This window comes from Microcoleus sp. AT3-D2 (genome assembly GCF_036705715.1).
Lineage (GTDB): Bacteria > Cyanobacteriota > Cyanobacteriia > Cyanobacteriales > Microcoleaceae > Microcoleus.
The window spans coordinates 1-52164 of sequence record NZ_JAUBVE010000041.1 but is presented as its reverse complement, the minus strand read 5'-3'; the positions used below and the strand labels follow the sequence as shown (position 1 = coordinate 52164).

Here is a 52164-nt window from a genome sequence, read left to right as displayed (position 1 = left end):
TGTGGGAGTTGGAGTCGGAGTTGGCGCTATCAGTCCAGCCACTGTAGCGGTAGCGGGTGGACTGATAGCACCGCTGTTGTCTGTAGCGCTATAGGTGAAATTGGCTCCTGTAAAGGTACCCGTCGTGAAGAAAAACAGTTGCTGTAACTGTTGAGGCGTCAGGACTTGGCCTGGTGTCACTGGTACGCCGCCGTTGGCTGGGTCTCCTAAAAACAGGACTGCTTGGTCTGGTGAGGGCAGGGTGTTGATGGTGTAAGAGACGATCGACCCGTCGAGGTCGGGGTCGCTTCCTCCCAATCCTGTGATTAACCTGCTGCTGTTGGGCCCTAGGCTGGAGTTGGCATTGTTGGCAACTGGCGGTTGGTTGGGAGTTGGTGCTGGTGTCAGAGGTGTGGTGAATGTAGATGCGTTGTTGCCCGGAGTCGGGTCAGCGGTAGTTGAGGTACTTCTGGCGGTGTTGCTGACGCTGCCGGATGCAGATGCAGGTGCGATGAAGCGGACTGTGTTGTTGACGGTGACACCGCTGGCTAAGCTGGGAACGGGCGCGAAGGTGACTATACCTGTAACGGCATCGTAGACGCCGCCGTCGGAGGGGATGACTCCTGTTAAGTCGGGAAGGATGGTGTCGGTAATGGTGACGTTTTCCGCTGTGCTGGGGCCGTTGTTGACTGTGGAAATTGTGTAAGTAACTATTTCACCCGGTGCGGCTGCTGCTGTCCCGGTTTTGGTGGTAACAACGTCGGCACTAGGTGTCAGAGGTGTGGTGAATGTAGATGCGTTGTTGCCCGGAGTCGGGTCAGCGGTAGTTGAGGTACTTCTGGCGGTGTTGCTGACGCTGCCGGATGCAGATGCAGGTGCGATGAAGCGGACTGTGTTGTTGACGGTGACACCGCTGGCTAAGCTGGGAACGGGCGCGAAGGTGACTATACCTGTAACGGCATCGTAGACGCCGCCGTCGGAGGGGATGACTCCTGTTAAGTCGGGAAGGATGGTGTCGGTAATGGTGACGTTTTCCGCTGTGCTGGGGCCGTTGTTGACTGTGGAAATTGTGTAAGTAACTATTTCACCCGGTGCGGCTGCTGTTGTCCCGGTTTTGGTGGTAACAACGTCGGCACTAGGTGTCAGAGGTGTGGTGAATGTAGATGCGTTGTTGCCCGGAGTCGGGTCAGCGGTAGTTGAGGTACTTCTGGCGGTGTTGCTGACGCTGCCGGATGCAGATGCAGGTGCGATGAAGCGGACTGTGTTGTTGACGGTGACACCGCTGGCTAAGCTGGGAACGGGCGCGAAGGTGACTATACCTGTAACGGCATCGTAGACGCCGCCGTCGGAGGGGATGACTCCTGTTAAGTCGGGAAGGATGGTGTCGGTAATGGTGACGTTTTCGGCTGTGCTTGGGCCGTTGTTGACTGTGGAAATTGTGTAAGTAACTATTTCACCCGGTGCTGCTGCCGTAGTCCCGGTTTTGGTGGTAACAACGTCGGCACTAGGTGTCAGAGGTGTGGTGACTGTAGCCAGCGGATCAGTGCCGTTGTTGTTTTCAGGAAAAGGATCGGGGGTAGCTGAGGTATTTCTGGCGGTGTTGCTGACGCTGCCGGATGCAGATGCAGGTGCGATGAAGCTGACTGTGTTAATGGCAGGATCACCGGAAGGCAAGCTGGGAATCGCTGGGAAGGTGACAATCCCAGTATCTGCATTGTAAACACCCTCGTTGGATAGACTAACTATATTTAAACCGGGAACAATGCTGTCGGTAACGGTGACGTTTGCGGCTGTGCTTGGCCCGTTGTTGACTGTGGAAATTGTGTAAGTAACGGTTTCACCCGGTGCTGCTGCCGTATCCCCGGTTTTGGTGGTAACAACATCGGCAAGAGCATCAACAATTGTAGTGGAGACTTGAGAGATGGGTTGGGAACTATTGTTGTTAGCTAGATTTGGGTCGAAAGTGCTGGATGTGCTATAGGCAGTGTTAGTTAAGGGAGCGGTGACTGTTGGGGAAACTGTGGCGGTGATGGTGCGGGTTTGGCTAGCACCGTTAGCCAGAGTCGGAATCGCCGGCCAGATGACCGTCCTCGTTGTGGAGTTGAAAGTACCGGCGTCAGATATGCTGACTGGTATTAAGCCTGCGGGCAGGGGATCTTGAATCAGGACACTTTCGGCGCTGTTTGGCCCGTTATTTGTGGAGATAATCGTATAGGTTATGCTGCTGTTGGGTGTGGCGAACAGCGGGCCTTTTTTAACAATGGAAACATCGGCTACGAGTGTAGGCGGATCTATACTTTGGACGACGACATTGTTAACTTCGTGAATGTTTGTGTTTCCCCCTGTCGAAGCAGCAAAGCCAAATTTAAAAGTACGTGGCACTTCTCCGTTTACGATTGTCAAATTTGGTATGTCGATCAGTGTTTCGCCCGCATCAAATGTGCCACTACCGTCCAAATCTAAGGCAACTGTCAGACGGTTAGGAAATGTTGGTGAATTCGCCGGGAATAAGGTAATTTGGACGCTTCTTTTAGCAGCAGTGCGAGTTGTTGTATCTTTATTATCTATGCCAATGGCAATGGAAGTGTTAGTTAAAAAATTATACAAGTTGCTTTCGCTGCCTCTAATTGCTACTGAATCTGGTCTCTGTCCCGGACCATCTGTTTTCCCTATAGAATTGGAAAAATTGCCAAACTCGTCTAATCCGACACCTAAATAACCTCCTACAATACCGGGTGAAAGGGGAGGAGTATTAGTCTTTTGAGCATAGCCGAGAGAGCCACCGTAGCCTCCCGCTTGTGTTGGCGTAGCTGTTCCGTCAATGAGGAAAAAACTAATGCCATCCGCACCAAGGAGGGAACCATCCGGAGCAGGGACAGTACCTCTGTTATAGGCAAAAAAATCAAAGGTAATTTTCAGGCCCTCAGTGGCAGAGATGGGGTTGTTGTAGATGACAAAAGCTGCTTGTCCAAAGGCGTTTGATGTTAATCTCAAAGTACCGCTTCCGGGTGTATCGCCAGTCCCTAAAGCGGGAATAACGCCGCTGGGGTTGACTGTACTACCTGCTGTTAAGCCTGGGTTAGCTGTAGTGGGGTTGCCAATTCCATATATCCAGGGCCCGATTACTGTTGTATTTTTAAATTCTTCAGCCGCTAAGGTAGCCAGGACTGATGTGTAGCCTTCTAGGACTTCTTTTTCAAAGGCTATTTCGGTATTTATTTGTCCTGTAGTAATTTCTAATTCCCAGTCGCCACCTAATGCTGCACTCCCTGTTAGGTTGTTGGAAGCGGCAATATTTGCTCCTGTTATTTCACTGAGTTTTTGTATGAATTTAATGCCGGATTCGCCGGCGGCTATGTTACAGCCGTAAAGCAGAATGCTGCCGGATTCGTTAAGGGCTTTTCCCCACTGCTGCAATTGGCTGGCATAGGTTTCTATATTGTGAATATTGAGTTGTGTTGATCCGATTTCTACTGATGCTGATGCGCCGTGAGCAACTATTTGAATGCTATTGAGGCTGTGCCGCGATGCGGCAATTTTGGCAATTTGTTCGATTCCATCCCGGAATCTATCGAGCAGGATTACTTCTGTATCGCGTTTCACTCCCCTGAGAAACTCTTGGTAGTTTTCTACTTTTGAATCCACAATCGCTAGATTTATTTGGAGAGAGGTCTCTGCTTTATGGCTAGCTTGTCTCAAGATTTTAGTCTCCATGTTGGTAGATTTCCGTGCTTGTGTAGATGACAAATTTGACAGATTTGGGAGGGTTTTCATTTTTGGTTAATTTGGTGGCTAAATTTAACCTACCCCTTTTCATAGATGACGATAAACATTCAACTATAAAGTTTTAAAATTAATCCCTGACAAAATATAATAGTTACCTGTATTTGTTATTTGTGATGTTAGGCAATCATTAGACAGGAATTACTGCGATCGCCCTTGGATGTCCTGATGCGGCCGATGGCTGCAAATTCTAACATGAATAAGGGGTGACAGCCTTTGTATTAGCCAAGATGCTCTATTTTTGGGAAAAATGATCTCAGGTCTAACGTTAGTTACATGGTAAATTACTTACGGATTCATCAGCATAAGGGGTCACACCCCTCATACCGCTGTTCTGAGTCTGGTGACATGGAAGCTGGCTCAGACAGCTTGAACCGTAAATATACAGAAAATATGAATTTCCTAAAAATTGGCAGATTTTGACTTTGAGGTGCGATCGCTCTTGAAAGTTGAGAGTACCGTATTTCTAGAGATTTATACTTATACTAATTTGGCGTGCAGTCAACCCACAGCCATGTAATAATAGCAACTTAGCGCTACAAAAGTTAACAAAAAAACTTGACAAATTATATATGTTAATACCAGGATTGCGGTGACAAAAAAGAACGATCGCCCTTGAATTCAAAAAGTACGATCGCCCTTTACAGCCTCTTTTTATCTAAATCATCAAACTGCGTCGATCGCACCCTCTAACGCGGCTTGCTAAGCGTTAATAGCGAGTTCGCGCACTAAAAAAGCCCACTCATCAGCCAATTCTTCAATAACTTTCGCAGTGGGTTTGCCGGCACCGTGTCCCGCTTTAGTTTCAATGCGAATTAACACGGGCTTTTCTCCCGCGTGGGTTTCTTGCAAGGCAGAAGCAAACTTGAAACTGTGGGCAGGAACCACGCGATCGTCGTGATCGGCAGTTGTAATCATTGTCGCCGGATAAGCCGTTCCCGGTTTGAGATTGTGCAACGGAGAATAGCCGTGAATTGTGGAAAATTCTTCGGGATTTTCCGGGGAACCGTATTCAGAAGTCCAAGCCCAACCAATGGTAAACTTGTGGAAGCGCAACATATCCAAAACACCGACTGCCGGCAGTGCTGCACCGAACAATTCTGGCCGCTGAGTCATGCAAGCCCCTACTAATAAACCGCCGTTGCTACCACCTGCGATCGCCAATTTTGCCGGTTTGGTGTACTTGTTTTCGATCAACCATTCAGCGCCAGCTATAAAGTCATCAAACACGTTTTGCTTGTTCAACTTTTTGCCTGCTTCGTGCCATGATTCGCCGTACTCGCCGCCTCCCCGCAAACAGGCTGTTGCGTAAACTCCGCCCATCTCTAACCACACTATCCTGCTAACAGAAAAACTCGGGGTTAGCGAGATGCCAAAACCACCGTATCCGTAAAGGTAGGTGGGGTTATTGCCATCCAACTGCAAGCCTTTCTTGTGCGTAATAAACATGGGTACTTGCGTACCGTCTTTGCTGGGGTAAAATACTTGTTTTGTCTCGTAATCGTCGGGATTGAAATCGACCTTTGGCTGCCGATAAATCGTACTTTCATCTGTCACCATATTGTAGTGATAGATGATGTTAGGTGCTGTGAAACTGGTGTAAGCATAAAAAGTTTCGGTGTCGTGCCGCTTGCCGCTGAATCCTCCCGCCGAACCGATTCCAGGCAAGGCAACTTCTCGCACGAAAGAGCCGTCTAAGTTGAAAATTTTAATCTGGGTGTAGGCGTCTTTCAAGTAGGAAGCGACAAATTGATTGTTAAGGAGGCCTATGCCTTCGAGGGTTTCTGCTGCTTCGGGGATAATTTCTGTAAACTCTCCCTCCCTGGGCGACGGGGGGGTTTCGTCACAAGCGAGGGATGAGGGAGGTGGGTTGTTGGTGTCGATCGCAATTACGCGGCCCAACGGTGCATTCAAGTTTGTTTGAAACCAGAAAAGAGAGCCCTCATTGTCGATGAAACTGTACTCAGCCTCGAATTCGCTAATTAGTTCTACAACGGTTGATTCCGGTGCAGTTAAATCCTTGTAGAAAATCAAGTTTTTCGTTTCAGTTCCCTGCCAAACAGAGATAATCAAGTATTTGCCATCTTCGGTGACGCCGCCGCTAAATCCCCACTCTTTTTGGTCGGGTCGCTCGTAGATTAATACGTCTTCAGATTGGGGCGTGCCGATTTGGTGGTAAAACAGTTTTTGGTAATAGTTAACTTCTTCGTGCTTGCTTTTTTCGTTGGGTTCGTCGTAGCGACTATAAAAAAAGCCTTTGCCGTCGTGAGTCCAGGATGCTCCTGAGAATTTAATCCACTTTAAATGGTCTGATAAATCTTCGCCAGTTGCCACATCTCGGACTTTCCATTCCTGCCAGTCCGAACCGGAACTTGACAAACCGTAGGCCATGTATTTGCCGTCTTCGCTGATAGCTATTCCACCCAGAGCAACGGTTCCATCTTCTGAGAGAGTATTGGGGTCAATTAATACTTTTGGTTCGCTATCGAGGGATGTCAAAGTGTAGAGTACGGATTGATTTTGCAGGCCGTCATTCTTGTAGTAGAAATAGCGAGATCCTTCTTTGAAAGGTATGCCGTATTTCTCGTAATCCCAAAGTTGAGTCAGGCGCTGTTTGATTTTTTCCCGCGCCGGAATTTCGTTGAGGTAGGCAAAGGTGACTGAATTTTGAGCTTCCACCCAAGCTTGCGTTTCCTCTGAGTCTGGATTTTCCAGCCACCTGTAAGGATCGGATACTTTGACGCCGTGGTAGTCGTCTGTTTGGTCGATTTTGCGGGTTGTGGGGTAGGTGAAAGGTCGATCGAATTTAGCCATGATTTTTTACTCTCGGTAACTTTGTCCAGTTTACCCTTTCGCGGCAGTGACAGGGGAGAGTCGCTTAATTGGGGATTTGAGATTTTATCCTAAATCTGGGTTAAATAAGTAACCCCACCTCAAAAAACAGAAGACTTAGATACCTGAATCCTTTAAAATATTGGGTGTATAACATAGAACCTATCGCCAATAAATACTATTTTAAAATGAGATATAATTAATTTGGTTTTTTTCGCAATAAAGTGCTGCCCAAGAATGACTAAATTTCCCCATGACCAGTTTGCCAAAGAATACCTAAGAGAGTTATTGTCACCTCTGGGAGAAGTAGAAACAAGTAAAGATGTTTCTGCTCAAGTTCGAGAAATTGATATCTGGTTTAAACCCACTTCTGTATCGCCTGAATACGTAGAGAATTTAGGTTTATTAGGTCAAATGACTGCGACTGTGGCTGCGATCGAACCATTTCGCAATGCCGTCAATACAGAGGATATTTTTAGTTGTGTTGTCAAACTTTTAAATACTAGGGCAGAATTACTGCGCCGAGCTAATCGAGAAGAGCAACGTTTAGAATCTCAGCAATTACCCAGGTTGTGGATTCTGACTCCCACTGCTTCGGAGGCTTTGTTAAGCAGCTTTAATTTTATGATTCCAGAAGAGTCAGAAGGTTGGGGGAGGGGGGTTTATTTTCTATCGGAAGTTTGGCGAGTAGGATTGATAGCTATTCACCAGCTACCGAATGTTCCAGAAACGATGTGGTTGCGGATTTTAGGTAAGGGTAAAGTACAGCAAGGGGCGATCGCGGAATTAACAAGATTGCCGATTGATAGTCCCTTACGAGCTAGTACGCTAGAATTATTGTACAACCTGCAAGCGAATCTGCAAGTAAATTTAGCAGCTAGTGCCCCAGGAAATCAGGAAGATAAGGAGTTAGTTATGGCGCTCGTACCTCTGTTACAACAAAAAATAGATGAGGCGACACAACAAGGAAGAGAAGAAGGAAGAGAAGAAGCACAGCGGTTGATTTTGCAGAACTTTCTGCAAGTCAGATTTGGGGAGTTAGACGCTAAGACAATTGCCTTTTTGTCCTCTGTCTCGGCTTTACCTGTTGGTGAATTCACTATGTTGTTAGTGCAATTATCCACATTGCCAATTGCCCAAGCAGATAGACAACAAGTACAAACTTTAATCGCCGAAAATGTCTTGAGAAAGCGCTTTGGTCAATTAGAAACAAACACCGTCAATCTCATCCCAAATTTGCTCGCATTGTCGGCCGAAAATTTATCGCTATTGCTGTCACAACTGCCGGATTTGTCAAGAGAAGAACTAATTGCTAGATTAGAAAACTCTTCCGTTTGAGTAAAAAAAGAGCGATTAAGCTTGATCAAGTTCTTGTGGAAAGTAGGGGTTGGGCGTCCCGCCCGCCAGAAAACACAATTTAGATGCGGGACAAATTATAACTAATCCAACTCCCTCCTTCCTTCCAAAGCACGAGCCAATGTAACTTCATCGGCATATTCCAAATCTCCCCCCATCGGCAAACCAAAAGCTATGCGCGTCACTAGGGTAAAAGGTTTTAATAAGTGACCGATATAAAGAGTAGTAGTTTCGCCTTCCACGCTGGGACTAATAGCAATAATTACTTCCTTAACCTTTTGCTGACTGACACGCCGGACTAACGGTTGAATGTTCAATTGTTCCGGGCCAATTCCATCCATCGGCGAGATAACGCCACCAACAACGTGATATTTACCCATATATTCCCGCGTTTTTTCTAAAGCGATTACATCGCGGGATTCTGACACTACACAAATGGTATGGCTGTCGCGGTTGGTATTGCGGCAAATTTCGCAAACAGGGTCAGCAGATAAATGAAAGCATACTTGACAGAAACCTACTTGCTGTTTGGCATCAATCAAAGATTTAGCTAGGGCTTGCACTTCTTCTTCCGGTCGCTTCAAAATATGTAAAGCGAGCCGCTGGGCTGTTTTTGGACCGACTCCCGGCAAGCGCTGCAATTGTTCGATTAAACGAGCTAAAGGTCGAGTGTACATTAAAAATTGGCGGTAATTGGTAATATCATTTCTGGTTGATTCGCGACAATATAATTTGCGCGATGTAGGGGCGGGTTTTACCAACCATCTATGTTTAAAACTAAGTATATCATAAACCCGTCCCGCCCATACACTGATGACTATTGACTAATTTACCCTCCACTAATTTTAGCTTTGTAGCCTAACTTTGTGATAATTTCTAACAGCTTTTGCTTGTGTTCGCCTTGAATTTCGATTTCATTATCTTTGACTGTGCCGCCAGTACCGCATTGGGCTTTTAGCTGCTTGGCTAAAGTTGCTAATGTTTCGGGTTTTTCCTGAAAGCCTCTGATGACTGTAACTGTTTTGCCGCCGCGTCCTTTTCGGGATGCTTCGATTTTGAGGTTTTGTTGATTGGGGGAGATTTCTTGTATTCCTCGTTGGAGGGCCGCGGAGTTGTCTATGTTGCCAAATTCGGAGTAAACAATTCGTTTTCCTGATTGGTTATTTGTATTGGAGTTTTTTGGTTTTGATGTACTCATAGTAGTTTGGTACTTGGGAGTTATGCCTGGTAGCGGATGGGCCCGGCCGTCCGGCAGGGAATTCATTCCCTACCTCATAGCTAAAGTCTTCTGAAGAGGACTGTAGAATGTGTTTGAGAATGGTTGATTTAGGTAAGTTTTCAGGGAATATAATCTCTGAGATTTGCTGTTGGTTGTACATAGATTGTACTTGATATTAGCAGTCAGTTAAAACTGACTTTAGCTCTCTCGACAGGGAATTCATTCCCTGGCGGGCTATCAGGGCGATCGCACATTCCCCGGTTTCAATTGAATTATATCGTTTACGGTTGTTTCTGGAGGAGTGAACCGCTGAGGGCGTCCAGGAAGAGAAGAGGGAGATGGATAATTCTGTTGAAGCGCGGGTTTGAGATGGGTGGGGAATTTAATTTTAGTTGGTTAAGTGCGATCGGGCGCAAGCAAAGAACCCCGACTTCGCAGAAGTTGTCGGGGTTCTAATCAATTAGTTTCACCAGTAAGTGGGGATAAACCCGATACCTTCATAGAAACGTTGGCACTGATTGAAGCGTTTCTATATATCGAGGGAATAAAACCCGATTAGGAGCAAATAATGCCAGACCACTCTTGATGTCCTCGACCTGGTTGGCACTGAAATTGCCGTCCGACCCAAATAATTGCCCATTTATTTTGGTTGCGTTTTAATTCAACGCGGTGTCGTAGTGCACGGGCTGAATCGTCAGCTAGACCTATTCGGGTGTATAAAATTACAGATGTTCCTTCTCTGGAATATGTAATTGAAATCTCTTCATAACTTCTTCCTTCTTCATCTTCCAAACCCCTAAACAATTGTGCCGCTACGGCTTTGGGATTAGTCGCTGTAATGCCTTCAGAAGAGATGAATTCTTGTACGTTAACTACCTGAAAATTAAAACGTGGATTGTTGGCTGCATTTAGTTTAGCCCAAGTTTTATCGCCGACTATGCCGTCGGGAACCAGTTGTTGGGACTTTTGGAAATTGATGACAGCTTGCTTAGTTTTTGGCCCAAAAATACCATCAATGATACCTGGATCAAAATTTAAATTTTTCAAACCTTCTTGTAGCTTGGTGACTTCGGGGCCTCGTGAGCCTTGTTGAAGCAGAAGAGAAATAGAGTTCATGATTTGTCCTTGCTTAGTTGTATGTTGTATTTCATGTTTGAGATAAACATGCACTTACCTTCACTACTGAATATATTCACTGCTGAATATACCCATTCCGTATAAACACGTATAAAGCATAAATTTTCTTCAAATACTCCATTTTGGAGATGATCGAAAACGACCGAATCGACCTTTCAGCGATTTGCACACCCGATCGCCCACAGCCCCATAGACTAGATATAATAAAATCTGTCCCATTATCCCCACAAAGTTCGTGACAGTCACCCCCCTGCATCTCACCACCGAAACCAGCGCCCAACGCCCCGACTCCCTCGGCAGATTCGGCAAATTCGGCGGCAAATACGTCCCCGAAACCCTGATGCCGGCTTTATTTGAACTAGAAGCCGCTTTCCACAAATACCGCAGCGAACCGGAATTTCAACAGCAACTCCAACAATTACTCAAAGATTATGTCGGCCGCCCCAGCCCTTTGTATTTCGCCGAACGCCTCACGGAGCACTACGCTAAAGCAGACGGAACTGGCCCGCAAATTTACCTCAAACGCGAAGATTTAAACCACACCGGTGCTCACAAAATCAACAACGCTTTAGCTCAAGCATTGCTGGCAAAACGCATGGGCAAAAAGCGGGTAATTGCTGAAACTGGTGCCGGTCAACACGGCGTTGCTACCGCCACAGTTTGCGCTCGTTTCGGTATAGAATGCGTTGTCTACATGGGCGTCCATGACATGGAAAGACAGGCTTTAAATGTGTTTAGAATGCGGTTGATGGGTGCCGAAGTACGGCCGGTGGCGGCGGGTACGGGAACGCTGAAAGATGCGACTTCGGAAGCGATTCGCGATTGGGTGACAAACGTGGAGACAACTCATTACATTCTTGGTTCCGTAGCCGGCCCCCATCCTTACCCGATGATGGTACGCGATTTCCATGCGGTAATTGGTGAAGAAACGCGCGCTCAGTGTCAGGAAAAGTGGGGTGGTTTGCCGGATATTTTATTAGCTTGCGTCGGCGGCGGTTCTAATGCAATGGGTCTTTTCCACGAGTTTGTCGGGGAAAAAACTGTCAGATTGATCGGTATTGAAGCGGCGGGCGAAGGCGTGGAAACTGATAAACACGCTGCTACTTTGACTAAGGGAAGTGTGGGAGTTCTGCACGGGGCGATGAGTTATTTGCTGCAAGATAATGAAGGTCAAGTGATTGAGCCACATTCGATTAGTGCGGGTTTGGATTATCCGGGCGTGGGGCCGGAACACAGTTATTTGAAGGATGCGGGCAGAGCTGAATATTATAGCGTAACTGATGCAGAAGCGCTGGAAGCATTTCAGCGGCTTTCGCAGTTGGAGGGGATTATTCCGGCTTTGGAAACTGCTCACGCGATCGCCTATTTAGAGACTCTGTGCCCTCAGCTAACAGGCAATCCGCGCATTGTGCTTAACTGTTCCGGACGTGGCGACAAAGACGTGAACACTGTAGCGAAGGTTCTGAATATCTAGGTTAGCGGAATGTGGGGCGATCGCTCTGTAGGAATTCGTAACAATTAACTTTATTTCTCGTTTGATTTCATGTCCAAAGGTTTGATTTCGATTTGCTTGGGATTGTTGACAATCCTGCCTAAGTGTGACACATTCCTCCCTACGCGATCGCTGCCACCAACTCCCATGAATACTAATGTTGCTTCTAGTGCTATTACTGACTTAGAAAAAGCGGTTAACCAACAGATAAATCAATACCGAGCATCTAAAAAGTTGCCGCCGCTGAGTATCGATCCGCGAATTAGTCAGGTAGCAAGAATTCACAGCGAAGATATGGCTAAGGGTAAAGTAAGTTTTAGCCACGATGGATTTGATGGGCGGGCGAAAGCAATTACGATTCCTTATAAAAGTGTAGCTGAAAATCTTGCTTACAATTTTGGCTACAACGACCCGGTACGCAATGCTGTTGAGGGTTGGATTAAAAGTGACGGCCACCGTAAGAATATGGAGGGTCAGTTTAATGTGACCGGTATTGGGGTTGCAAAAAATGCCAAAGGCGAGTATTATTTTACTCAGCTTTTTGTTCGCAGCCGGTAAAGTGAAGGAAGAAGGCAGTTCGGCAACGAGCACTGTACAAGATGTAACGGATGTAACGGATGTAACGGATGTAACGGATGTCAGTCCGAGGGAAGTCGGAAGAGGGAAGAGGGAAGAAGGTAGTCAACAGTCAACAGTCAACAGTCAACAGTCAACAGTCAACAGTCAACAATTACTAATAATGGAATTTGCAGATTTTCAAGTGTGTGATGGTGATATTCCCGATTCTCTCTTATCTTATTATTTGACTGCTCCGGCGATCGCCGTTGATACGGAAACAATGGGTTTGCTGCCGTGGCGCGATCGCTTGTGTTTGGTTCAGTTGTGCGATCCGCAAGGTAAAGTTGCGGCGGTACGGATTGCCAAAGGCCAGACTGCGGCGCCGAATTTAAAAAAGCTAATGGAAGCTGAAAATATTGAGAAGGTATTTCACTTTGCGCGCTTCGATATGGCAACAATGCGTTACAATTTAAGTATTGACGTTGCACCTGTTTTCTGCACAAAAATAGCGAGCAAACTGGCGAGAACTTACACTAACAGACACGGACTTAAAGACTTAATCCAAGAATTGGAAAAAGTAGAACTCAACAAAACTTCTCAAAGTTCTGACTGGGGAAATTTTGAGCATCTTTCAGACGAGCAACTCAGCTACGCTGCTAACGATGTCCGCTATTTGCTGAGCGCTAAACAAAAGTTGACTGCTATGTTGCAGCGAGAAGAACGCTGGGAAATTGCACAGCAATGTTTTCAGTGTTTGCCCGTTTTTGTGAGTTTGGATTTATTGCAGTACAAGGATGTTTTTGAACACGGCTAATACCATTTTAGATTTTAGATTTTAGATTTTAGATTTTAGATTTTAGATTGGGAATGACTGATGACTACCAGGGTTTAGAGTACGGGCATAAAGTTCCATTCTTTTGGGGAACTGGTATAATATGCTGTCACCTCGCACACTTGCAATCAAATGGGTTTGTAATGAAGACTTGAGTTATCATAAAACTCGCTTGACTTTAGTCCTCACTACAAACGTAATTATTATTATTTGACCGGACTTGATGTGAGTTAAAAAAAATTCAAAACAGTGATCTATAGCTCATTAAGGCTGATCGGGATTTTGTCCGTGCAGCAAAGCTTCAATTTGGTCGTCCACATTTCTAACCACCTGTTCCAAAGCGGGCAACCCCTCTAAAGGCATAGGAGAAAGCCGAGTTTGATCGCGAATTTGATTCACTTTTCGCTGCAATTCTTCTGCCAACCGCAGTGCGTCCCGACTCAAAGTAGACAACTGCTGCTGCTGGTAAAACCTCAAAGCTGCCCCCCGCAAAACTTGCAGGGTCGCTTCTTCCTTGCCACCCACCGTCATTACCCGCAAGCGCAACAGCAAATGAGTGTTTTGATATATGCGTTCAACTTCGACTTGTTTGGGGTGTTCCACGGAGCAAACAGGCATACCTGTCAGCAGCTTCAACTCGTCGATGACCTCTTGGAAAAGGACGATATCGATACCCTCGAGCATCGATTTCAAAACACCATCTTGACTCCAGAGAATGCGGCCTTGGGACTGGTGCCGCTCAAAAAACAGGCGGCCGATACCCTCTCGCAGCACTCTACCGAGCAATTCTTGCAGCAGTTGGGGCGCGGGCAAAGTTGCCAAAACTTCCACTTGGCTTGACAAGTGCAAGGCCTCGACATTCAAAACCGATAGTTGTGTCGGTGTCGGGGGAACCTCAGCGCCAGCAGGTTTAAACCGCTCAGGAGCTGGCATCGAGGGTTCTGGCACAGACAGCAGCGTTGCTGCATTGGGGCCTGGAGTTGCTGGTGCGGGATTTTTGGGTGTTGGGGCTGCTTCGGCGGTTGTCTGGCTGGGTTCTCGAAGCTGGTTCCCGTGCAGCAAGTAAGCTGAGAGCATCGAGCGCTGAGTTTCCGAGGCAATTTGCTCTGTTGTGACTGAGCAATTCATGTAAGCTAAAATCCGCTGCACGTAGTCCAAGGCGGAGTCATCTTGGGCATCGACTACGCCCAATTTAAACAGATTACCTTCTAGAGATAAAGGCAAAACTTGATAGTAAAGGCAAGCTTCAAAGGGGACAACAGTGTCGATTAGGTGAAAGATTCGATCGGAGTCCATTGTAGCTGCCGAGTCTGTTGAAGATGTATGTACCATTAGCTGCTTTGTAGTTGGAAGCGCGATCGAGCGCGACGCACCAACCTGATGCGATAAAATTAAACGCTGCAACTTCCCTGACGGAGGAATTGGCCTAACAACCGGAAGCTTTTATTAAAGAAAAATCCTTAGTCCCAGAATTTTCTCCCTTCTGTATTGCAGCCTTAAATTCTACCAAAAGATTGAGAACTAGATGATGACTAGCGCAGTCTAGACCCACTATCATCGATCGCCCGATATTGATGCCCGTGGCTGGCAACAATAGAATTATGTCTTTAATGCACAAGTATTAGAGATGCACCACAACCGATGATTTACGGGCAACCGCTGAATTTAGGATTGGTTAAAAAATCCTCAAAAGTCGATCGTGCTGGTAGTATCTTAACTCAGAGAGTTGACTATGAGCGTCTCAAAGCGCGAGCGTCACGGCAGCGCTACAACATCCCGATCGATCTAACCTGAATTGATACAAGGGGCATCGCGCGGTTTTCCACGGGGAAACTCGCAGAACTCTGTGGCTGTTCGGGAATTGATTTGTAGCGCGGATTCTGAAAAATGCTACCGCCAATTAACAATTAGCAATTGCCCGCCACCCATTACCAATCTACTCGTTGCGGAGCGATTGAGCTGCTAAATAGAGTTTGCTCCACTCGCCGATGACTTGATTGGTTTTCAGCTTTAATTCAGATGCGATCGTCTCTACACTTTTCCCTGCTTTCAGCGATTCTACCAACTGCCGCTGCACCGGCGTGAGGTCTTGTAAATATTGCTGCCACTGAGCCGGAGTCAAGCCCAAACTGTGTTCTTTGAGCGAAGTTTCCAGCCAGTTGGCGACTAATTCCGGTGCTTGTTTGACCGCAAAAACCCGAATCGCGTGGTAACTGACTTTTTCTCGCAAGCGGTAAATTTGCTTGATTGGAACCTTCAAATCCTCGGCAATTGCCTCTTGGGAACGACCTTGCAGGTAAAGCTGCAGCCACCGGGAAGCCAAGGGATCGACTTCAGCAGCCAAGTAATTCTCAAATTCTTGTTGGACAATCTGCCGCTGAGTTTGCTGCTCTTCCCAAGCTTGATTTTCTCGATACTCCGACATCGCCTGTTCGTCTAGCAGACTAAGCGGTTCGTCTGTATCGTCGGGTAGAACCTGTTCCGACACCAGCCGCACCCAGTCTCCCGCAGGCACTTGGGTCAACCCGCCCCGCTGGGAACGCCGCAGGTAGTTGACAAAACGGTACACCAACAGCGGCTGGTTGCGAATCGGCCGTAAGCAGTATTCTTCTGTGCTCGCTAGCAGCAAAGCATTTCGCAGGCGTCTGTCTGAGGTGCATTCGGCAATCCAGGCGACTTGCTGCTGCAGGTAGCGATCGGAATTGAGCATTTCCTGAATCACTTCTTGTAGTACCTCCACCGCACTCCGCTGTCTGTCGCGACTCAGGGAAACCCACGCTTGGATTTTTTGCCGGAGCACCACCAAACCGCCGAGCCGCCCGATCAAGTTGCGGTAAGCTTTTTCTGGTGGTACTCCCAGATACCGAGAAATCAAAATTCGATATAAAAAGTCGATCGCGCCGGAGGCGACGGTTAGCTGAGCCGGAGCAAGAGTGTCAAATCTTTCTGGCCTGTCTCCCAACAGCCAGCGGACAACACTCTCGCGAGTGCTAGAACTCTCCTCCGGGCAATCTTGTTCAAGTCGTGACTTCCAATCTTGTGCCAGTCTTTCCGCCAAGGTCATGAGCTGTTGAGCTATTTGTCTTTCACCCCCGATTTTACGTGGTATGCTGATCATTTGATTCTTTTTTGGATCTAATATGACTTGCGCGTCGGTAAAATAATTCTGTATTTGGGTTATCGCTAGCGGTAACTTTTGTAATGATTAAACGGGCAGATTAATTGCCTATTGACAAAAACACCTAACACTGTTATATGGCTAACTTTTTATTAGAACTCGGTACAGAAGAATTGCCCGCCTCCTTTGTCTCCAGCAGCGTCCAGCAGTGGCAGCGACTTGTGCCTGCAACGCTGGCAGAAGAATCCTTGACAAATGACTCTATTAATGTATACGCTACTCCGAGGCGTTTGGCCGTTCTCGTGAAAGGACTGCCAGTTCAGCAATTAGATAGAGAAGAAGAGGTAAAAGGGCCACCCGCAAGTTCGGCTTTTAAAGATGGAAAACCGACGAAAGCAGCGGAAGGTTTTGCGAAAAAGCAGGGCGTAGAAATTGATGCTTTGGAAGTTCGCGCTACCGATAAAGGCGATTTTGTATTTGTGCTCAAAAAGATTCCGGGGCGGATGACAGCGGATATTTTGACAGAACTTGTGCCGCAGTGGATTAATAAGTTAGAAGGCAAAAGATTTATGCGGTGGGCTGACGGAGATTTGAAGTTTCCGCGCCCGATTCGATCGCTAGTGGCACTGTTGGATGATACTGTACTGCCAATTACATTAGTGAGCGGTTCGGATACGGTCAAGAGCGATCGAATTTCCCAAGGACACCGGGTCTTATACACCCCACCTACACCCCTGGGAGGGGTCTCGATTCCCAAAGCCGAGGATTATGTCGAGTGTCTGCGGGCTGCTTGCGTGGAGGTCGATCGAACCCAGCGCAAAAATCAAATTAAAGCACAAGTAGAAGCAGCAGCAACAAAACAAGGCGGTTACGCCGACATTACCGAAGATTTGTTAGAAGAAGTCACCGACTTAGTAGAATGGCCGAACGCAGTTGTCGGCAAATTTGACGAGGAATTTTTGATATTGCCGCCGGAAGTAATCACCACAATTATTGTTACAAACCAGCGGTATTTTCCGATTCTCAAAAACCCCGGTTATCCTGAACTTCTGCCCTATTTTATTACAATTTCCAACGGAGATCCCGCTAAAGCCGCGATTATTGCCGCAGGTAACGAGCGAGTAGTGCGGGCGAGATTGGCAGACGGTCAGTTTTTCTACAAAGCAGACTTGGTAAAGCCTCTAGAAGATTATTTGCCCAAGTTGGAAAAAGTGACTTTCCAGGAAGATTTGGGGACAGTGCGCGCAAAGGTCGATCGTCTGTGCAAGATTGCCAGCCTCATCACCAATCAACTGCAAATCACAGGCGAAGAACAAGCTTACATAGCAAGAGCAGCCTTACTTTGCAAAGCCGACCTCGTAACTCAAATGGTTTACGAACTGCCCGAAATGCAAGGAATCATGGGGCAGAAATACGCCTTAGCAAGTGGCGAATCGGAAGAAGTAGCCACAGCAATTTTTGAACATTATTTGCCCAAAGGCGCGGGCGACAATTTGCCGCAAACTCTGACAGGTCAAGTTGTCGCAATAGCCGACAAATTAGATACATTAGTCAGCATCTTCGGCTTGGGAATGTTGCCGACTGGTTCATCCGATCCCTTCGCTTTGCGTCGCGCAGCCAATGCAATAACTAACATTATTTGGGCGGCTCAGTTGCCAGTCAACTTGCACAAGTTGCTCGCAGAAGTTGTGGCAGAATTTACCGCAGCGCGCCCGCAAACATCGGCGGAATTACTGGATCAGTTATACGAGTTTTTCCTGCAAAGAATTCGGACTTTGTTGCAAGAAGAAAAAAATGTAGATTATGATTTGGTAAATGCAGTTTTGGGAGAAAACGACCCCGAATATACTGAACGAGCATTGAGAGATTTGTTGGACGCACTGGAAAGAGCGCTTTTCCTACAACAAATCCGCAATAACCAGACTTTGGATCTAATTTACGAAACAGTCAACCGTTCAACTCGTTTGGCTGCTCAAGGTGATTTGGATAAAATACAATTGGAACCGAAAGCGGCGGTGAAACCAGAGTTATTTCAAAAGTCGTCTGAACAAGCTTTTTACGATGCAGTAGTGCAGTTAGTGCCGCAAACCCTGTTATCCAAACAAACTCGGAATTACCAGCAGTTAGTAGATAGTTTGACGGAAATTGCTCCAACTGTCAGCAACTTTTTCGACGGGCCAGAAAGCGTTTTGGTGATGGATTCTGACCCGGAAATTAAGCAAAATCGGTTGAATTTACTGGGGTTGTTGCGGAATCACGCGCGGGTGTTGGCTGACTTTGGGGCGATCGTCAATCGATTTTAGATTTTAGATTTTGGATTTTAGATTGCCGCCAAAGGTTTTGATGTAATATCAAATCCATTGGTATCAGAATTATTCATTTCTATCTTCTCTCTTCTCCTCCTCTGTGCCCTCTGCGCCCTCTGCGGTTAAACCATCCCCAAAAAACCGTAACATATAAGAGGAAAAAACCGAGAAAATTCGCTCCATCACACACACAACTTATGCCGATAGCTCATATCATTGGACTAGGAAAATCAGGAATTGCCGCCGCCAGACTGCTAAAACGCGAAGGATGGGAAGTAACGCTGAGCGATCGCTCATCTTCCCCAAACTTGCTCGAACAACAACAGGAATTCGCTAACGAAGGCATTCATGTGGAGTTAGGTCAATCTTTTGAACCAGTCGAATCTATAGAATTAATAGTAGTAAGTCCCGGCGTTCCCTGGGACAGTCCAGCATTAGTGCGCGCCAGAGAGTTAGGCATTGAAACAATCGGAGAAATGGCTCTCGCGTGGCGTTACCTCAAATCTCCTTGGGTGGGAATTACCGGCACTAACGGCAAAACTACTACTACTGCTTTAATTGCTGCGATTTTTGCAGAGGCCGGGCTTTATGCTCCCGCTTGTGGCAATATTGGCTATGCTGCGTGTGAATTAGCTTTAGCTGAAAAACAGCCGGATTGGGTGATCGCAGAAATCAGCAGCTATCAGATAGAATCCTCGCCGTTTGTAGCGCCGCGCATCGGAGTTTTGACGACTTTGACGCCCGATCACCTCAGCCGCCACAAAACTTTAGAAAATTACTACAACATTAAAGCGCATTTGCTGAAAAAGTCTGAATTGCAAGTAATCAACGGCGACGATCCTTGTTTGCGGCAACAAGGAGTTGACGTTTGGCAGGATGCGTGCTGGACGAGTGTTAAAGGTGAAAAAGATTTGTTGGGAAATACAGATTTTGGAGCCTATATTCAAGATGGTTGGGTAATAGCTCAAAGCGAGAAAATTCTGCCTGCTGATTCTTTGCGGATGGTGGGAGAACACAATTTGCAGAATTTGTTAATGGCGGTGGCGGCGGCTAATTTGGCGGGGATAGATAAAAGTGCGATCGCCCGGGCGATCGCTAAATTCCCCGGAGTTTCGCACCGCCTCGAACACATCTGCACTTGGGAAGGCATAGATTTCATCAACGACAGCAAAGCTACTAATTATGACGCCGCCCAAGTCGGGTTGGCTTCTGTGAGCGCACCGGCGATTTTAATTGCGGGCGGTGACGCGAAAGAAGGGGACGATCGCGCGTGGATTGATACAATCAAGGCGAAAGCTGCTGGGGTGTTGCTAATTGGGGATGCGGCAGGTATTTTTGCCGATCGGCTCGAACAAGCAAATTACAACGCTTGGGAAATAGTCGAAACAATGGAAAGAGCCATCCCGCGAGCAGCAGAATTAGGCAAACAGAACAACGCTAAAGTAGTGCTGCTTTCCCCAGCCTGCGCTAGCTTCGATCAATACCAAAACTTCGAGCAACGGGGCGATCATTTCCGCCAATTATGCCTCGAATCCCTGATTTAACGGACAGCAATCGCCTAGGGGCGGGTTCACCAACAATTTATGTCTAAAACCAATAATCTCGTAAACCCGCCCCCACCCAACTGTCAATCACAATCTACCGCTTTCAAGATACAAGAGGCGGGTTCACCAACATCTTTAATTGGCTAACCATAATCTTCATAAACCCCCCGTCCATACTGTCTTCCAAATATCTTTAATTCTAGCCTGATCTTCCCATTCTAGCTCCTTAAAAACTATCATTATTTCCTCATGAGTATAATCAATAATGATTGCCGCCAAATGAGCAGCGGTTTCCGCTTCCAGCATGGCTGTTTTCAACTTTGCCATTGCCTCTTTATCCATTAGCACTAAACTTTGAATATTGACCTCACTTTTATTTTAATTGTGTCTGCAAATGTCTTTTAATTGGCTCTGAAAATTAGCAATCTGAGCAGCACTTATTGTATCAGAAGGCGACGACGATATTTTAATTTTTTTGCTGCAAATCTGAGAGAGCAATTTTTCATCAATCTCCAGAATCCGGTCTTCGGAAGCGACATTTTTTCGCAACAAAATTGCGATTTCTCTTTCCAGTTGGCGATTTCCTTGCTCAAAGAAATCTTGAGAGTTAGAACGAAACAAACCGCTATTGACTTGCTGAATTTGGGTGGGTGTCAGCGATTGAGCCGAGACTGTCGCCGGAAATCCCAAAGATGCTGCTAGCCACCAGCTAGAAATTATCTGTTTGAGAATGCTGTTCATCACTGTCGGGAGGAGTTTTTACCTCAGTTGGTTTCTCGTCTTCTGACTCGCTTGCTAATTCATCTTCTCGTTCAAGTTTTTCTTGCCACTCGACAAGCTGCTGAAAAAGTTTCGGGTTAATTTCAAATACGGGTTTGTTGGTTTCTGACATATTTACTCCTGAAGGTGATTGAAAGACTTGGATTTAACTGGTTCCCTGGCTCTGCCAGGGAACCGCTGTCGAGAGGATATGCCTCGTTTTTTCAGCAGGGAAATTGGAGGCAGAGCATCCGGATATGCGTTACCAGGCATAACGTGGAAACGAGTAGAGAAACAATTATGTCGATCGGAATTTACGCTTACACCTTCAGCAGCGACATAATTATGCCAGTTAAAGACCCACCAAGCAAAGCTAAAGTAGCTAAGGTACTAATCCCAAATCCTGCCGCTCTTTTTTCGGCAGCTTGATAGTAACCCCAAGCAAACAAAATGCGTCCAATTATCCAAACTGCGCCGATAGCGGCGCCCCAAATTGGGCTGATAAATTGCGAGAACAGCCACAGCGAGGGCAAAAATAGAATCATTTGCTCTAAAGTATTTTGCTGAACTCGCAACACTCGTTCAAAGTCTGGGTTTCCTGTCATCTGCGGGGGAGAAACTTTATATTTGAATCTAGCTCTGCCGACGTTGATGGTAACAACGAAGTAGAGAATTAATGCTGAAACAGTAATTAGACTAGGCCAAAGTGTCGCGTTTGCTTCTGCGAGCATGATTCGGTATTATTGGGTGGAGTATATATCTTGATTATAAATCAATTATTTCCGATCGCGTTATTCATCGCCATCCCGTCATTCAAGGCAGGGGATTTGATGCAACTGCTGGGTATTACTGGCGCGGCAATTGCTTTATAGTTCTGGGACATCCTCGAAAACTTGCTGGCTGGGATTTTGATTGTTTTGCCTGCACCTGCACAGGGATACAAGTCTCCGACTCTTGTGGTGAGCCACCCAAAATTTTAGAGCCTAGTTCAACCTCCTCGATTCATCTGTGGAGTAAATCTAAAATCGAGAATCTAAAATCTAAAATTGGTAGAGTAAATCTAAAATTGGTAGAGTAAATCTAAAATCTAAAATCTAAAATCGACTGATCGCACCTGAATAGGGATATAATGCACCGACTTAAGGAGATTACTTTGCTCAACAATATTCGAGACCGTCTTAAATATTTCACCAGGAGCAGGATTCCTCGAGAGCATTTAAAGCAAATACGAGTTGACTTGTTGGAAGAATCAACCCTAGATATTAACTATCTTGTGTTAATTCTCGGCTCCTGTATAATCGCCACCTTTGGACTGCTTGCCAACAGTGCGGCAGTCATTATCGGTGCAATGATCATTGCGCCTCTAATGTTGCCAATCCGAGGGTTAGCATTTGGAGCGGTAGAAGGTAACGTTCTCCTCTTCCGCAAAGGTTTAATTGCATTAGCAGTCGGGACGGTGCTAGCAATTTTTCTAGCTTGTTTTTTGGGAGCTTTGGTACAACTTCCCGACTTTGGGAGCGAAGTTCTAGCCCGTTCTAAACCTACATTACTAGACTTAGGAATTGCGATCGCCGCTGGGGGAATCAGCGGCTATGCGAAAGTTCAGCCCAAAGTTTCTGCTACTCTGGCGGGAACTGCGATCGCCGTGGCTCTCATGCCGCCAATTTGTGTTATAGGTTTAGGCTTATCTCAAGCTAATTGGTCGCTCAGTTTGGGAGCAAGCCTCCTGTATCTTACTAATTTGCTGGGGATTACTCTCTCCTGTATGCTAACCTCTTTAATGGCCGGCTACACGCCCCTGCATCGCGCCGGTAAAGCCCTATTGTGGGCGCTAGGATTGACGACTATACTTGTGATTCCTCTGGGGGTGAGTTTTGCGGAATTGATCGAGCAAGCGCAACTAGAAGCCAGTCTGAAGCGGGCGTTGCTTAACCGAACTATCACTTTTCAACGGGTGGAACTGATTAAAACTGATACTAACTGGTTGACAAAACCGCCGGAGGTTCGTCTGATTGTTCGCAGCAGCGAAGCTTTGACACCCAAACAAGTACAGCTTTTAGAAGCATTTGTCGAAAAAGAAATGGGTCAACCATTCACCCTAATTTTTCAAGTCAGTCAAGTTGAAGAAGTGCGGCGATCGACACTGAATAAGTCCCGCTCGAAACCGAAGCCTTAACTATTTGATTCCTAATTATATGACCCCAGAAACTCTAATTAACGAAGCGACGATCGAGGGCAATCTGAAGCAATTCCTCTTAGTGCTATTAGTTTCCTTAAGTGTGGCGGTGCTGCCTCAAATATGGGGCTGGTTGCGCCAAATTCCCTACACGCTGCTTTTAGTAATTGTCGGGTTGGGTTTGGCTTTTATAGATGTGCGATTGGTGTCGCTCTCCCCCGAACTGATTCTGTTGATTTTTTTGCCGCCTCTTTTGTTTGAAGCTGCTTGGAATCTAGAATGGTCTAAACTCAAGCGGAATTTAGTGCCGATCGCTCTTTATGCGGTTTTGGGTGTTGTGATTTCCGTTGCTGGCGTGGCTTTTGCTCTCAACCAAATAGCTGGAGTTTCTTTAGCAATCGCCCTGTTGGTAGGAGCTAGTATATCTGCTACCGATCCTGTTTCAGTCATTGCATTGTTCCGGGAATTGGGAGTTGAAAAACGCCTAGCTTTGCTGGTGGAGGGTGAGAGTTTATTTAATGATGGCATTGCTGTTGTTGCCTTTAGTTTTTTGGTGGGATTTTCTTTGGGGACGGATGAAGTTGGCATCCCATTTCTGGTGGGGCGTTTCTTAGCTTTTGTGGGAATTGGGATTACTGTCGGGAGTGCGATCGGTTTTGGTATCTCCTATCTCACCCAACGGTTTGATTTACCTTTGGTGGAGCAATCGTTAACCTTAGTTTCCGCCTACGGCACTTATATAATTGTGGAGGATTTAGGCGGTTCTGGGGTAATTGGTGTGGTGGTGATGGGCTTGATATTTGGCAATTTCGGCTCTCGTATCGGTATGCAGCCCAGTACCAGACTGGCGGTAACACAATTTTGGGATTTTGTGGCGTTTTTTGTAAATTCGATCATGTTCCTGCTGATTGGCGATCGGATTAGTTTTGCTGGTTTGCAAGCGAATTTAGGAGTGATTGGCATAACTGTGGCGGCGATGTTTGTGACACGAGCGATCGCTATTTTTGGTTTAGGATGGTTGAGCAATAGGTTGGCAAAATCTGAAATTTCATTAGCCGATAGAACTGTGATTTGGTGGGGAGGATTGCGGGGTTCTGTATCGATTGCGTTAGCTTTGAGTGTGCCGGAGGTTTTTCCCGAACGGCAAAAAATTATTGGGATCGTGTTTGGCGTAGTTTTATTTACGCTGCTAGTACAAGGTTTAACCACCAAGGCGCTGCTGGAAAAATTGGGGTTGTTGAGCAACCAGGAGTTGCGCCAGCAGTATCAGGAGGCGATCGCCCAACGTGTTGCTCTCAATCGGGTTCTCAAGCATCTATCTGAAGTATCGGGCGATCGTAAAATCGAGCCTGAGTTTTCCAATCATCTCGTGAGTCAGCTTCAAGAAAAATTAAACTTGCTGCAAGCAGAAATCAACCAAATGTACGATCAATCTCCTGAACTGCGGCAGATGACTATCGACAAACTCGAAGGGGATTTGCAGGCAATAGAGGCTGATACTTATGCTGAATTTGTGCGATCGGGTCAATTGAATGAGCTGCCTATTTCTGTGTTGCAGCAATGTTTTAAAGAGCGTAATGAGACAATTATTTCTTAATAGGGCGTTTGTAGGGATAATCCCCGTGATTGTCCCGCTGATATGGAAATTTGGCGTAAGTCATAAAACTCTCAAATTTTTCGTTCCTTGTTAGATTCCGTGTGGGTAATCAAAAACAGTCCGAATTGTTGAGGGGCGGACATGATATAATTCCAGATATTGTAGGGTTCGTCAGCCTACGATAATTTGAATATGAGCTAGATCATAGAAAGATTGGGCAGAATTTGGCAAACTGAGAGTAAGGTTACATAGGAGGTCAATTCAATGACCAATACTGCTCTCAATTTTAAGACTGCACCCGGACATGAAGTGCTCGCGGCGGCAGGCAAGAAAATGCTGAGGCCAGGGGGAAAACTTGCTACGGAACAGTTATTTGAATGGGCGGATTTTCAGCCTGGGGAGACTGTTTTGGAGTTGGCTGCTAGTTTTGGATATAGTTCGATCGCCCTTGTTGAACGTTTTGGCGTAAAAGTAGTGGGAGTTGAGAAAAATCCAGAGAGTGTGGCCCGCGCTCGTGCTAATGTTGCAGCAGCAGGTTTGAGCGATCGAGTGGAAATTGTGGAAGGAGATATTTTTCACTTGGATCGGATTTCCCAACAGTTTGATTGGGTTTTGGCTGAAGCTATCCTGACAATGCAGTCGCCGTCAGGGAAAGCTAAAATTGTATCGGGAATTGGCGATCGTTTAAAACCAGGCGGCAAGTTTCTCTCTCACGAACTTTTAGCTAGAAACCGAGAATCAGAAATTCACAAAGCTTTATCAGAAGTGATTCGCGTCAATTCAACGCCTTTGTCTGAGTCGGGCTGGATTGCTGTTTGCCAAAACGCGGGTTTGCAAGTAGAAAAGTGTCAAACCGGGGCGATGGGGCTCCTCAACTTGTCGCGAATGCTGCAAGATGAAGGGTTTTTGGGTACTGTGCGGATTGTGTGGAATATTTTAAGCCGATCGCAAATTCGCGATCGTATCTTAGCAATGCGTCGAGTTTTCCAGCATTACCAACAGGATCTAGGCTACATCGTTATCTCTGCCAAAAAACCCTCTTAACCGAGTCAATCGATTGTCGATTTTCGATTGAAGAAAGTGAAGCCACTGATAAATTCGAGACTTGTGACCAAATTAATTAATTGTCAAAAACTATGACTACTACTCTTTTACCGCTACAATCTTCAGCAATCCAACTCCGAGACGCAATTGAATATCCCGCCGCCGGAGTGTCGAGCAAAGTTTTAATCAAAGACAATAATTGTCAGTACAATTTACTTTGTCTGGCTGCGGGTAGCGAAGTTGCAGAACACTTTTCGCCGCGCAATGCTACAGTTAATGTAATCGAAGGAAAGGGAATTTTGACATTGGAAGGCAAAGATATTGTCTTGGAACCGGGGGTGTTTGTTTTTCTGCCCGCCCGCGCTCTCCACGCTTTGAAAGCCGAGTCAAATTTGGCATTTATCTTGACACTTTCTGAGCCTCATTAATGCCCTCATTATTCTGTAGGCGCAGGTTTTACCAACCCTAATTGCCTAAAATCAATAATCTCATAAACCCGCCCCGATTCACAGATTTTGGGGCGGTTTTATATAGATAGTGAGTTGCAGTCAAATATTCTTTGTGAAACCCGCCCTTACAAGAATGGGGATGTTAACATTTAGTCTATTTCATCTCCCGATGCGAGCTTATCTAATTTTTTCCAATCCAATACAACAATTTTACCGCCTCGACTGTAGGACACAAACGGCTTGATTTTCTTAAACAACCGCACGCATTCTTCGTAAGTAATTCCAATACTGCGAGCAATTTGATAGTAGGGAAAACGTTTTTCTAAACATACACTATTATCCGCAATATTCGTACCTTGCTCGACACCAAAGTAATGAATAAATCGGGCCAGCCGCACGATCGCCCTTTCCGATACCAAACCGTGCACTGTCTCGTGCAGTTGCTGCAACCGCTGATTAAACACCGCCAATATTCGCAAAGCAATCTCAGGATTTTCCCGAATTGCTGCTAGCAAAACTTCCCGTTCTGTGGTAAGAACTTGCACCTCAGTTTCTGCAGTCACCGTTGCGGGGGCAATGCCGTTGCCTAGCAAAGCAGGTGCGGCAAAAATATCTCCCTGAAATAAAGTGCGGAGAATTGTTTCTTTGCCTGCCGCCGCGTTTTTTGCAACCCGCAGAGAACCGCTCAAAAGAGTGTATAATTTTTCGGGGATGCGATCGCCCTCATACATCACAACTTCTCCCTGTCGGTAACTCCGAATTGCTGTATGTTCTTGCAATCGCTCTAATTCAGTTTGGTTTAAGCTGGCAAATATCCCAATTTCTGCCAGTTGCTCAACAGTTGCTTTCATACATTTAAGTCTACCAGATCGGAGTCTATTGAGAGTATAATAAAGGTGAATTCAGAATATATCGAGACAAGCAGAGCCATCTACGAAAATGCCCAGCCAGAATATCGGCGATATTATTTTGATGAGATAGCGGGCGGATTTGTGCTCGTCCACCAAGACCATAATCTTAATAATTCCGAAAGTTTTGTCGCTGAAGTTTTGGCTAAAATGGGAAAGAGAGTTAGACTTTTGAGCGAGCAAGCACCGTCTGGAACGAAAACCCCAGATGCTGAGATTGACGGTCAAATTTGCGAATTTAAGGAATTAACAAAAGAGTCGAGTAATTTAAAAAATAGAGTACAAGAAGGGTTTGGAAAAGCCAAAAATCAAAGTGCAAATGCAGTCATTTTTCACGTAAATATAGAAGTTTACGACATTCGAGAGATAGACGAAGGCATCAGGCAAGCCATATATTGGGATGTTAAGCATCTCATGCAAACTATCATTTTGGTTTTCAACAACCAATCTGTTCTAAAAATTACTAGAGAGGAATGGGAAAATGGGCAGCGTTTTTCAAGAATTTGAAGAAATCGTAAATAACGGTATAAAAAATAATATGCCGCGGGATGCAAGATTGATTATTGTTGGAGAGATCCTCTACGCAGTAACTCGGGACGAACTAACCAATAAAGAAGGTTGGCTGCTAGAAAATATGCTCGGAGGCAGAGAAGAATGGGAAAAGGGGCTAGAATATGCTATTTTTGGAGACCCAAAACACGGGCACATAGCGCCACCCCTAACTATCTCCGATCAACCTCTGGTTATTGCCGGTAAAACTTTTCATTCTCGCTTGATGACGGGGACGGGAAAATATCGCAGCATTGCAGAAATGCAGCAAAGTGTCAACGCTAGCAGGTGCGAAATTGTGACTGTAGCTGTGCGGCGAGTGCAAACAAATGCTCCGGGGCATGAAGGATTAGCAGAGGCTCTCGATTGGACTAAAATTTGGATGCTGCCAAATACTGCCGGTTGTCAAACTGCGGATGAGGCAATTAGAGTAGCTCGTTTAGGTCGGGAAATGGCGAAACTTTTAGGGCAAGAAGACAATAATTTTGTCAAATTAGAAGTGATTCCTGATGCTAAATATTTGCTGCCAGATCCGATCGGCACTTTGGAAGCTGCAGAACAATTAGTTAAAGAAGGTTTTGCCGTTTTGCCCTACATCAATGCCGATCCCTTGCTGGCAAAACGCCTCGAAGAAGTCGGTTGTGCGACAGTCATGCCTTTAGGTTCGCCCATCGGTTCCGGGCAAGGGATCAATAATGCGGCCAACATTCAAATAATTATTGACACCGTAAATGTTCCGGTGGTAGTGGATGCGGGGATCGGAACGCCCAGCGAAGCAGCCCGAGCAATGGAAATGGGAGCCGATGCACTGTTGATTAATTCCGCGATCGCCAATGCCCAAAATTCCCCGGCAATGGCAAAAGCAATGTCCATGGCAGCAGAAGCGGGGCGGATGGCGTACTTAGCAGGCAGAATGCCGATCAAAGATTACGCGATCGCCTCTTCTCCCCAAACAGGCACTGTCACGTCCAAATAAATTCCTGAATTTTCCTGGGCGCTTTTTTGGTAGAGTTGTAAACATCAAAAATATTAAGGATTGTGACTGATGCCTTACATCAAAGATGACGATGGACGCCTGAACAACTTTGCTAAAGAGCCGAAGGTGTATGAAGCCGTACCTCCCAACAAAAATCAGCAACGCAACTACATCATCATGGGTATTGCAGCAGCCATGTTAGTCGCCGGTTTGGTGTACGTGGCTGCCTCCGTCTGAAAACTGGCCTGAGACTCAAAGCTGCTTCAAATCGCAATTTTAAATAATCCTTCGAGAAACCATGTTTTCCTTTCCCAAGGAAACATGGTTTTTGTGTTTCAATAAAAGCAGGTAGTTGCGACAATCCTGAAGCGTGCCAAGCGAGCTGGAAAGCTAAATAAGACAAGCATAAATTTGGTGTTTTCCTCTTGGCTGTCGGGTTCAGGGACTTGGGTTGCACTTAATCACACTGGTTCGCCACCCACATAAAATTGCCAATTGAAAATCTACAATCCTTTAGTCATCATCGGTGCGATTGACAATCAAGCATCCAGGATACAAGCCCCCGGATTCATCCGTCCAGAAATAAAAAACCTGTATCCGATAAAGGAGCCCCCAAATTTATCCGTGGGGTCAAGGCTTCAATCTAAAATCTAAAATCTAAAATCTAAAATCGATTGACTGCCTTCGGGGCTTAGTTGTGAGTTATGAGCGATCGAGATTTCAACTCTCAACTCTCAACTCTACAATCTACAATCCAAAAATCTAAAACCTAAAACCTAAAATCTAAAATCTAAAATCGGCTGATCCTGATGTCTATTCCTTCCCAAAAAGTTTCTAGCTCGAACAAGCTGATCTACCAACGCTTGAAACAGGCGATCGACCTCAATTTACGCCGTCAAATTTTTATTGCCGCCTGCGACGACTTGTGCTTGCGGGACTGTCTGGCAGCCCGCTTGCAGACAGAATTAGCCGCAGAGAGCGCAGGCTCAGATCCTCGCTCCCCGATCAACTACCCCCGATTTGTCAGTTTGGAACTCGACTTGAGCGATCCAAATCCTTGGGGTTCGATCGCCGCATGGCTGACCCACCACCCACCGCCACAAAACAGGGGCAGCTACAGCCCTTTGCCGGGATTTCAAATTCTTGGGGCAGAACACCTGACCAGGCAGTCAGCAGCCGTGCAGTGGTCGTTCCTGAGCTATTTGAGAGACATCGAAGCAAACCTGCAAATGTGCGAGTCTACTCTGTTGCTGTGGGTGTCGCGGCCCTGGCTAAGCTCGATCGAGCAATCGGCCCCAGAATTTTGGCACTGGCGAACCGGAGTATTTGAGTTTGAAGGCGAACCAACTCCAGCTAAGGAAGACTTCCGGCACTTTGAGGACTTCGGAAACTCAGGAGACTTGCGAAACTTGCGGGACAGCGGAGACTTTGGCAACCAACTTTTAATATCTTCTTGGTCTGGACAATCCCCAATTCCCGATGAACAATTCCCTATTTCCTATCCCCCGTCCCCAGCGCCTGATTCTAAATCCGTCCAATTGACAGATGACGAACAATCTCCAATTTCCCATTCTCCGTCCCCAGCGCCTGATTCTAAATCCGTCCAACTGGCAGATTTGGTGCTAGCAGCGGCTTCTGAGGATTTGGAAGCGGAAAATAATCCCGCATCAGAGGAGAATTTTCTGCCACTGCAAACCCTGCAATACATCGAACTGCTGCAAGAACATCAGTGTTGTTCCGAAGCATTGGCTTTGGCTTATCACGGTTTGGGAAATTACTACCGCGATCGCATTCTGGGCGGAGACGTTTCAGAGCAAAACCTGACAATCGCCATTCGCGCGATCGAACAAGTGATTGCGTATCTCGACGTTGACACCAACTCGCAGCAAAATCAACCACTAACTGAGGAATGCGCGCGGCTGATTGCCCAATTGACAGAAAATTTAACTCAGTACGCCCAGGAGTCCCACAGCCTACCGCCAATTTCCGATTTGCTCAACGATCTCGGTACTCTCTACTGGATGCTATCGCGCGATCGCACGCAGCATAACGCCTCAGATCCGGTATCCAGCCTTGAACGCAGCATCGCCCTCTACCTTGAAGGTTTGAACCGAACAGATGCTGAAACCGTACCCCAAACCCGCGTTAGATTAAACAAAAATTTGGGAATCGCCTCGGCCGATTTAGCCCGCTATCGAGACAAGACAGAGAACTTGCAACACGCAGTTGCAGCTTACCAACAAGCGCTGCTGGATCTAGACCCCGCCGTGGAGCCTCAGCAGTACGCTGCTGCTCAGAATAATTTGGCGACAGCATACTGGAATTTAGCCCAAGATGGTGAGCCGATCGTATATCTCAAAAGCGCGATCGCAGCTTACACCCAAGCCCTCTCCTGTTACAGTCCCGAACGAGAACCCCTCAACTATGCCGGAGTGCAAAACAACCTCGGTACCGCCTGCTGGAACCTCGCCCAGCACGAACCCTCAGAATCCCTGCTAGTCAGGGCGATTTCCGCCTACCGCGAAGCATTGAAATACCGCACCAGAGAATTAGTACCCGCAGCAGCAGCCGCCACTTACAATAATCTCGGTACCGCTTATTGGCATTTGGCGAACCAGTTTCAGCAGAAACAGGCGCGGATGGAATCATTGCAGCAGGCGATTACCGCCTACGAAGCCGCCCTGGATATCGCCGGAGAGATCTATCAAACCCAACTCACTTTTGACACCTTGGCCGCCCGCAACAATCTCGGACTAGCCCACTATCAACTAGCCACCGACCCAAATTTCGCCGCTAACAAAGTCGCACAGACAAGCCATCTAGAAGCAGCACTGCACCACCAGTTGCAAGTGTGTGCCGAATGGGGACAACATCTCAATGACAAAGGGTTAACATATGGGGATAAACTCAACTTGCAAGCCGCGGCAAACTCCCAAGCTGCTGATTCTCGGCAAACAGCATTGAGCTATATTGTCAAAACGATTAGAGCTTTCTATAGTGAATGTGGGCTGCCAGGCCAAAATTTAGCCTTATCCAAAGTTCCTGGAGATTTATTGCCTGAAATTTTGCGTAGGTTATAAATAGAGCTATAACTATTAAAAGCTCAATGTTTTCGAGATTTGTATCCAGTTTTCTATTATTATGGCTGAATATTCTTGCCTAATTCTTCAAGCAAACTTGTGGTCATGGCCCCTGTAAAAATCCTTGTGGTTGATGACGACCCGGCAATCCGAAATTTAATTCACCGTTTTTTGAGCCAGCAAGGTTATCAAGTTGAGTCTGGCGAGGACGGTCAGACTGGTCTGGAATTATTTGAGCAACTCAATCCTGACTTAGTAGTTCTAGATGTAAATTTACCTGATACAACTGGTTACAAACTGTGTCAAGAAATGCAAAGACGCACGGGCGTGTTTGTGTTGATGCTGACTGCCCGAACCGATGAAGCTGACAAAATGAAAGGGTTTGCCGAAGGTGCTGACGACTACATTACTAAACCTTTTAGTCTTGTAGAGATTGGAGCTCGCGTTGCAGCAATTTTGAAGCGCAAACGCATTGTTACTCCCGCGGAACAACAAAGTCTTACTTTTGGAGAGCTACTAATAGATCCGGTTCGCCGCGAGGTAATTCTCGGCCGTCAGATAGTTGCTTTGACTGCTTTAGAATTCGACCTGCTGTACTGTTTGGCCAGCAAACCGGGGCGCGTGTGGAGGCGATCGGAATTGCTGCATGAAGTGTGGGACTACGAGTATGTAGGAGCCGATCGCGTGGTGGATGTCCATATAGGTCAAATTCGCCGCAAAATTGAACCAGATGCCACTCAAATTTCGATGATTCAAACCGTCAGGGGGGTGGGTTACAAGTTTGAGCCCACAACCTAGTAACATTCGGCATTGGGCAGCGGATATGAAGGCAGAAGGCTGTAGGTGCGGGTTCACCAATATCTCTGATTAACATACTCGATATGTGTAAACCCGCCCTCCCCACACAATCATTCAGATCGATCAACTATCTGATTGTTTGTTCTGCAAATACTTGCCCACTTCTCGTGCACGATCAAAACCCCTTCGCACGCAATCTCCCAAAGCCACTCCGCCAACGTAGTTGCTGCACAAATACAGCCCAGGCAAAGATTTTAAGCCCTCATCGATTTGTTGCAGGCGATCAAAATGCCCCAAATTGTATTGAGGAATCGCCCGCTTCCACACATTCACTGCTAAAACTTTGGGCTGTGGCACATCTGGTTTCAGCAAAATCCGAGACAAATCTCGGTGCACCTCCCGAACGATTTCTTCTGAGTCGAGATTGCCAATTTCCGAATCAGTAGCCCCGCCGATGTAACTGCTGAGAGTTTGCCACCCTGCAGGCGCGCGATCGGCAAATAAACTTGATGTCCAAATCGTCCCCAGAGTGCGAATTCCCTGCCCCCTCGGAATTAAATTTCCAAAACCTACTAATTTACCCTTGACATCAGACTGCGGATATGCTAAGACAACGCAGGCAACCGTAGGATAAGTAAAAGCTTGTAAAGCGCTGCTAACTTCTGGTTGCAGAGACTGCAACAAATCGGCTGTAACATAAGCCGGCGTTGTCAAAACCACGGTGCGCGCCTCAACTTCCTGTTGTCCGTCGGGCGTCGAGAATACAGCAATGTAAGTTTCGCGTTCTGTACGATCGAGGCGAGTCAGATGCCAGTTGAGTTTCACTCGATCGCCCAATTTAGCAGCGATCGCCTCTGGCAAAGCCTTCAACCCCTGTTTGAACGAACCCAACTCCCCCGGCCTAGTCTTAGGAACATTCGGGTCTGCAGGGATTTTCTTCGGTCTGTTTTTAGCAGAAAGCAGCGCCCCCGCCACCAGCCCGCCACCCACATCAGCCATCTTTGCTACCCGCCCAAAAGCCGCCGCCGCGCTAAGTTGTTGCGGATCGCCGGCATAAACTCCAGAAACAAAAGGTTCCACCAACCGCTGCATCACTTCCGTCCCCAGATGACGGCGGAAAAATTGAGAAACAGTTTCCTCGTCACGCTGCTGCGAAAGTCCAGCGCCCATTGCCGGCCCGACAAAGCCCAAAGCCCCGAACAACGCCCGCAGTTTCCCCGGAAAACTCAGCAACTGAGACTGAATCATCGCCGGTGGAGTCATCGGCACCGGTTGCAGCTTTTTTTGCCAATAAACATAACGAGGCAATTTGCGATCGGCAAAAATCAACTCTTGCTTCAATCCCACATCCACAGCCAACTTCATCAATTCTGGCGTCGGCGAAAAACTGTTCGGGCCCTCCTCCCAGAGAAACCCTTCGGCTGTCACAGTGGTGATGTTCCCGCCCACACGTCCCTGACTCTCAGTGACTAAAATCTTCAGCGAGGATGCACTCGTTGCTTCCTTTTGAAGTGCGTGCGCCAAACTCAAACCGCTAATACCCGCACCCACAATCAAGGTATCTAATAGTTCCATATTACATAGAAAAATATCGCAATCTTTATGTTACATGGCTTTGCACGGCTTGCGTTCTTTGCTTCGCGTACTGCCAAACCGCTTTCAGATTACCGAATTGGGAATTGCGAATCGGGAATTGGGAATTGGGAATTGGGAATTGGGAATTGGAAATCGGTAAGCTGTCGGGCATTTCTTAAGCATTTTTCTCGAAGGTTGTGGATTAACCTCTGCCCACCTCCCCGTGTCCCCCTCTCTCGATCTCGCTTTTGTATCCGCTGGGTCTGGTTTAAAAAAAGACCATCTGCTGTTATTAAGCTATCTTCCCAAAAATACTATTTCTTTAAAATTTTTGTATTATAGGGAACAGCGCCGAAAATTGCACCGGGAAACGCAGCAGTAAAGTGCCCAAAAAGATTTGAGTGGGTTAAACTAATTTTAGGAAAATATTAGAGCTTAAGCAAGTCAGCACCCCGCTCGGAAGAGATGGGGCTTTATGCCCTAATCAAAAGACATAGTTGACTAGCTATCGTCTTAACTGATTAGGTTATCAAAAATATGGGTGTAGCTCAAGCTGCTATGAGATCGCGGGTGAAATATTTGAAACGGTAATTGTTCCGTGGAAAGTAGATCATAAAAGTACCAAGTGACCAAGTAGCGCTGTGTAGCAATAATCAATATTCAAGGCGGTGAAAACTGCCTAATGAGTGTTTCCTCGATCGATCTTTAGACACGAGGTTTCCATAATACTAAGCTTTTCTCATGAAAAAATACCCATGCAGGAAGTTATCAACTCGTTTCAGTCTTTTTTCTCTAACTCTGTTGATGCTTTCCTAGAGTGCGATCGACAGCAAAATTACCTATCGATCAATCCTGTCGCTGCTGCTTGGATGGGATTGGAGCCTGCTGAAATAGTCAACAAAACTAATCAGGAATTATTAAAATTATATCCCAATAATGCTGCTGTCAAAAATATAATCTCGCAGATTGATTCTTGCCTGCAACAAGTATTTATTACCGGGGAAAAACGGCTGGCAATTCATGAGGTGACGACGGCAGACGGCGGGATTAAAATTTACGAAACTGCTTACACGCCAGCGGTGGATGCCTCTAGCAAGCAGATGCGGGTTTTGGGCGTCGGTAGAGATATCACCAGGCATTACCGCTGGCAGCAGCAGAAAACTCAACAGTTGCGCCGATCGAACCATTTATTGTGGTTGAATGCAGCTAACAGTCCCCTGGCAATGGTGGGCTGGGATGAAGATTTTCGGATCGTTCAGTGGTCGAAACGTGCCGAGGAAATCTTTGGCTGGACAGCCGATGATATGATGGGCAAGCAGTTTGGCGATTTAGATTTGGTTTGCGAAGAAGATAGAGAAACTGTAAGCGCGATCGAACTTGAACTAGCCACTGGCAACGGCAATACTTCAATTAACCGCAACTATACTAAAAGCGGACAGGTAATTTGGTGTCGCTGGTTCAACTCAATTATTCGCAGCGGCGACACTTTTACCGTGCTTTCTCTGGTGGAAGATATCACCGATCGCAAACGGTTGGAAGCAGAAAAAGCCCAAGCTTCTCGCCTCACAGCAATGGTAGCCGATGTGGGTATTGCCCTCACCCGACACCCTCAAGATATCCTGCTTCCCTGCTGCGAGGCAATGGTGCGAAATCTCGATGTCGCTTCGGCTGAAATTTGGAATTTCAACTCTCAACATAATCTTTGGGAATTGCAAGCAGCCTCGGGAATATACAGTCGCACAGACGATCGGGCTAGGTTTATTGAAAGTAAGGTTAACTCCATCGCCAAACAGCAAAAACCGGAATTTGACTGCGGATTTGAACTGAACAATTTTGGACTTCCAGAGGAAGAATCCGCAAAAGCAACAGAGGCGCAAAGTTCCGAAGTAGCAATTATCAACACCAGTGAAAAACCGACAAATTGCCCAATCCCCAAGCAAATTCTCACCTTCGCCGGCTACCCTTTGATAGTCGAAGAACGGCGGGTGGGAGTCATGGTAATTATCAGCCGCCAGCCGCTGACAGCACCCTTTCAGGAAACTTTAGCATCGGTGGCGGATGTGATTGCTTTAGGCATTGAACGCAAGCGTGCAGAAGCTGAATTAAAATCAGCTAGAGGTTTCCTCAATTCCGTAGTAGAAAATCTGCCGGTGGGAGTTTTTGCTAAAGATGCTTCTTCGCTAAAATTTGTGCTGTGGAATAAAGCGGGAGAAACGATCGCAGGTGTTACCTCTCAAGAGGCGATCGGCAAAAATGACTACGATATTTACCCCAAAGAACAAGCTGATGTTTTTACTGCTCAAGACAGGGAAATATTGACTGGTGAACACAACCAATCTACTGTTAAAGACATAGGCGAAGAGCCGATCCAAACTCGCCACAAAGGTATGAGAATACTGCACACCCGCAAAGTGCCAATTCTCGACGCCGCAGGCCGTCCTCAGTACGTTTTGGGGATTACTGAAGATATTACCGAACGCAGGCAGGTAGACGAAAGCGTGCGCCTCTACGACCAAATTGTCGAGAATATGCAAATTGGTTTGTACGTCTACCATTTAGAAAATATAGACGATGACAGCACTCTCAGGGCGATCGCCTCCAATCCTGCAGCTACCCTATTTACCGGATTAGAAATGGCTGATGTTTTGGGAATGACAATCGACGAGATTTTTCCCCACCTGCGATCGAAAAACATTCCTCAAGCATTTGCTTCGGTAATTCGCACCCAGAAAGCCGTAGAAGTTGAAGATATTGACTGCGATGAAGGCGGCAGAATAACTCGCGCTTTTTCTATTAAAGCTTTTCCATTACCCAACAACTGCGTCGGTGTTGCTTTTGAAAACATTACTGCTCGCAAGTGCCTAGAACTAGAACTGCAGGCGTCTTTGGAAAAAACCGAACGTTCCGAACAACTCCTGCGTACAGTAATAGACAAAACCAGCGACTGGATTTTTGCCAAAGACAAAAAATTTCGGTGTATTTTGGCAAACAGGAGTTTCGCTCAAGCGATCGGCAAAACAGTCGAAGAAATAATTGGCAAATCCGATTTAGAATTAGGATTCTCCGAAGATCTCGTGTTTGGGAACTTCGCCAAAAATATCCGAGGCTTCCGCACAGACGACTCTGCTGTACTGGCCGGCGACATCATCCACAATCCCTGCGATCCGGCAACTATTGCTGACGGTTCAGTACATATTTTTGATACCCAAAAACTTCCCCTGCGCGACGCTGAAGGTAATGTATTTGCAGTGCTAGCTTTCGCTCACGATATTACCGAACGACATGAATCGGAAGCAGCTTTGCGTAGAAGTGAATTAAGATTTAGGTCTTTGGTAGCTAATATTCCCGGAGTGGTTTATCGCTGGAGGTGCGATTTTTCGACTAATTTTATTAGCGATGCCGTTTACTTATTAACTGGCTACCCTGCGGCAGATTTTATTTGGGTTTTGGACAGGAGAGGTCGGACTTTTGCCAGCATTATTTACCCGGAAGATTTGGCAAAAGTAGAAGCAACTATTCGGCAAGGTATAGAAAAGAAAGAGTCTTATAACTTAGAATATCGCTTGCTAGCAGCAGACGGTACGGTTAAATGGGTGTGGGATAAAGGTTCTCCTGTGTTCGACGCAGAAGGAAACGTTTGCTATTTAGATGGGGTGATTTTTGATATTAGCGATCGCTACTACGCTGAGGAAGCATTGCGCCAAAAAACGTTAGAGTTAGAAGCAGTTTTTCGCGCTTTGCCTGATTTGTATTTTCGACTAGATGCTGACGGTATAATCGTGGATTATTTGTCAGGAACTTCTTCGAGTTTATACGTACCTCCTGAACATTTTATCGGCCAACGAATGACAGACATATTGCCACCCAATGTCGCCTGCCAATTGGCCCAAGCAATCTTTGAAATTTCCGAAACAAGAAATTCGATCGACATAGAATATTCGCTTTCCCTGTCGGAAGAAGAAAAAACTTATGAAGCCAGACTGTTGCCTTTTAATTCCGATCAAATTATTATTCTAGCCCGCAATATTACCAAGCGCAAACAAGCCGAAGCTCAATTAAAACATAAAAATCGCCAGCTAGAGCAAACATTGAAACAATTAGGCAGGACTCAAGCTCAACTAATTCAAGCGGAAAAAATGTCGGGTTTGGGACAGCTAGTGGCGGGAATTGCTCACGAAATCAATAATCCTGTCAGTTTTATTTATGGTAATATCACTTACGCTAGTGAGTATGCAAAAAACTTGCTGGAACTGTGCAGTTTGTATCACGCACACTACCCGGAACCTGTTGCTGTTATCCAAAATTTGGCAGAAGAAATAGAACTGGAATTCATGAAAGAGGATTTCCCGCATCTGCTGACTTCAATTCAAACCGGAGCCGAGCGCATTCGCCAAATTGTTCTGTCTTTACGCAACTTTTCCCGGCTGGAAGAATCAGATATCAAGCGTGTTGATATCCACGAAGGCATAGACAGTGCTCTGTTGATTTTGCAACACAAAATTAAAGAAAATGGCAGAAATCGCCAGATTGAAATAGTTAAAGAATATGGAATCTTGCCGCCGATACAGTGCTACGTTGGACAGTTGAATCAAGTGTTTATGAATATTTTAAATAATGCTATTGATGCTTTAGCGAATGTCAGGAATAGGAAGTTGGAATTAGCGAGTTATTCGGAAGAGGAAGGGCAAGATTTTGCTAGTTTACCTGTAAGTTGCGACACATTGCCGTGGATTCGGATTCGCACGGAGTTGCTGGAGAATAATCGGGTTGCGATCGTAATTTCCGATAACGGGTATGGCATGGCAGAGTCTGTTAAATGTCGGGTATTTGACCCGTTTTTTACTACTAAACCCGTAGGTAAAGGTACAGGTTTGGGACTGTCTATCTCCTATCAGATTGTGGTGGAAAGACACGGAGGGACGCTGCAGTGCATTTCCGCGCCGGGAGAGGGAACTGAATTTGCGATCGAGATTCCAATTCGGCAGAGGTAATGAGTCATTGGTAATGAGTAGTTGCACGATAAAAATGATAATCTAATTAAAGGTTCTAAAAGTCAGGAATATTAGCATGGTATACAAAAACATACATACTTCTAGTGCAGTTACCAAACCAATTAAAGATGATGAGGATGATGATGATTCCTACGTTGACTATTTTTATGACGATCAGGGGGCTCCGCCGGGAACTCTCGACTTAGAACCAGATGCGCCGCCTCCGGAGATTGTATTAATTGACTATTGCGAAACAGCCGCAACTCGCGCCAAATTGGCAAATCCTCGAGAAGCTGCTGCGTATTTAGATACAGCATCTGTTTCTTGGGTTGATATGTTGGGGTTAGGAAACAAAGAAACTTGGCGCCACATGGGTAAAGTGTTTAATTTGCATCTTATGGCTCAAGAAGATGTGGTTAATGTTCCCCAGCGACCGAAAGTGGTAGATTACGAAAATCACCTTTTAATTATTGCCTGGATGGTGATACTTAAGCCGAATTCAGAGAATTTTCATAAAGAACAAGTTAGTTTGATTTTGGGGAAACATTACCTGTTAACTGTTCAGGAAGAACCGGACTATGATTGTTTTGAACCCGTGCGCGATCGCATTCGTAAAGGACAAGGAATGATTCGCAAACACGGAGCCGATTATCTGGCTTATACTCTGTTAGATTCGATTATAGATGGATTTTTCCCTGTATTAGAAGTTTACGGAGAGCGCATTGAAGAACTAGAGGATGAAGTGGTGCTAAACCCCACCCGCAAAACCCTGGAAAAAATCTATAAAATCCGGCGAGAATTGCTGACGCTGCGCCGCGCCATTTGGCCACAGCGCGATGCAATTAATGTTTTGATTCGAGATAGCAGTGATTTGATTAGTCCAGATGTGCGAATTTACCTGCGCGACTGTTACGATCACACGGTGCAGGTGATGGATATGGTGGAAACCTATCGAGAGTTGTCTTCGGGTTTGATGGATGTTTACTTGTCTTCGGTTGGTAATAAAATGAATGAAATCATGAAGTTGCTGACGGTGATTTCGAGTATATTTATTCCTCTAACTTTTGTGGCGGGAGTATACGGGATGAATTTCAATACAGAGAAATCGCCCTGGAATATGCCGGAACTAAATTGGTATTTTGGCTATCCGCTTTGTTGGGCAATTATGCTAGCGATCGCCTCTGGTTTAGTTTACTTCTTCTGGCGGCGTGGCTGGTTTGATAATTTTTCTACTATCAAAGATGACTCGTTAAAGTAACTGAATTGAAGATTTGAGATTTGGGATTGAAGATTGAATAATTAAAAATTATGTTAGGTAAAAAGGTTTCCTGCCCCTAGTGGAATCCGTGCCATAAATCCTTGCATCATAATTCCCAACTTTTGTGCCCCCTGATTCATCCGTGAGTGAATTTAAGGGGATTTGCAGGGAAATTTAATTGTTGGGCGGGCTTTCGGGCCGACCGTACAAGAGTTTGAATAAACACAAATGTCCAAATTAAGTGGGCGACAAGTTAAAATATTCAATCTCAAATCCCAAATTGATTGACGAACGATCGCGTACAATAAATCTGGGGAAAAAGTAGGCGCAGGCGGTTGCGGATTAGCGAAAGCTTGTCTGAGGAAAGTCCGGGCTCCCGAAAAACCAAACTTGCTGGGTAACGCCCAGTGCGAGCGATCGTGAGGATAGTGCCACAGAAAGATACCGCCAATTAGTCATTAGTCAGCAGTCATTGGTCATTAGTAAGTAACTGAGGATTTTTGACTGGGAAGCAACCACTAATTTGGTAAGGGTGCAAAGGTGCGGTAAGAGCGCACCAGCAGCATCGAGAGGTGCTGGCTCGGTAAACCCCAGTTGGGAGCAAGGTCGGAGGGACTATGGTTGGTTTTTTACCAGTTCCGTTTTTTGGTACCGCTTGAGGCGTCTGGTAACAGGCGTCCCAGATAGATAACTGCCCTCGAAAACTGCTTGCAGTTGAGAGAACAGAACCCGGCTTATGTCCGACTTTTTCCCCCCCCCATTTAATTAAAATTACCGCTTGGAAATCAGGTAAATCAATCCTTTCGCCCTGTTTTATGTGGGGAAAGGTGTGCAGTGCACACCCGGAGGAAGATTTTGGGTAAGGTGCACCATAAGCACCCGGATGAATATTTGGTGTTTGAAGTAATTTTTTTTATTAATATGAATCTGAGACAAGTTTAAAAAAATAATGCAACTTTTGACAAGCTAGAAACCCGGATAGTAATCTGTGATTCCCACTTTTAAAATCTAAAATCTAAAATCTAAAATGGTATGATTTATCCGGCTCGCCAAAAGCAACTTGAAACATTAATTGAAAAATTGGGACTGACGAAGAATGCTTCGATCAAATGGCATCTCCTCGATTTAGCTTTGACTCATGCGAGCGCGTCAGCTAAGGCAAATTACGAGCAACTAGAGTTTGTCGGAGATGCAGTTGTGCGGCTGGCTGCGTCGGAATTGTTGTTTGAGGTTTATCCTGACTGTACAGTGGGGGAATTTGCTGCTATTCGATCGATCTTGGTGAGCGATCGCATTCTTGCTAAAATCGCTGAAAGTTACGGGTTCGATCGCTATTTAATTGTTTCCAGCAGCGCCGCCTCGGACAAAACAGGCGCTGAACCCCGACTGGCCGATGCTTTGGAAGCGGTACTGGCTGCACTTTATTTGAGTACCCAGAGCTTAGAATTAATTCGACCTTGGCTAGATTCTCACTTTCAACGCCTAGCGACGGAAATCCGCAGCGATCCTGCCCGCCAAAACTACAAAGCTGCTCTCCAAGAGTTGACTCAAGGCAAATACAAAACTTTGCCCAAATATAGCGTGCAAGAAACTGGGACAGTGCAGGGCGGGGAGGATCGTTTTACTGCAGAAGTTCTCATTCAGGGAAAGTTGGTAGCAGAGGGAAAAGGTCGATCGATCAAAGCTGCCGAGCAAGCAGCGGCTCAGGCAGCTTTCAATAAATTAGTTGGTAGTCCGTAGTCAGTTTACTTTTGACCGAAAGCATCCAGGATGCAAGCCCCCGGATTCATCCGTCCAGAAATAAAAAACCTGTATCCGATGAAACTTGCCCCCCGGATTTCTCCGTGGGGTCAATGCTTCAATTCTAAAATCTAAAATCTAAAATCTAAAATCTAAAATCTAAAATCGATTGACTGGTGTTATCAGTTATTGGTTATTTCTTAGCTGCTACCAATAACCAATAAGCAATAACCAATAACTACTGCCAACATTCAACAGTCAACAGTGATTTTTCTGAGTTAAAACATAGATAATAATAACAAAATATGCTATAATTACTGTGCGATTTTTAAAATTATAATTAATGAAAATCGGAATAGCTGTATTGGGTGCCGGTCGCTGGGGAGTTAACCTAATTCGCAACTTTCTCGAACATCCCAATAGCCAAGTTTTAGCGGTGGTAGACCCGAATCGAGATTCATTGGCGGCCGTTCAAAAACAGTTTAATCTTGATGCCTCAGTGATTCTAGCTACCGATTGGTCTCAAGTGCAAGCCTTGCCGGGACTGCAAGCTGTGGCGATCGCTACTCCAGCTTCCACACACTACACCCTCGCAGCAGCAGCGCTGAAACAAGGCTACCACGTCTTAGCAGAAAAACCCCTCGCCCTCAACCTCACTGAAGCAATAGAACTCTGTCAATTAGCTGAAAAACAGCAGCGGCAACTCTTCGTTGACCACACTTATCTGTTTCATCCAGCAGTCGATCGAGGCCAAAGAATTATTCAACAGCATCAACTCGGAAAATTGCGCTACGGTTACGCCCAGCGCACCCATTTTGAACCGGTTCGCCATGACGTTGATGCCCTTTGGGACTTGGCCATTCACGATATCGCTATTTTCAATACTTGGCTGCAACAAACGCCAATTGAAGTAAGGGCGATCGGCACTGTATTTCCGAAGGAAGAAGGAATAGGGAAGAAGGAAGAAGGAAGTTCGGCAACGGATTCTGTAACGGATGTAACGGATGTAACGGATGTCAGTCCGAGGGAAGTCGGAAGAAGGAATAGGGCAGAAGGAATAAATCAAGAAGCAGCAGAAATTAAAAATCAATTTTCTCCTTCACTGCTGACTACTAATCCTGCAGAAAAACTAGCAGATTTAGTTTGGGTAACGCTCACCTATCCCGACGGATTTCAAGCATTTATTCACCTGTGCTGGCTAAATCCCGACAAACAACGGCGCTTAACAGTTGTTGGCAGTTTGGGAACCTTGATTTTTGATGAAATGTCGCCAGAAACTTCCCTGATTGTGCAGCGCGGCAATCCCAATTGGGGAGGCGAAGAGAATAACTCTTTTGAAAGTGCGTTAGCGAAGCCCGCCCCTACGGGGGCTACGCCAACGAAGAGGATCGCGCCGCAGCCAACAAGCCTCAGACACCGCGAAGTGTTGAGTTTAGAACAAGTAGAACCGCTGAGGCGAGTGTGCGATCGCTTCCTCAATTGCGTGCAAACAAATACCCCCTGTCTTACCTCTTCGGGCGCGGCCTCCGTCGAATTAATCCGCATTCTCAGCACTTTGAGCAAATCCCTCGAACTCGGCGGACAGCCCCTAATACCATTTTAGATTTTAGAGTGGGAAAATCACTCCTCAACTTTTGAAATTTCCCTTTTCCATTACTAAGTCCGGGCTGTGAAAATAAAAACTTGACTGCTGATTGACAGGCAAAGAAATCATCACTGTAGTACCTTGATTCACGCCCGCGCTGTGCAGGGTAATGCTTCCGATCATAGATTCCATTATCCTTCGCGAGATAGCCAAGCCTAAACCGTTACCGCCAAACCTGCGAGTTGTAGAACCATCAGCCATCACAAAAGGTTGAAACAATTTCTGCTGGTGTTCGGGATCGATACCAATTCCCGTATCTTTAATTGTCACCACCACCCAATCGCTTTGACCGCTGGGGCCCGTCGTATTTTCAGCACTGCCGTTAAAACTACCAGAATTAGTCCTCGATTCTAGCCGCACAGATATATTAATGCTGCCCGACTCTGTAAACTTAACGGCATTGCTCAAAACATTTAAAAACACCTGTTTTAGCTTCTCTGGATCGGCATGAACAATAATCGGATCATGAGGAGCTGGCAAACTTAACTTCAAGCCTTTTTCCTCAATTTGAGCCGCTTGCAAATCAATCGCGTCTTCAAGTACCTGGGTAATGTCCACTACTTCTAACATCATGGAGAAAGTACCGGATTCTATTTTAGCAATGTCCAAAATATCATTAATAATATTGAGCAATTGCATTGACGAGTCGTGGGCCCGCTGTAAAAATTCCATTTCTTCATCTCGGTCATCGCAGTAGCCGTCCCGCACAATTTGAATAAAACCAATAATCCCGTTGAGCGGCGTTCTCAATTCGTGAGAAATATTCCCCAAAAATTCATTTTTTAATTGATTCGCAACTTGCGCTTCTTTGGTTGCGACTTCCAATTCTCTGGCCCAGGATCTAAGGCGCTGCACCATGCTGTTGAGTGCTTCTGATAGTTGATTAAATTCCCTAATTTGGAAATCTTGGGGCACTGTCTGCGACGCTTCCGTATCTACTTTCATCGCGTAGTCTCTCAGTTTTTCCACAGGACGCGCCAAGTCGCGAGACAGATATAAAGTCGCGATGATACTAGCAGCAACCAAACCTACAATTAAATTAAATAAAACTTGCTGAATTTCTTCCAAACCTGACAGAGCGTAATCTAAACGAGAGACAGCTAAAATAATCCACTTGCTGTTCTCCTGTGTAGTTGAAGGACTCGGGATAGCGGCGTATCCTGCTAGCAACTCTACACCATTTCTTTCAAAGGAAAATAGGTGGAGAAAAGCTGTTCCCCCGGCGATCGCCCTTCTGACAATACTTTTTAGTCTATCGGCATCTGCCTCTTGGGCGATATTGCCACCCACGCGGTTGATATTCGGATGCGCCAAAATCGTCCCATCTTGGTCGATCGCCACCGTATAGCCGGCTAGAGAACCCTTGGGAGCGCTGGTTTGCACAGGCAAGGCCGACTGCAAACTCAAAGCATAACTCAACTGCAGGGTCTTGCCCCGACGAATGTAAACAGGAGCGCTCAACACCAAACTCGCTTGGCTATCGGAGCCTTCTTTACCCGCATCGGGAAAATCCTCAGCCCCCAAAGCCACCTTCTGATCGTTTGCTGTCCCCTGTCGCTGCGGAGGTAAGGACAGACTGATGTAAACGCTCTTGTCGTCCAGCAGCGTTTGCTGCTGCTGTACTGGTGCCCAAAATTTTGCCGGCAACGACTGAATCGGCTGTTGCCCGCAAGTGCTTGCTATCACTTGATTTGTCTTTAAATTAGTCAATTGCAAGCAATCAACTTGCGCTGGCAAGCGCTGCCCTAATTGGGCGATAAACTTTTGATAATCCTTCGGATCTACCGACTGCAACATCGAGCTTTCCGAAGCGCCGATCAGATTCGACTTCAGCGATTTCGCCCACTGTTCAATAGTGTCTGCTTTTCTGACTGCACTTTCTGTCAAGTTTTGACGAGCAGTTTCCAGAAGCGTCGAGCGTGCCTTGCGATAGGTAACATACTCCCCCACCAGTAGAACAGGTACGCTGAGCAACAAAATCCGCGACAGTAAAATACGGCGAAAGGAGGATTGACCTAACTTAACCATAGGAAATATCTAAATTAAGGTGCAACACCCAACAGCGACCATTAAAGTGAAATAAACCAGACCGAAAGCATGAATCTGTCTAGGGGGCTCTGCTGACTGGACAACACAGCTTCAGAACAACATTTAAACACAATTATAGAAGCCACTGTAGTAATCTCGATTCTAAGTGTGTGAACCCAAAGATGCTCAGCAATTGGTTTCGCCAATGCTTGTGATTTCGGTCACACTTCCCTTCTCAATTCTCGGAGCGACTGGCACCCGATCGCCCAGGGGCCCATTTTTCAGGCTAGAAAAAGCGTCGGGTGGACATACCGCAGTGGCTTGAAGCTAGAATCGCATAGATGCACTCGCCCCCAATTAACAGGCAAAAAGTTCGGTTTCCGGCTAGTGCACAGAGAGAATTCTGCTTGATCGGACTTTTTCTTTCCCAATGCCTTCGAGAGATGGGCCAGAGAGGGGCGATGCGAGATTTGGCACCCTGTCAAAGATTTCTTTTGCCATCCGATTGATTCAGTGACAATAATTCACCTGTCAAACAAAAAGAATGAGACGATCGAGCTGCCGATCGACTCTGACCAACCCTAATGTGGGGAACCTTGGCCCAAACAGTGCACCCACGCTCCGTAAATTCGCGGTCTCGGCAATAATCTCCATAGCTTAATCGATGAAAAAACACTTTACCAATTATACGTATTATTACACAAACAACCGTCCGAGATATCATCACGCTTATTTGATATCTCCCCTATTAGAAATGCTGGCGACACTTCAGCAGACGAGCGAGACAAAACTCCGAGTTTTGGATCTCGGCTGCGGCAATGGCAGCCTCAGTCACGTTATCGCAGAGCACGGCTGCGAAGTTGTCGGCGTTGACACTTCTGCGCCCGGAATTGCCATCTCCAGTCAAAGTTTCCCCGATTGTCAGTTTATCCAAGCAGATATTTACGACCTTCCAGATATCGATATTCTGAACTCATTTGATGTTGTCTTAGCTATTGAAGTAATCGAACACTTGCTTTATCCTAAAGAACTAGCAAGAACTGCAAAAAGATGCCTCAAGCCGGGAGGAAGACTAATTATTTCCACCCCCTATCACGGCTATTTAAAAAATATTGCTTTAGCGATTTCTGGCAAACTAGATAAACATTTTACAGTTCTTTGGGATAACGGTCACATTAAATTTTTTTCAGTAGAGACGCTGACAAAGTTATTAATATCTGAAGGATACACTGACATAAAATTTAAATTTGCTGGTCGGTGTCCTTATCTTTGGAAATCAATGTTATGCTCTAGTAAGTTTTCAGGACAACCTGAAGAAATATGAGTTGTGAGTAGTCAATAAATTAAGTTTCTTGACTAGACCACCATGCCTCATGAAAAGTAAAAAATAAGTTTCGCTAAAAAAAGTAAAATGACTGTTGGCGTTTGGATATTAGGCGATCAACTGTGGCAGAATCAAGCTGCTCTAAACCGCACAGATGATAAATCCTCCCTACCGATAATTTTAATTGAATCTTGGCAGCACGTTCAGCAGCGGCGCTACCACCAACAAAAATTAGTATTAATTTGGTCGGCAATGCGGCACTTCGCTAAAGAATTGCGCGGCGGTGGATGGCAAGAAGTTACTTACACACAATCGGAGGAATTTGAAGCACCTCTCAAAGCTTGGATACAAGCTTACAATATCACCGAAGTGCGGGTGATGGCTCCGAACGATCGACCTTTTTTACAGCTTGTTCAAAACTTGCAACTTCCCTGTCAAATAACCCTAATTTCCAACAATCACTTCCTCTGGACAGAAACAGAATTCAAAGATTGGGCTTCAAGCCGAAAACGTTTGTTAATGGAAGACTTCTATCGAACAAGCCGCCAACGTTTTCAAGTTTTAATGGATAGCAGCAATAAACCTGTGGGAGGGAAGTGGAATTTTGACAAAGAAAATCGTCAGCCACCAAAAGGAAAACTGGATACACCGAAACCTCTCTGGTTTGAACCAGACGCCATAACTCAAGAAGTTATCGCACAAGTTAAATCTCTATCTTTCCCAATTTACGGCAAGATTGAACCTTTTCGCTGGGGAGTTACACGAGAGCAAGCACTGCAAGTATTAGATCATTTCATCGAACAGTGTCTCCCCGCTTTTGGCCCTTATCAAGACGCGATGGTAACGGGGGAGGAAACAATGTGGCATTCTTTACTTTCTCCATATCTCAATATTGGCTTGCTGCATCCTTTAGAAGTTATTCAAGCGGCTGAAACAGCCTACCTAGAAAAAAACTTAAATTTAAACGGCGTCGAAGGTTTTATCCGCCAAATTCTGGGCTGGCGAGAATACATTCGCGGTATGTATTTTTACGTGGATGCTGATTATTTTGAGAATAATTGGTTCAACCACACTCAGCCGCTGCCGGAGTTTTTTTGGGACGCTAGTAAAACAGATATGAACTGTTTGCGCCAAGTTTTAACTCAAGTCGAAGGTAGCGGTTACGCGCACCATATCCAGCGGTTGATGATTTTGAGCAATTTTGGTCTAATTGCGGGAATCTCGCCCCAGGAGCTAGAAAAATGGTTCCACAGTGCGTTTGTGGATGCCTATGACTGGGTAATGCAGACTAATGTGCTGGGCATGGGTTTGTTTGCTGACGGCGGTGTGTTGGCCTCGAAGCCCTATGCTGCTTCTGCCAATTACATTAATAAAATGAGCGATTATTGTCGGGGGTGCAAATTCGATCGCACAGTGCGATCGGGCGAAAATGCTTGTCCCTTCAACTTCTTCTACTGGGATTTCCTAGCGCGCCACCGGGACAAACTTCAGTCGATCGGTCGCATGAGCTTTATCTTAGCCAATCTCGACAAAATGCCCCCGGCAGAATTGGCAACCATCCGCCAAAAAGCGGCAGAGTGGCACTTAGGAAGTTGACTGTTGTCAGTTGTCAGTTGTCATTTGTCATTTGTTAATCCTTTGCAGTGGCTAATAACAAATAACCAATAACATTAATCAACAGTCAACAGTCAACAATGCCCCATGCCCCATGCCCCATGCCCCATGCCCTTAACATTAATCAACAGTCAACAGTCAACAATGCCCCATGCCCCATGCCCCATGCCCCATGCCCCATGCCCCATGCCCTTTGCAATTCTTATTTTTTCCCTGACTTTTCCCTAAACATTCCACAGCGTTTCCACAGGCAAGTCTGAGGTTTTCCACAGATTCGACAAAGTTTTCCACAGAAATTAACGGCACGGTAGCATCTTGCTGCGGAATTGGGGATTTCCTTAACTTGCTGACTAATTCCTCATAAACCCCCCAGCACATAAAGATATGTAACAAAAAATGCCCTGAAAAGCTTATTATTTGGTAAACCTTTTTTTTATCTAAAGGACTTTGTAATATTTCGCAACATTGACAAACCCACCCCCTCATAGCGCACAATGATGCGACCGACCTAAAAAAAGCGCTCTGATTTCGGCTGTGCCTGCACCTGTATCCGGCCGAAGGGGGGGTTCTGTTTTCAATTTATTAGCGAGACTAAAAAAAATGATGAACCCAACAGTCAGTATTTTTGCTGAAATTCCCGAAACGCTGCACGATTCTCTCAAAACTTACCTGGAAACCCATCCCGAATGGGATCTAGACCGAGTATTTTGCGCGGCCCTGTCGCTGTTTTTGTTGCAGAATGCCGATAGCGGTACGCCTGAAGCTTCGCGCAGTTATCGCCAAGCTGCGAGAGTTTATCTCGAAACTTTGTTTCAATCTCCTCAAGACTTGCACAGCAACAATGTAACTCCGTCGTCTTAAAGGATCAGGGGAGAGGGGGAGACGCGGTTTCTGGGAAGGATTTTAGTTGACCGAGAGGGCGCCCACTGCATAGGTGTCAACTTAAGCTTAAAATCCCTGAGAACTATCGCTTATAGCTTAATGCTGAGCCCCATTGCATCTCCCTTAAGAAGCAGGCCGGTTTCATTCTCACGAAAATCAGGCTTTTGTAGGGTAGTGCCCCCGTGCCTATCCCCTCCACGGACGAGGAAATCGGTGTTTCAAATATCGGGGCAACCACGGGGGGATTGCCCCTACAAGAGAATGAAAAATCCCCCCGGACTATCAGGGGATGCCGAGGGGATAAGCTGCCTTAATCGTCAAACAGTGGGTAGTACATAAGACGCGCTTATTTACACCAATGGTGCTGATGGCGCAATCTACAGGCTACAAACTAATGGCTGAAGACTACATCATGCCCATGCCGCCCATGCCGCCCATGCCGCCCATGCCGCCCATGCCACCCATGCCGCCCATGCCGCCCATGCCGCCCATGTCGCCCATGTCGCCGCCGGCTTTTTTCTTCTCGGGTTTTTCGACAATCACAGCTTCAGTGGTCAGCACCATACCAGCAATGGAACCGGCATTTTGCAAAGCCGATCGCACCACCTTAGCCGGGTCAATAATCCCGGCGGCAATCATATCTTCGTACACGTCGGTGAGAGCGTTGTAGCCAACGTTGAACTCGCTCGCCCGCACTCGTTCGATGACGATCGAACCTTCGACGCCGGCATTATCAGCGATTTGACGCAAAGGTGCTTCCAAAGCTTTCTTCACCAAGTCAGCGCCTACTTGTTCTTCGGCGTCTAAAGTATTTGCGATCGCATCTATTTTTGTAATCAGGTGGATTAGGGTCGTGCCACCTCCGGCAACGATACCTTCTTCCACAGCAGCTTTCGTAGCGTTCAGAGCGTCTTCAATACGCAGTTTACGGTCTTTGAGCTCGGTTTCGGTAGCTGCGCCGACTTTAATTACAGCGATGCCGCCGGCGAGTTTGGCGATGCGTTCGGTTAGCTTTTCCTGGTCGTAGTCGGAATCCGTCGCTTCTAGCTGTTTGCGGATTTGCTCGATCCGTTTTAGCACGTCAGCTTTGTGTTCGTCGCCAGCCACAATGATCGTGTTTTCTTTGTCGATCGTAATTTTGCGGGCGGTACCGAGCATTTCTAGGGTTGCGGTATCGATGCTGAGTCCGACTTCTTCGGAAATCAGTTGACCGCCGGTGAGCACGGCGATATCTTGAAGCATAGCTTTGCGTCGATCGCCAAAACCAGGAGATTTGGTTGCTGCGATGTTCAATACGCCGCGGGCTTTGTTGACTACCAGAGTTGCCAAAGCTTCGCCTTCAATATCTTCGGCGATAATTAGCAGTGGTTGACCTGTGCGGGCGATTTTTTCGAGAACTGGAATTAGTTCTTGAATCGAGCTAATTTTTTTGTCGGTAATCAGGATGCGAGCGTTTTCGTACTCAACTTCCATCCGATCGGTGTTGGTGACGAAATACGGAGAAAGATATCCGCGATCGTACTGCATCCCTTCGACAACTTCCAATTCCGTTGTCAGAGATTTCGACTCTTCAACAGTAATTACGCCGTCTTTGGTGACTTTTTCCATTGCTTGGGCAATCATACTGCCGACTTCTTCGTCGTTACCGGCGGAGACTGTGGCGACCTGAGCAATGGCGCTTCCTTCGACGGGTTTGGCCAATTTCTCGATTTCCAGCACCAAGTGGGCGATCGTTTTTTCAATACCCCGGCGCAGCGCGACTGGGTTTGCGCCTGCTGCGACATTCTTCAAACCTTCGCGAATGAGGGATTGAGCTAGAACCGTTGCGGTTGTTGTGCCGTCGCCTGCGATATCTTTAGTTTTGGAGGCGACTTCTTGAATTAAGCGAGCGCCTGCATTTTCCAGGGGGTCTTCGAGTTCGATCTCCCTAGCAACGGTGATACCGTCGTTAACGATTTGGGGAGCGCCGTATTTCTTTTCCAATAGGACGTTCCGGCCTTTCGGGCCCAAGGTGATGCGGACAGCATCGGCGAGTTGATTGACGCCGCGTTCTAGTGCCCGCCGAGATTTGTCGCTAAATGCAACTATTTTGGTCATGTTTGTCTCCAATCGCTTACATTAGCAAATTTAGCACTCTCTGAGTCTGAGTGCTAAGTCGATCAACTTTTGATTGTAGCGCGCCCCGACGGTGTGGGGGATTGGGGGGACGGATTGGGATTTGGGCGATCGTTCCGGGTGGCTAAGGACAGGGCATTGCCGTGTCCCCACATATCTCGTGTCGCCACAGATATAATGTGGTTTGTTACATATCGATATACTCAGGTTTTGGTTCAGATCCAAACCCAATTTTGATGGCGCGTCATCCCAAAGCAGAATTTTTATTAAAAATTCCTTAACTTTTGTTTTCGGTCATCTACCTTTCGATAGAGCTTCTATTCTTTTTTTTCAAACTTCTACCTTCTATAGCAACCACGCCCGACGATGATGACGTTCTTAATTGCTGAAACATGAGCTGAAGATTGCGCCTTCCTTCTTCCTCTTCTTCCTTCTTCCTTCTTCCTTCTTCCTTCTTCCTTCTTCCTTCTTCCTTCTTCCTTCTTCCTTCTTCCTTCTTC

General features: G+C 46.2%; 41 protein-coding genes and 1 other RNA gene. 25 read left to right on the top strand and 17 right to left on the bottom strand.

Annotated elements, in window-relative coordinates:
- Window positions 1-3693: DUF4347 domain-containing protein (locus QUB44_RS17820; protein ID WP_333369658.1), on the bottom strand; the 3693-nt coding region annotated here is incomplete at its 3' end.
- A 771-nt stretch (window positions 3694-4464) separates the two neighbouring features.
- Complete coding sequence (locus tag QUB44_RS17815; RefSeq protein WP_333369657.1) at window positions 4465-6576, bottom strand: prolyl oligopeptidase family serine peptidase; 2112 nt, start codon at window positions 6574-6576, stop codon at window positions 4465-4467.
- Window positions 6577-6831: 255 nt separating this feature from the next.
- Between QUB44_RS17815 and QUB44_RS17810 the strand changes: the two genes are divergently transcribed.
- Window positions 6832-7932, top strand: a complete 1101-nt coding sequence (locus tag QUB44_RS17810) for a flagellar assembly protein H (RefSeq protein ID WP_333369656.1) — start codon at window positions 6832-6834, stop codon at window positions 7930-7932.
- Window positions 7933-8033: 101 nt separating this feature from the next.
- On the opposite strand, the gene recR is transcribed toward QUB44_RS17810, so the two are convergent.
- From recR to QUB44_RS17795, 3 genes are all read right to left on the bottom strand, one after another.
- A complete protein-coding gene (gene recR, locus QUB44_RS17805; RefSeq protein WP_190744271.1) occupies window positions 8034-8627 on the bottom strand; it encodes a recombination mediator RecR in 594 nt (197 codons plus the stop codon).
- Between the two features lie 152 nt (window positions 8628-8779).
- Entirely contained in the window at window positions 8780-9148 is a 369-nt protein-coding gene (locus tag QUB44_RS17800) for a translation initiation factor (protein ID WP_333369660.1), read from the bottom strand.
- Between the two features lie 576 nt (window positions 9149-9724).
- Window positions 9725-10285 (bottom strand): peptidoglycan-binding domain-containing protein, encoded by a 561-nt coding sequence (locus QUB44_RS17795; protein WP_333369655.1) that lies wholly within the window; start codon window positions 10283-10285, stop codon window positions 9725-9727.
- A 256-nt stretch (window positions 10286-10541) separates the two neighbouring features.
- Between QUB44_RS17795 and trpB the strand changes: the two genes are divergently transcribed.
- From trpB to QUB44_RS17780, 3 genes are all read left to right on the top strand, one after another.
- On the top strand, window positions 10542-11780 hold the full coding sequence (gene trpB / locus QUB44_RS17790; RefSeq protein ID WP_333369654.1) for a tryptophan synthase subunit beta: 1239 nt from the start codon (window positions 10542-10544) through the stop codon (window positions 11778-11780).
- Between the two features lie 69 nt (window positions 11781-11849).
- Entirely contained in the window at window positions 11850-12356 is a 507-nt protein-coding gene (locus QUB44_RS17785; RefSeq protein ID WP_333369653.1) for a CAP domain-containing protein, read from the top strand.
- Between the two features lie 181 nt (window positions 12357-12537).
- Window positions 12538-13170 (top strand): ribonuclease D, encoded by a 633-nt coding sequence (locus QUB44_RS17780; protein WP_333369659.1) that lies wholly within the window; start codon window positions 12538-12540, stop codon window positions 13168-13170.
- Window positions 13171-13452: 282 nt separating this feature from the next.
- On the opposite strand, the gene QUB44_RS17775 is transcribed toward QUB44_RS17780, so the two are convergent.
- Window positions 13453-14520, bottom strand: a complete 1068-nt coding sequence (locus QUB44_RS17775; RefSeq protein WP_333369652.1) for an ATPase, T2SS/T4P/T4SS family — start codon at window positions 14518-14520, stop codon at window positions 13453-13455.
- Between the two features lie 309 nt (window positions 14521-14829).
- Here QUB44_RS17775 and QUB44_RS17770 point away from each other — a divergent pair, with 309 nt between their 5' ends.
- On the top strand, window positions 14830-14982 hold the full coding sequence (locus tag QUB44_RS17770; RefSeq protein WP_333165096.1) for a hypothetical protein: 153 nt from the start codon (window positions 14830-14832) through the stop codon (window positions 14980-14982).
- Window positions 14983-15124: 142 nt separating this feature from the next.
- On the opposite strand, the gene QUB44_RS17765 is transcribed toward QUB44_RS17770, so the two are convergent.
- Window positions 15125-16306, bottom strand: a complete 1182-nt coding sequence (locus QUB44_RS17765) for a HetZ-related protein 2 (protein ID WP_333369651.1) — start codon at window positions 16304-16306, stop codon at window positions 15125-15127.
- 137 nt (window positions 16307-16443) lie between these two features.
- Here QUB44_RS17765 and glyS point away from each other — a divergent pair, with 137 nt between their 5' ends.
- Window positions 16444-18609 carry a glycine--tRNA ligase subunit beta gene (gene glyS / locus QUB44_RS17760; RefSeq protein ID WP_333369650.1) on the top strand — a complete coding sequence of 722 codons (2166 nt, stop codon included), beginning with the start codon at window positions 16444-16446 and terminating at the stop codon, window positions 18607-18609.
- A gap of 200 nt (window positions 18610-18809) precedes the next feature.
- Window positions 18810-20156, top strand: a complete 1347-nt coding sequence (gene murD / locus QUB44_RS17755) for a UDP-N-acetylmuramoyl-L-alanine--D-glutamate ligase (RefSeq protein WP_333369649.1) — start codon at window positions 18810-18812, stop codon at window positions 20154-20156.
- A gap of 156 nt (window positions 20157-20312) precedes the next feature.
- Here murD and QUB44_RS17750 read toward each other — a convergent pair whose 3' ends face one another.
- The 4 genes from QUB44_RS17750 to QUB44_RS17735 all read right to left on the bottom strand — a co-directional run bounded on the left by QUB44_RS17750 (window position 20313) and on the right by QUB44_RS17735 (window position 21646).
- A complete protein-coding gene (locus QUB44_RS17750) occupies window positions 20313-20498 on the bottom strand; it encodes a hypothetical protein (RefSeq protein ID WP_333369648.1) in 186 nt (61 codons plus the stop codon).
- Window positions 20499-20534: 36 nt separating this feature from the next.
- The gene (locus tag QUB44_RS17745; protein WP_333369647.1) at window positions 20535-20897 is read right to left on the bottom strand and encodes a hypothetical protein; all 363 of its coding nucleotides are present in this window, start codon (window positions 20895-20897) and stop codon (window positions 20535-20537) included.
- Window positions 20866-21048 carry a hypothetical protein gene (locus QUB44_RS17740; protein ID WP_333369646.1) on the bottom strand — a complete coding sequence of 61 codons (183 nt, stop codon included), beginning with the start codon at window positions 21046-21048 and terminating at the stop codon, window positions 20866-20868. The genes QUB44_RS17745 and QUB44_RS17740 overlap by 32 nt, the downstream gene beginning before the upstream one ends.
- A 187-nt stretch (window positions 21049-21235) precedes the next feature.
- On the bottom strand, window positions 21236-21646 hold the full coding sequence (locus QUB44_RS17735; protein WP_333369645.1) for an MAPEG family protein: 411 nt from the start codon (window positions 21644-21646) through the stop codon (window positions 21236-21238).
- A gap of 509 nt (window positions 21647-22155) precedes the next feature.
- Here QUB44_RS17735 and QUB44_RS17730 point away from each other — a divergent pair.
- The 4 genes from QUB44_RS17730 to QUB44_RS17715 all read left to right on the top strand — a co-directional run bounded on the left by QUB44_RS17730 (window position 22156) and on the right by QUB44_RS17715 (window position 26160).
- A complete protein-coding gene (locus QUB44_RS17730) occupies window positions 22156-23091 on the top strand; it encodes a DUF389 domain-containing protein (RefSeq protein ID WP_333369644.1) in 936 nt (311 codons plus the stop codon).
- A gap of 19 nt (window positions 23092-23110) precedes the next feature.
- Window positions 23111-24688 (top strand): Na+/H+ antiporter, encoded by a 1578-nt coding sequence (locus tag QUB44_RS17725; RefSeq protein WP_333369643.1) that lies wholly within the window; start codon window positions 23111-23113, stop codon window positions 24686-24688.
- A gap of 264 nt (window positions 24689-24952) precedes the next feature.
- On the top strand, window positions 24953-25732 hold the full coding sequence (locus QUB44_RS17720) for a class I SAM-dependent methyltransferase (protein WP_333369642.1): 780 nt from the start codon (window positions 24953-24955) through the stop codon (window positions 25730-25732).
- Window positions 25733-25824: 92 nt separating this feature from the next.
- Window positions 25825-26160: a cupin domain-containing protein gene (locus tag QUB44_RS17715; protein WP_333161892.1), complete on the top strand. Its 336-nt coding sequence runs from the start codon at window positions 25825-25827 to the stop codon at window positions 26158-26160.
- Window positions 26161-26330: 170 nt separating this feature from the next.
- Here QUB44_RS17715 and QUB44_RS17710 read toward each other — a convergent pair whose 3' ends face one another.
- Window positions 26331-27032 (bottom strand): Crp/Fnr family transcriptional regulator, encoded by a 702-nt coding sequence (locus QUB44_RS17710; protein ID WP_333369641.1) that lies wholly within the window; start codon window positions 27030-27032, stop codon window positions 26331-26333.
- A 45-nt stretch (window positions 27033-27077) separates the two neighbouring features.
- Between QUB44_RS17710 and QUB44_RS17705 the strand changes: the two genes are divergently transcribed.
- The 5 genes from QUB44_RS17705 (at window position 27078) to QUB44_RS17685 (ending at window position 32492) form a co-directional block, all read left to right on the top strand.
- A complete protein-coding gene (locus QUB44_RS17705) occupies window positions 27078-27596 on the top strand; it encodes a CdiA C-terminal domain-containing protein (protein ID WP_333369640.1) in 519 nt (172 codons plus the stop codon).
- The gene (locus tag QUB44_RS17700; protein ID WP_333369639.1) at window positions 27571-28614 is read left to right on the top strand and encodes a thiazole synthase; all 1044 of its coding nucleotides are present in this window, start codon (window positions 27571-27573) and stop codon (window positions 28612-28614) included. Before QUB44_RS17705 ends, QUB44_RS17700 begins: the two co-directional genes overlap by 26 nt.
- Before the next feature lie 69 nt (window positions 28615-28683).
- The gene (psb34, locus tag QUB44_RS17695) at window positions 28684-28851 is read left to right on the top strand and encodes a photosystem II assembly protein Psb34 (RefSeq protein WP_106333461.1); all 168 of its coding nucleotides are present in this window, start codon (window positions 28684-28686) and stop codon (window positions 28849-28851) included.
- Window positions 28852-29423: 572 nt separating this feature from the next.
- On the top strand, window positions 29424-31694 hold the full coding sequence (locus QUB44_RS17690; RefSeq protein ID WP_333369638.1) for a hypothetical protein: 2271 nt from the start codon (window positions 29424-29426) through the stop codon (window positions 31692-31694).
- A gap of 105 nt (window positions 31695-31799) precedes the next feature.
- Window positions 31800-32492: a response regulator transcription factor gene (locus QUB44_RS17685; RefSeq protein WP_333369637.1), complete on the top strand. Its 693-nt coding sequence runs from the start codon at window positions 31800-31802 to the stop codon at window positions 32490-32492.
- Between the two features lie 123 nt (window positions 32493-32615).
- Here QUB44_RS17685 and hemG read toward each other — a convergent pair whose 3' ends face one another.
- The gene (gene hemG, locus QUB44_RS17680) at window positions 32616-34067 is read right to left on the bottom strand and encodes a protoporphyrinogen oxidase (RefSeq protein WP_333369636.1); all 1452 of its coding nucleotides are present in this window, start codon (window positions 34065-34067) and stop codon (window positions 32616-32618) included.
- 34 nt (window positions 34068-34101) lie between these two features.
- Here hemG and QUB44_RS17675 point away from each other — a divergent pair, with 34 nt between their 5' ends.
- The 6 genes from QUB44_RS17675 (at window position 34102) to QUB44_RS17650 (ending at window position 43659) form a co-directional block, all read left to right on the top strand.
- Window positions 34102-34227, top strand: a complete 126-nt coding sequence (locus QUB44_RS17675; RefSeq protein ID WP_333369635.1) for a hypothetical protein — start codon at window positions 34102-34104, stop codon at window positions 34225-34227.
- Window positions 34228-34822: 595 nt separating this feature from the next.
- Window positions 34823-39058 carry a PAS domain-containing protein gene (locus QUB44_RS17670; protein ID WP_333369634.1) on the top strand — a complete coding sequence of 1412 codons (4236 nt, stop codon included), beginning with the start codon at window positions 34823-34825 and terminating at the stop codon, window positions 39056-39058.
- Between the two features lie 76 nt (window positions 39059-39134).
- Window positions 39135-40316, top strand: a complete 1182-nt coding sequence (gene corA, locus QUB44_RS17665) for a magnesium/cobalt transporter CorA (protein WP_333168461.1) — start codon at window positions 39135-39137, stop codon at window positions 40314-40316.
- A 318-nt stretch (window positions 40317-40634) separates the two neighbouring features.
- Window positions 40635-41068, top strand: an RNA gene (rnpB, locus tag QUB44_RS17660) — RNase P RNA component class A.
- A gap of 280 nt (window positions 41069-41348) precedes the next feature.
- The gene (rnc, locus tag QUB44_RS17655) at window positions 41349-42056 is read left to right on the top strand and encodes a ribonuclease III (protein WP_333369633.1); all 708 of its coding nucleotides are present in this window, start codon (window positions 41349-41351) and stop codon (window positions 42054-42056) included.
- A gap of 343 nt (window positions 42057-42399) precedes the next feature.
- Complete coding sequence (locus QUB44_RS17650; RefSeq protein WP_333369632.1) at window positions 42400-43659, top strand: Gfo/Idh/MocA family oxidoreductase; 1260 nt, start codon at window positions 42400-42402, stop codon at window positions 43657-43659.
- Window positions 43660-43683: 24 nt separating this feature from the next.
- Here the strand turns inward: QUB44_RS17650 and QUB44_RS17645 are convergent, their stop codons facing one another.
- Complete coding sequence (locus tag QUB44_RS17645; protein ID WP_333369631.1) at window positions 43684-45729, bottom strand: sensor histidine kinase; 2046 nt, start codon at window positions 45727-45729, stop codon at window positions 43684-43686.
- Window positions 45730-46393: 664 nt separating this feature from the next.
- Here QUB44_RS17645 and QUB44_RS17640 point away from each other — a divergent pair.
- Window positions 46394-47053 (top strand): class I SAM-dependent methyltransferase, encoded by a 660-nt coding sequence (locus QUB44_RS17640; RefSeq protein ID WP_333369630.1) that lies wholly within the window; start codon window positions 46394-46396, stop codon window positions 47051-47053.
- A gap of 87 nt (window positions 47054-47140) precedes the next feature.
- Entirely contained in the window at window positions 47141-48649 is a 1509-nt protein-coding gene (locus tag QUB44_RS17635; RefSeq protein WP_333369629.1) for a cryptochrome/photolyase family protein, read from the top strand.
- Between the two features lie 156 nt (window positions 48650-48805).
- Here the strand turns inward: QUB44_RS17635 and QUB44_RS17630 are convergent, their stop codons facing one another.
- Window positions 48806-49060, bottom strand: a complete 255-nt coding sequence (locus tag QUB44_RS17630; protein WP_333369628.1) for a hypothetical protein — start codon at window positions 49058-49060, stop codon at window positions 48806-48808.
- Window positions 49061-49270: 210 nt separating this feature from the next.
- Here QUB44_RS17630 and QUB44_RS17625 point away from each other — a divergent pair, with 210 nt between their 5' ends.
- Window positions 49271-49528, top strand: a complete 258-nt coding sequence (locus QUB44_RS17625; protein WP_050813024.1) for a DUF2811 domain-containing protein — start codon at window positions 49271-49273, stop codon at window positions 49526-49528.
- Between the two features lie 426 nt (window positions 49529-49954).
- Here the strand turns inward: QUB44_RS17625 and groL are convergent, their stop codons facing one another.
- Both groL and QUB44_RS17615 read right to left on the bottom strand, forming a co-directional pair.
- Window positions 49955-51646, bottom strand: coding sequence for a chaperonin GroEL (gene groL / locus QUB44_RS17620; protein ID WP_333369627.1), 1692 nt, complete (start codon window positions 51644-51646; stop codon window positions 49955-49957).
- A 316-nt stretch (window positions 51647-51962) separates the two neighbouring features.
- Window positions 51963-52164: hypothetical protein (locus tag QUB44_RS17615; RefSeq protein WP_333369626.1), on the bottom strand; the 202-nt coding region annotated here is incomplete at its 5' end.

Bases quoted from the DNA above. Each gene is read 5' to 3' on its own strand.
- QUB44_RS17700 (WP_333369639.1), top strand. From the start codon at position 27,571: ATGGGCAGCGTTTTTCAAGAATTTGAAGAAATCGTAAATAACGGTATA.
- QUB44_RS17800 (WP_333369660.1), bottom strand. From the start codon at position 9,148: ATGAGTACATCAAAACCAAAAAACTCCAATACAAATAACCAATCAGGA.
- QUB44_RS17725 (WP_333369643.1), top strand. From the start codon at position 23,111: ATGACCCCAGAAACTCTAATTAACGAAGCGACGATCGAGGGCAATCTG.
- QUB44_RS17780 (WP_333369659.1), top strand. From the start codon at position 12,538: ATGGAATTTGCAGATTTTCAAGTGTGTGATGGTGATATTCCCGATTCT.
- QUB44_RS17675 (WP_333369635.1), top strand. From the start codon at position 34,102: ATGGCTTTGCACGGCTTGCGTTCTTTGCTTCGCGTACTGCCAAACCGC.
- QUB44_RS17750 (WP_333369648.1), bottom strand. From the start codon at position 20,498: ATGGATAAAGAGGCAATGGCAAAGTTGAAAACAGCCATGCTGGAAGCG.
- QUB44_RS17745 (WP_333369647.1), bottom strand. From the start codon at position 20,897: ATGAACAGCATTCTCAAACAGATAATTTCTAGCTGGTGGCTAGCAGCA.
- corA (WP_333168461.1), top strand. From the start codon at position 39,135: ATGGTATACAAAAACATACATACTTCTAGTGCAGTTACCAAACCAATT.
- psb34 (WP_106333461.1), top strand. From the start codon at position 28,684: ATGCCTTACATCAAAGATGACGATGGACGCCTGAACAACTTTGCTAAA.
- QUB44_RS17715 (WP_333161892.1), top strand. From the start codon at position 25,825: ATGACTACTACTCTTTTACCGCTACAATCTTCAGCAATCCAACTCCGA.
- QUB44_RS17765 (WP_333369651.1), bottom strand. From the start codon at position 16,306: ATGATCAGCATACCACGTAAAATCGGGGGTGAAAGACAAATAGCTCAA.
- QUB44_RS17770 (WP_333165096.1), top strand. From the start codon at position 14,830: ATGATTTACGGGCAACCGCTGAATTTAGGATTGGTTAAAAAATCCTCA.
- QUB44_RS17625 (WP_050813024.1), top strand. From the start codon at position 49,271: ATGAACCCAACAGTCAGTATTTTTGCTGAAATTCCCGAAACGCTGCAC.
- rnc (WP_333369633.1), top strand. From the start codon at position 41,349: ATGATTTATCCGGCTCGCCAAAAGCAACTTGAAACATTAATTGAAAAA.
- QUB44_RS17775 (WP_333369652.1), bottom strand. From the start codon at position 14,520: ATGGTACATACATCTTCAACAGACTCGGCAGCTACAATGGACTCCGAT.
- QUB44_RS17690 (WP_333369638.1), top strand. From the start codon at position 29,424: ATGTCTATTCCTTCCCAAAAAGTTTCTAGCTCGAACAAGCTGATCTAC.
- recR (WP_190744271.1), bottom strand. From the start codon at position 8,627: ATGTACACTCGACCTTTAGCTCGTTTAATCGAACAATTGCAGCGCTTG.
- hemG (WP_333369636.1), bottom strand. From the start codon at position 34,067: ATGGAACTATTAGATACCTTGATTGTGGGTGCGGGTATTAGCGGTTTG.
- QUB44_RS17710 (WP_333369641.1), bottom strand. From the start codon at position 27,032: ATGAAAGCAACTGTTGAGCAACTGGCAGAAATTGGGATATTTGCCAGC.
- QUB44_RS17810 (WP_333369656.1), top strand. From the start codon at position 6,832: ATGACTAAATTTCCCCATGACCAGTTTGCCAAAGAATACCTAAGAGAG.
- QUB44_RS17720 (WP_333369642.1), top strand. From the start codon at position 24,953: ATGACCAATACTGCTCTCAATTTTAAGACTGCACCCGGACATGAAGTG.
- QUB44_RS17635 (WP_333369629.1), top strand. From the start codon at position 47,141: ATGACTGTTGGCGTTTGGATATTAGGCGATCAACTGTGGCAGAATCAA.
- QUB44_RS17785 (WP_333369653.1), top strand. From the start codon at position 11,850: ATGTCCAAAGGTTTGATTTCGATTTGCTTGGGATTGTTGACAATCCTG.
- groL (WP_333369627.1), bottom strand. From the start codon at position 51,646: ATGACCAAAATAGTTGCATTTAGCGACAAATCTCGGCGGGCACTAGAA.
- QUB44_RS17670 (WP_333369634.1), top strand. From the start codon at position 34,823: ATGCAGGAAGTTATCAACTCGTTTCAGTCTTTTTTCTCTAACTCTGTT.
- glyS (WP_333369650.1), top strand. From the start codon at position 16,444: ATGGCTAACTTTTTATTAGAACTCGGTACAGAAGAATTGCCCGCCTCC.
- QUB44_RS17815 (WP_333369657.1), bottom strand. From the start codon at position 6,576: ATGGCTAAATTCGATCGACCTTTCACCTACCCCACAACCCGCAAAATC.
- QUB44_RS17645 (WP_333369631.1), bottom strand. From the start codon at position 45,729: ATGGTTAAGTTAGGTCAATCCTCCTTTCGCCGTATTTTACTGTCGCGG.
- QUB44_RS17735 (WP_333369645.1), bottom strand. From the start codon at position 21,646: ATGCTCGCAGAAGCAAACGCGACACTTTGGCCTAGTCTAATTACTGTT.
- QUB44_RS17640 (WP_333369630.1), top strand. From the start codon at position 46,394: ATGAAAAAACACTTTACCAATTATACGTATTATTACACAAACAACCGT.
- QUB44_RS17740 (WP_333369646.1), bottom strand. From the start codon at position 21,048: ATGTCAGAAACCAACAAACCCGTATTTGAAATTAACCCGAAACTTTTT.
- QUB44_RS17685 (WP_333369637.1), top strand. From the start codon at position 31,800: ATGGCCCCTGTAAAAATCCTTGTGGTTGATGACGACCCGGCAATCCGA.
- murD (WP_333369649.1), top strand. From the start codon at position 18,810: ATGCCGATAGCTCATATCATTGGACTAGGAAAATCAGGAATTGCCGCC.
- QUB44_RS17795 (WP_333369655.1), bottom strand. From the start codon at position 10,285: ATGAACTCTATTTCTCTTCTGCTTCAACAAGGCTCACGAGGCCCCGAA.
- QUB44_RS17650 (WP_333369632.1), top strand. From the start codon at position 42,400: ATGAAAATCGGAATAGCTGTATTGGGTGCCGGTCGCTGGGGAGTTAAC.